General features: G+C 75.4%; 50 protein-coding genes and 2 tRNA genes (1 of these 52 only partly in view). 29 read left to right on the top strand and 23 right to left on the bottom strand.

Annotation, left to right across the window (positions count from 1 at the left end; translation table 11 throughout):
- From AB6N23_RS01770 to AB6N23_RS01760, 3 genes are all read right to left on the bottom strand, one after another.
- Window positions 1-503: the 5' end (the start) of an LLM class F420-dependent oxidoreductase gene (locus AB6N23_RS01770; protein WP_412864164.1), read on the bottom strand. The gene continues 613 nt to the left of window position 1, outside the view; only the first 503 of its 1,116 coding nucleotides appear in the window; the start codon lies at window positions 501-503; its stop codon lies beyond the left edge, outside the window.
- A gap of 80 nt (window positions 504-583) precedes the next feature.
- Window positions 584-1,579, bottom strand: coding sequence for a DUF1648 domain-containing protein (locus tag AB6N23_RS01765; protein WP_412864162.1), 996 nt, complete (start codon window positions 1,577-1,579; stop codon window positions 584-586).
- Window positions 1,576-1,929 carry a GntR family transcriptional regulator gene (locus AB6N23_RS01760; RefSeq protein WP_412864160.1) on the bottom strand — a complete coding sequence of 118 codons (354 nt, stop codon included), beginning with the start codon at window positions 1,927-1,929 and terminating at the stop codon, window positions 1,576-1,578. Before AB6N23_RS01760 ends, AB6N23_RS01765 begins: the two co-directional genes overlap by 4 nt.
- Window positions 1,930-3,054: 1,125 nt before the next feature.
- Between AB6N23_RS01760 and AB6N23_RS01755 the strand changes: the two genes are divergently transcribed.
- Window positions 3,055-3,381: a hypothetical protein gene (locus AB6N23_RS01755; protein WP_412864158.1), complete on the top strand. Its 327-nt coding sequence runs from the start codon at window positions 3,055-3,057 to the stop codon at window positions 3,379-3,381.
- Window positions 3,382-3,775: 394 nt separating this feature from the next.
- Here AB6N23_RS01755 and epsC read toward each other — a convergent pair whose 3' ends face one another.
- The 3 genes from epsC to AB6N23_RS01740 all read right to left on the bottom strand — a co-directional run bounded on the left by epsC (window position 3,776) and on the right by AB6N23_RS01740 (window position 6,466).
- Entirely contained in the window at window positions 3,776-4,360 is a 585-nt protein-coding gene (gene epsC, locus AB6N23_RS01750; protein ID WP_412864156.1) for a serine O-acetyltransferase EpsC, read from the bottom strand.
- An 84-nt stretch (window positions 4,361-4,444) separates the two neighbouring features.
- Window positions 4,445-5,380, bottom strand: a complete 936-nt coding sequence (gene cysK / locus AB6N23_RS01745) for a cysteine synthase A (protein WP_412864154.1) — start codon at window positions 5,378-5,380, stop codon at window positions 4,445-4,447.
- A gap of 438 nt (window positions 5,381-5,818) precedes the next feature.
- A complete protein-coding gene (locus AB6N23_RS01740) occupies window positions 5,819-6,466 on the bottom strand; it encodes an SGNH/GDSL hydrolase family protein (protein ID WP_412864152.1) in 648 nt (215 codons plus the stop codon).
- Between the two features lie 208 nt (window positions 6,467-6,674).
- On the opposite strand from AB6N23_RS01740, the gene AB6N23_RS01735 reads away from it, so the two are divergent.
- Window positions 6,675-8,123 carry a flavin monoamine oxidase family protein gene (locus tag AB6N23_RS01735; RefSeq protein WP_412864150.1) on the top strand — a complete coding sequence of 483 codons (1,449 nt, stop codon included), beginning with the start codon at window positions 6,675-6,677 and terminating at the stop codon, window positions 8,121-8,123.
- On the opposite strand, the gene AB6N23_RS01730 is transcribed toward AB6N23_RS01735, so the two are convergent.
- A tRNA-Gly gene (locus AB6N23_RS01730) sits at window positions 8,095-8,165 on the bottom strand. The two genes, AB6N23_RS01735 and AB6N23_RS01730, sit on opposite strands and share 29 nt — an antisense overlap.
- 161 nt (window positions 8,166-8,326) lie before the next feature.
- Here AB6N23_RS01730 and AB6N23_RS01725 point away from each other — a divergent pair.
- The 7 genes from AB6N23_RS01725 to AB6N23_RS01695 all read left to right on the top strand — a co-directional run bounded on the left by AB6N23_RS01725 (window position 8,327) and on the right by AB6N23_RS01695 (window position 14,911).
- Window positions 8,327-8,400, top strand: a tRNA-Pro gene (locus AB6N23_RS01725).
- Window positions 8,401-8,639: 239 nt separating this feature from the next.
- A complete protein-coding gene (gene tig / locus AB6N23_RS01720; protein ID WP_412864148.1) occupies window positions 8,640-10,037 on the top strand; it encodes a trigger factor in 1,398 nt (465 codons plus the stop codon).
- A 278-nt stretch (window positions 10,038-10,315) separates the two neighbouring features.
- Window positions 10,316-10,960 carry an ATP-dependent Clp protease proteolytic subunit gene (locus AB6N23_RS01715; RefSeq protein ID WP_412864146.1) on the top strand — a complete coding sequence of 215 codons (645 nt, stop codon included), beginning with the start codon at window positions 10,316-10,318 and terminating at the stop codon, window positions 10,958-10,960.
- A gap of 40 nt (window positions 10,961-11,000) precedes the next feature.
- Window positions 11,001-11,699 carry an ATP-dependent Clp protease proteolytic subunit gene (locus AB6N23_RS01710; RefSeq protein WP_412864144.1) on the top strand — a complete coding sequence of 233 codons (699 nt, stop codon included), beginning with the start codon at window positions 11,001-11,003 and terminating at the stop codon, window positions 11,697-11,699.
- Window positions 11,700-11,944: 245 nt separating this feature from the next.
- On the top strand, window positions 11,945-13,222 hold the full coding sequence (gene clpX, locus AB6N23_RS01705) for an ATP-dependent Clp protease ATP-binding subunit ClpX (protein WP_378208082.1): 1,278 nt from the start codon (window positions 11,945-11,947) through the stop codon (window positions 13,220-13,222).
- Window positions 13,219-13,572, top strand: a complete 354-nt coding sequence (locus AB6N23_RS01700) for a chorismate mutase (protein ID WP_412864142.1) — start codon at window positions 13,219-13,221, stop codon at window positions 13,570-13,572. The genes clpX and AB6N23_RS01700 overlap by 4 nt, the downstream gene beginning before the upstream one ends.
- Window positions 13,573-13,714: 142 nt before the next feature.
- On the top strand, window positions 13,715-14,911 hold the full coding sequence (locus AB6N23_RS01695; protein WP_412864140.1) for a baeRF2 domain-containing protein: 1,197 nt from the start codon (window positions 13,715-13,717) through the stop codon (window positions 14,909-14,911).
- A 99-nt stretch (window positions 14,912-15,010) separates the two neighbouring features.
- Here the strand turns inward: AB6N23_RS01695 and AB6N23_RS01690 are convergent, their stop codons facing one another.
- From AB6N23_RS01690 to AB6N23_RS01665, 6 genes are all read right to left on the bottom strand, one after another.
- On the bottom strand, window positions 15,011-16,819 hold the full coding sequence (locus tag AB6N23_RS01690; RefSeq protein ID WP_412864138.1) for an AMP-dependent synthetase/ligase: 1,809 nt from the start codon (window positions 16,817-16,819) through the stop codon (window positions 15,011-15,013).
- A gap of 38 nt (window positions 16,820-16,857) precedes the next feature.
- On the bottom strand, window positions 16,858-17,649 hold the full coding sequence (locus tag AB6N23_RS01685; protein ID WP_412864136.1) for an amino acid ABC transporter ATP-binding protein: 792 nt from the start codon (window positions 17,647-17,649) through the stop codon (window positions 16,858-16,860).
- Window positions 17,646-18,467: an amino acid ABC transporter permease gene (locus tag AB6N23_RS01680; RefSeq protein WP_412864134.1), complete on the bottom strand. Its 822-nt coding sequence runs from the start codon at window positions 18,465-18,467 to the stop codon at window positions 17,646-17,648. The genes AB6N23_RS01685 and AB6N23_RS01680 overlap by 4 nt, the downstream gene beginning before the upstream one ends.
- The gene (locus tag AB6N23_RS01675) at window positions 18,467-19,303 is read right to left on the bottom strand and encodes a transporter substrate-binding domain-containing protein (protein ID WP_412864132.1); all 837 of its coding nucleotides are present in this window, start codon (window positions 19,301-19,303) and stop codon (window positions 18,467-18,469) included. Before AB6N23_RS01675 ends, AB6N23_RS01680 begins: the two co-directional genes overlap by 1 nt.
- Before the next feature lie 143 nt (window positions 19,304-19,446).
- Window positions 19,447-22,107 carry a valine--tRNA ligase gene (gene valS, locus AB6N23_RS01670; protein ID WP_412864130.1) on the bottom strand — a complete coding sequence of 887 codons (2,661 nt, stop codon included), beginning with the start codon at window positions 22,105-22,107 and terminating at the stop codon, window positions 19,447-19,449.
- A gap of 46 nt (window positions 22,108-22,153) precedes the next feature.
- Window positions 22,154-22,711: a CGNR zinc finger domain-containing protein gene (locus AB6N23_RS01665; RefSeq protein WP_412864128.1), complete on the bottom strand. Its 558-nt coding sequence runs from the start codon at window positions 22,709-22,711 to the stop codon at window positions 22,154-22,156.
- Between the two features lie 172 nt (window positions 22,712-22,883).
- Here AB6N23_RS01665 and AB6N23_RS01660 point away from each other — a divergent pair, with 172 nt between their 5' ends.
- Window positions 22,884-23,915 (top strand): EamA family transporter, encoded by a 1,032-nt coding sequence (locus AB6N23_RS01660; protein WP_412864126.1) that lies wholly within the window; start codon window positions 22,884-22,886, stop codon window positions 23,913-23,915.
- Here the strand turns inward: AB6N23_RS01660 and AB6N23_RS01655 are convergent.
- On the bottom strand, window positions 23,899-26,094 hold the full coding sequence (locus AB6N23_RS01655; protein WP_412864124.1) for a PQQ-dependent sugar dehydrogenase: 2,196 nt from the start codon (window positions 26,092-26,094) through the stop codon (window positions 23,899-23,901). The genes AB6N23_RS01660 and AB6N23_RS01655 overlap by 17 nt on opposite strands.
- Here AB6N23_RS01655 and AB6N23_RS01650 point away from each other — a divergent pair.
- The 4 genes from AB6N23_RS01650 (at window position 26,033) to AB6N23_RS01635 (ending at window position 29,351) form a co-directional block, all read left to right on the top strand.
- Entirely contained in the window at window positions 26,033-26,413 is a 381-nt protein-coding gene (locus AB6N23_RS01650; RefSeq protein WP_412864122.1) for a zinc-binding dehydrogenase, read from the top strand. The two genes, AB6N23_RS01655 and AB6N23_RS01650, sit on opposite strands and share 62 nt — an antisense overlap.
- A gap of 79 nt (window positions 26,414-26,492) precedes the next feature.
- Window positions 26,493-27,494 (top strand): TIGR03557 family F420-dependent LLM class oxidoreductase, encoded by a 1,002-nt coding sequence (locus AB6N23_RS01645; RefSeq protein ID WP_412864120.1) that lies wholly within the window; start codon window positions 26,493-26,495, stop codon window positions 27,492-27,494.
- Between the two features lie 7 nt (window positions 27,495-27,501).
- Window positions 27,502-28,290: a coenzyme F420-0:L-glutamate ligase gene (locus AB6N23_RS01640; protein ID WP_412864118.1), complete on the top strand. Its 789-nt coding sequence runs from the start codon at window positions 27,502-27,504 to the stop codon at window positions 28,288-28,290.
- Window positions 28,291-28,481: 191 nt separating this feature from the next.
- Window positions 28,482-29,351: an alpha/beta hydrolase family protein gene (locus AB6N23_RS01635; protein WP_412864116.1), complete on the top strand. Its 870-nt coding sequence runs from the start codon at window positions 28,482-28,484 to the stop codon at window positions 29,349-29,351.
- Between the two features lie 12 nt (window positions 29,352-29,363).
- On the opposite strand, the gene AB6N23_RS01630 is transcribed toward AB6N23_RS01635, so the two are convergent.
- Both AB6N23_RS01630 and AB6N23_RS01625 read right to left on the bottom strand, forming a co-directional pair.
- The gene (locus AB6N23_RS01630) at window positions 29,364-30,638 is read right to left on the bottom strand and encodes a DUF418 domain-containing protein (RefSeq protein ID WP_412864114.1); all 1,275 of its coding nucleotides are present in this window, start codon (window positions 30,636-30,638) and stop codon (window positions 29,364-29,366) included.
- 166 nt (window positions 30,639-30,804) lie between these two features.
- Entirely contained in the window at window positions 30,805-31,374 is a 570-nt protein-coding gene (locus tag AB6N23_RS01625) for an HhH-GPD-type base excision DNA repair protein (protein WP_412864112.1), read from the bottom strand.
- A gap of 152 nt (window positions 31,375-31,526) precedes the next feature.
- Between AB6N23_RS01625 and AB6N23_RS01620 the strand changes: the two genes are divergently transcribed.
- Window positions 31,527-31,964 carry a hypothetical protein gene (locus AB6N23_RS01620; RefSeq protein ID WP_412864111.1) on the top strand — a complete coding sequence of 146 codons (438 nt, stop codon included), beginning with the start codon at window positions 31,527-31,529 and terminating at the stop codon, window positions 31,962-31,964.
- On the top strand, window positions 31,961-32,347 hold the full coding sequence (locus AB6N23_RS01615; RefSeq protein WP_412864109.1) for a DUF2750 domain-containing protein: 387 nt from the start codon (window positions 31,961-31,963) through the stop codon (window positions 32,345-32,347). Before AB6N23_RS01620 ends, AB6N23_RS01615 begins: the two co-directional genes overlap by 4 nt.
- Window positions 32,348-32,375: 28 nt before the next feature.
- Here the strand turns inward: AB6N23_RS01615 and AB6N23_RS01610 are convergent, their stop codons facing one another.
- The 3 genes from AB6N23_RS01610 to AB6N23_RS01600 are packed head-to-tail and all read right to left on the bottom strand — an operon-like array spanning window position 32,376 to window position 35,267.
- Window positions 32,376-33,185, bottom strand: coding sequence for a putative F420-0 ABC transporter ATP-binding protein (locus AB6N23_RS01610; protein ID WP_412864107.1), 810 nt, complete (start codon window positions 33,183-33,185; stop codon window positions 32,376-32,378).
- Window positions 33,176-34,204: a putative F420-0 ABC transporter permease subunit gene (locus AB6N23_RS01605; RefSeq protein ID WP_412864105.1), complete on the bottom strand. Its 1,029-nt coding sequence runs from the start codon at window positions 34,202-34,204 to the stop codon at window positions 33,176-33,178. Before AB6N23_RS01605 ends, AB6N23_RS01610 begins: the two co-directional genes overlap by 10 nt.
- Window positions 34,205-34,214: 10 nt before the next feature.
- Window positions 34,215-35,267 (bottom strand): putative F420-0 ABC transporter substrate-binding protein, encoded by a 1,053-nt coding sequence (locus AB6N23_RS01600; RefSeq protein ID WP_412864103.1) that lies wholly within the window; start codon window positions 35,265-35,267, stop codon window positions 34,215-34,217.
- A 229-nt stretch (window positions 35,268-35,496) separates the two neighbouring features.
- Between AB6N23_RS01600 and AB6N23_RS01595 the strand changes: the two genes are divergently transcribed.
- The 3 genes from AB6N23_RS01595 (at window position 35,497) to AB6N23_RS01585 (ending at window position 40,187) form a co-directional block, all read left to right on the top strand.
- Window positions 35,497-36,261: an SDR family oxidoreductase gene (locus tag AB6N23_RS01595; RefSeq protein WP_412864101.1), complete on the top strand. Its 765-nt coding sequence runs from the start codon at window positions 35,497-35,499 to the stop codon at window positions 36,259-36,261.
- A gap of 123 nt (window positions 36,262-36,384) precedes the next feature.
- On the top strand, window positions 36,385-38,322 hold the full coding sequence (locus AB6N23_RS01590) for an ABC transporter ATP-binding protein (protein WP_412864099.1): 1,938 nt from the start codon (window positions 36,385-36,387) through the stop codon (window positions 38,320-38,322).
- Window positions 38,319-40,187, top strand: coding sequence for an ABC transporter ATP-binding protein (locus AB6N23_RS01585; RefSeq protein ID WP_412864097.1), 1,869 nt, complete (start codon window positions 38,319-38,321; stop codon window positions 40,185-40,187). Before AB6N23_RS01590 ends, AB6N23_RS01585 begins: the two co-directional genes overlap by 4 nt.
- Window positions 40,188-40,232: 45 nt before the next feature.
- Here AB6N23_RS01585 and AB6N23_RS01580 read toward each other — a convergent pair whose 3' ends face one another.
- From AB6N23_RS01580 to AB6N23_RS01565, 4 genes are all read right to left on the bottom strand, one after another.
- Complete coding sequence (locus AB6N23_RS01580) at window positions 40,233-40,985, bottom strand: MerR family transcriptional regulator (protein WP_412864095.1); 753 nt, start codon at window positions 40,983-40,985, stop codon at window positions 40,233-40,235.
- Window positions 40,986-41,363: 378 nt separating this feature from the next.
- Complete coding sequence (locus tag AB6N23_RS01575) at window positions 41,364-42,221, bottom strand: formate/nitrite transporter family protein (protein WP_412864093.1); 858 nt, start codon at window positions 42,219-42,221, stop codon at window positions 41,364-41,366.
- A 52-nt stretch (window positions 42,222-42,273) separates the two neighbouring features.
- A complete protein-coding gene (locus tag AB6N23_RS01570) occupies window positions 42,274-42,972 on the bottom strand; it encodes an HAD hydrolase-like protein (RefSeq protein ID WP_412864091.1) in 699 nt (232 codons plus the stop codon).
- Window positions 42,969-43,682, bottom strand: a complete 714-nt coding sequence (locus AB6N23_RS01565) for an HAD hydrolase-like protein (RefSeq protein ID WP_412864089.1) — start codon at window positions 43,680-43,682, stop codon at window positions 42,969-42,971. Before AB6N23_RS01565 ends, AB6N23_RS01570 begins: the two co-directional genes overlap by 4 nt.
- 300 nt (window positions 43,683-43,982) lie before the next feature.
- Here AB6N23_RS01565 and ileS point away from each other — a divergent pair, with 300 nt between their 5' ends.
- The 10 genes from ileS to smc all read left to right on the top strand — a co-directional run.
- Window positions 43,983-47,246, top strand: a complete 3,264-nt coding sequence (gene ileS / locus AB6N23_RS01560) for an isoleucine--tRNA ligase (RefSeq protein WP_412864087.1) — start codon at window positions 43,983-43,985, stop codon at window positions 47,244-47,246.
- Window positions 47,243-48,631, top strand: a complete 1,389-nt coding sequence (locus tag AB6N23_RS01555; RefSeq protein WP_412864085.1) for a bifunctional folylpolyglutamate synthase/dihydrofolate synthase — start codon at window positions 47,243-47,245, stop codon at window positions 48,629-48,631. The genes ileS and AB6N23_RS01555 overlap by 4 nt, the downstream gene beginning before the upstream one ends.
- A gap of 157 nt (window positions 48,632-48,788) precedes the next feature.
- A complete protein-coding gene (gene dhaK, locus AB6N23_RS01550) occupies window positions 48,789-49,784 on the top strand; it encodes a dihydroxyacetone kinase subunit DhaK (protein ID WP_412864083.1) in 996 nt (331 codons plus the stop codon).
- 43 nt (window positions 49,785-49,827) lie between these two features.
- Window positions 49,828-50,469 carry a dihydroxyacetone kinase subunit DhaL gene (gene dhaL / locus AB6N23_RS01545; RefSeq protein WP_412864081.1) on the top strand — a complete coding sequence of 214 codons (642 nt, stop codon included), beginning with the start codon at window positions 49,828-49,830 and terminating at the stop codon, window positions 50,467-50,469.
- Window positions 50,470-50,533: 64 nt separating this feature from the next.
- A complete protein-coding gene (gene dhaM, locus AB6N23_RS01540) occupies window positions 50,534-51,280 on the top strand; it encodes a dihydroxyacetone kinase phosphoryl donor subunit DhaM (protein WP_412864079.1) in 747 nt (248 codons plus the stop codon).
- A 67-nt stretch (window positions 51,281-51,347) separates the two neighbouring features.
- On the top strand, window positions 51,348-52,010 hold the full coding sequence (locus tag AB6N23_RS01535; protein WP_412864077.1) for a TetR/AcrR family transcriptional regulator: 663 nt from the start codon (window positions 51,348-51,350) through the stop codon (window positions 52,008-52,010).
- A gap of 131 nt (window positions 52,011-52,141) precedes the next feature.
- Complete coding sequence (locus AB6N23_RS01530; RefSeq protein ID WP_412864075.1) at window positions 52,142-53,866, top strand: MDR family MFS transporter; 1,725 nt, start codon at window positions 52,142-52,144, stop codon at window positions 53,864-53,866.
- 9 nt (window positions 53,867-53,875) lie between these two features.
- Complete coding sequence (locus tag AB6N23_RS01525) at window positions 53,876-54,274, top strand: DUF4233 domain-containing protein (RefSeq protein WP_412864073.1); 399 nt, start codon at window positions 53,876-53,878, stop codon at window positions 54,272-54,274.
- A 42-nt stretch (window positions 54,275-54,316) separates the two neighbouring features.
- Window positions 54,317-54,751, top strand: a complete 435-nt coding sequence (gene ndk, locus AB6N23_RS01520; protein WP_412864071.1) for a nucleoside-diphosphate kinase — start codon at window positions 54,317-54,319, stop codon at window positions 54,749-54,751.
- An 83-nt stretch (window positions 54,752-54,834) separates the two neighbouring features.
- Window positions 54,835-57,303: chromosome segregation protein SMC (gene smc, locus AB6N23_RS01515; RefSeq protein WP_412864069.1), on the top strand; the 2,469-nt coding region annotated here is incomplete at its 3' end.

Here is a 57,303-nt window from a genome sequence, read left to right as displayed (position 1 = left end):
GGCAGGTCGGCGCGCAGCGGGTGCACGGTCGACCGCAGCGCCTTGCCGAGGCCCGCGCCCTCGTCGGCGGGCAGCGGCAGGCGGTAGAAGTCCCCGTCGAGGCGCACGGGAGCCTCGCGCGCGAGGACCTGGCGGACGACCGCGACGTACTCGCGCGTGCGCGCGAGCGGCCGGGGGTACGGCTGCCCGTACCAGCCCTCGACGACCTGCGGCCCGGAGGCGCCCAGGCCGAGCACGAAGCGCCCGCCGCTCAGGTGGTCGAGCGTGAGCGCGGCCATCGCGGCGGCCGTCGGCGTCCGGGCGGAGATCTGTGCGATGGCCGTGCCGAGACGGACGCGGCGCGTGCCCGCGCCCCACCAGGCCAGCGGGGTGAGGGCGTCCGACCCGTACGCCTCGGCGGTCCACACCGAGTCGAGGCCGAGCTCGTCGGCGGCGCGCACGGCCTCCTGCGCACCGGGCGGCGGCCCCGCGGACCAGTAGCCGGTGTGGTAGCCGAGTCGCATCCGTGCTCCTCCGTCGCCGTCGACGCCCGGCCCGTCGGCCGGTGCGTGCGCGACCGTCCGGTCGCGCACGAGCGGCCACGTTACCCGCGGGTAGCCCGTCGTGAGCGGTCCGCCAGCGTGTTGAGCAGCGCGGCCGCCGTCGCGGCGTCGTCCACGGTGACGACGGTCACCCGCTCGCCGGTGCGCCGCACCTCGAGGGCCTCACCGCGGCGCAGCACGACGCCCACGCGCCCGCCGACCCCCACCCGGTAGCCCCAGCCGCCGAACTCGGCGAGCGGGTCCACGGTGGTGGCGCGCGCCTCCTCGACCTCGTCGAGCGGGACGCGCAGCGTCGGCCAGCCGAGCGCCGACCGGGCCGTGAGACCCGTGGCGTCGACCCGCACGCGGAAGACCGTCATGGAGCCGAGCAGCGCCACCAGGGCGACGACCAGCAGCCACAGCGCGGGCAGGTGCAGCGCCACGGCGAGGACCGCGACGAGGGCGGTGGCGGCGCCGCCGATGACCAGGCCGGGGCGCCCCGACGCGGTCCGTGCCCACGCGGCGCGCTCGTGCTCGGCCAGCGCGACGCGCGGGGCGTCGACGGCGACGGGCGCCTCGGCCGGCCGCGGCCGGTCGCCCGGGGTGACCCAGGCGGCGAGCGCGCCGGCGACGAGCCCGCCGGCGATCATGAGCCCGACGGCGCCGCCCACGTCGCCGACCGCGCCGGCGTCCGCGAGGCCGCGCTGCGCGTGCAGCACGCCGAGGACCAGCGCCGACAGCCCGACGGCCAGACCCGTCGCGAGCCCTGCCGACATGCGCCGGACCGAGGCCTGCCGGCCGACGACGAGCGCGAGGACCAGCGCCGCGGCGGCGACGCCGAGCGCGATCGCGGCGGTCCCGAGCACGATCCCCGGGAGCGAGCCGTAGCCGTCGACGCCGGACGGGCCCCAGTGGATCGCGACCGGGTCCGGCAGCTCCGGGGCCCACGACAGGGCGACGGCCGTCGAGGTGCCGACCACGGCGAGCGGCACGACGCCGCAGAGCAGCACCGTGGCGAGGCGGTGGCGGTCGGGCGCGGGGGTGCGGGGTGCGGTCATCGCAGGGCCTCCTTGACGAGGGTCGTGACGGTCTCCGGCGCGACGCCGAGCCGGCGGGCGACCTGCGCGACGCGTTCGACGGCGGTGTGCAGGTCGGTGAGGTCGGTGCCCGCGCGGGCCGCGACGACGGCACCGCGTCCGCGGTGCAGCTCGATCACGCCCTCGTCGCGCAGGTCCTGGTAGGCGTGCAGCACGGTGTGCAGGTTGACGTCGAGCGAGGCCGCCAGCTCACGGGCGGAGGGGAGCCGCTCCCCGGCGCGCAGCTCACCCCGGGCGACGCCGGAGCGGACCTGCGCGGCGAGCTGGGCGTACAGCGGGTCGCCGGAGGAGGTGTCGATGCGGAAGAGCACGTGCCCACCCTACTAGTTACACAACATGTATAACAACTGGCCGTCTCGCCACGGCTCGCACCACCAGGTCGCGGGTCCCCGTCGAGGTCGCGGCCTCCAGCCCGCGACCTCGCACGACCGCCGCGACCTGGCAGGATCCCCGCGACCTCGCAAGGTCCCGCGACCTCGTACCCTGCCCGCGACCTCATACGGCGCCCGCGACCTCGCGGAATGCCGCGACCGCGCAGGATGCCTGCGACCTCGCACGGTCTTCGCCACGTCGCATGATGCCTGCGACCTCGCACGGTCCTCGCGACCTCGCCGAATGCTCGCGGCCGCGAGGGCCTCCCGCCGCGTTGCACCGACCCCGCGAGTCGGCGCGGTCTCGCGACTCCCGTGCTTCCGTGGTCACACGCTGCCCGCGATCGGGCGCGGTGGGCGTGGCCCTCGCCGCCGGACGACCACAGCCCCGTGTCCGGCGTGGGCCGTCCCCAGCACGGGCGCGATCCAGCACCGTGGAGGGGTGCGCCGCGCAGGCTGCCGGGATGTCCAGCCGCCCCTCGATCCGTCGTCCCGTCCCGCCCACGCCGCCGCCGCTGATCATGGCCCGCGACCACGCGCCCGGTGCCGTCCGGCTCGCCGTTGCGTCCGGTCGGTGGGTCCGCGTGGGGAGAGGCGCGTACCTCGTGGCCGACGTCGCCGCGGACCCGCGCGCGCTCGCGCTCGGACGCGTCCGCGCGGTGCACGACCGCGTCGCGCAGGAGCACTGCTTCAGCCACGAGTCGGCGGCGCTGCTGTGGGGGCTGCCCACGTGGCGGCCGCCGCTGCGGACCCATCTGCTCCAGCGGCACCGCGGCTGCGGCGAGCACGACGCGACCGTCGTCCGGCACACCGCGCAGCTGGACGCCGACGAGCGCACCGTGGTGCACGGTCTGCCCGTCACCACGCTCGCGCGGACCGCCGTCGACTGCGCCCGCGCACTGGCCGGCCTGCCGGCGCTCGTGGTCGCGGACGCCGCGCTGCGTGCCGGGTGCTCGCCGGAGGAGCTGGCGGCCGCGCTGCGGCGGTGCGACGGGCGGCGGGGGCCCGACGGGCGCGCGAGGTGCTCGCGCTCGCGGACGGCGGCGCGGAGTCCGCCGGGGAGACGTGGCTGCGCGCGGTCCTGCTGGCGGCGGGACGCCGGCTCCCACCACGCAGCTGCCGGTCGAGACCCGACGCGGACAAGTCTGGGCCGACCTCGGCTGGCCGGGTGCGCGTCTGCTGCTGGAGTACGACGGCCGCGGCAAGTACGCGACGCCCGAGGACCTCTACCGCGAGAAGCAGCGGCACGACGCGCTCGTCGAGGCCGGCTGGACGGTGCTGCGCGTGACGGCCGACGACTGCGCGCGGCCCGAGGAGCTCGTCGCGCGAGTCGTCAGCGCCGCCCCGGCCCTGCGTCCGGTGGTCCGTCGACGTCCGCTGCTGACGGCGTGACGCGCCACGGGCCCGGGCGCGAGGTCGCGGGAACCGCGCGAGTTCGCGTGTTCGGACCCGCGAGCTCGTCAGAGATCCGCGACTTCGCAGGAACCCACGACCTCGCTGAGGCCACGCGACACGGCGGGGAACTGGTGACCCGGCAGGAACGCATGACCTCACCGGGGACGCGTGACCTGGCGGGGACCCGTGAGCTCACTGGGGACGCGTGACCTGGCGGGGACGCGTGACCTGCAGGAGCGCGTGCCCTCACCGGGGACGCGCGACTCCGCGACGCACGCATGACCTCGCAGCGATCCCGCGAGGTCGCGGGAACCGCGCGAGGTCGCGGGCTCGAACCCGCGACCTCGTAGGGAACCCGCGACCTCGCCGGCGTGCGCGGCCTCGCAGGCGGTCAGATGTAGATGGCGGGGTCGTCGACCTCGGCGTCGAACGGTGCCGACGCCGGGCGTCGGCGCACCTGTGCCGGCACGCCGACGGCGATCGCCCCCGCGGGGACGTCCGTGATGACGACCGCGTTGGCGCCGACCTGCGCGCCGTCGCCGACCCAGACGGGGCCGAGCACCTTCGCGCCGGCGCCCACCACCACGCGGTCGCCCAGGGTGGGGTGCCGCTTGCCCCGCTTCATCGTCTTGCCGCCGAGCGTGGACCCGTGGAAGAGGACGACGTCGTCCCCGACCTCCGCGGTCTCCCCGACGACCACGCCCATGCCGTGGTCGATGAACAGGCGCGCCCCGATGCGCGCGCCGGGATGGATCTCGACGCCGGTCAGCGCGCGCGCCGCCTGCGAGAGCAGCCGCGCCGGCAGGCGCAGGGGCACGACCTGCCACATGCGGTGCGCCAGCCGGTACACCCAGATCGCGTGCACGCCCGGGTAGCCCAGCGCGACCTCCAGGCGCGACCGGGCCGCGGGGTCGTGGCCGTGCGCCGCGTCGAGGTCGTCGCGCAGCACGCGCAGGAAGTCGGTCAGGTGTCGCATGGGTGCTCCGTCGCCGGGGTTCGCGTGGGGGCGCGGGATGACGACGCCCGGCCGCCGTCGTGCGACGGCGGCCGGGCGGCGGTGTCAGTCGAGCAGGTCGGCGTACAGCACCGACGTGAGGTAGCGCTCGCCGAACGACGGGATGATCGTGACGATCAGCTTGCCGGCGTTCTCCGGGCGCTTGGCCAGCTCGGCGGCCGCGTACAGCGCCGCGCCGGACGAGATGCCGACGAGCAGGCCCTCCTCGCGCGCGGCGCGGCGCGCCCACGCGACGGCCGTCTCGGCGTCGACGTCGACGATCTCGTCGTACACGGACGTGTCGAGGATGTCGGGCACGAAGTTCGCGCCGATGCCCTGGATCTTGTGCGGGCCGGGGGCGCCGCCGTTGAGGATCGGCGACTCGGCCGGCTCGACGCCCACGACCTGCACGCCCGGCTTGCGCTCCTTGAGCACCTGCCCGACGCCGGTGATGGTGCCGCCCGTGCCGATGCCGGCGACGAGGATGTCGACCTCGCCGTCCGTGTCGGCCCAGATCTCCTCGGCCGTCGTGCGGCGGTGCACCTCGGGGTTCGCGTCGTTCGCGAACTGCCGCGCGAGGATCGCGCCGGGGCGCTCCGCGACGATCTCGTTCGCGCGGTTGACGGCGCCCTTCATGCCCTCGGAGCCCGGCGTGAGGATGAGCTCGGCGCCGAACGCGCGCAGCAGCGCGCGGCGCTCCTTCGACATCGTCTCCGGCATCGTCAGCACGACGTCGTAGCCGCGCGCCGCACCGACGAACGCGAGCGCGATGCCCGTGTTGCCGGAGGTGGCCTCGACGATCGTGCCGCCCGGCTTCAGGTCGCCCGACTTCTCGGCCGCGTCGATGATCGCGACGCCGATGCGGTCCTTGACGGAGTTGGCCGGGTTGTAGAACTCGAGCTTGCCGACGACGGTCGCGCCGGCACCCTCGGTGAGCTTGTTGATGCGGACCAGCGGGGTGTTGCCGACGAGCGCGGTCGCGTCCTCGTAGATGCGTGCCATGGTTCCTCTTCGGTCGGTGCCGCCGCGGGCGGCAGTGGGGGACGGTGCGGGCTGCGGGTCGCGGGGTCGCCGCGACGCGGGTGCGGGGGTGCAGGCCGCGCGCCGGTCGGTCCCATGGTGCGGGAGGAACGGTCCGGGTGCCGGACGACGGCCTGCCGGGGCGAGCGCTGGCGCGCGGTGGTGCGGGTGCGGTGCGCGCCCGGTCGGCGCGCGAGCAGCCAGCGCTCTACCGACAGCGACAACACGCCGCGAGGGCGCGCACGACGGGGGCGGCAGCGGCGTGGTGCGCGCTCATCGCTCTCCTCGTCGGGGTGGGGACCGGTGCAGCGCACCCGTCCCGGTGTCGTCCGTGGACGCCGGCGCACGTGCACGCCGGTCCGGGGCGACCGTAGCGGGCGCACGACGTGCCCGCAAAGGTCGTCCGCGGAGCGTCGCCCGTCAGGACGCCTGCGGTCCGGCGCCGACCGCGCGCAGCCACGCCTCGGCGAGCAGGCCGTGCCCTGCGGGCGTCGGGTGCACGCCGTCGTACGCCCACCGCGCGGGCGACGTGCGCACCGCGGCGGCCGCGAGCAGCCCGTCGGCGGGCACGAGCACGGCGCGCAGCTCGGCGGCGAGCCGGCGCACGACCGCGATGCGCGGGTCGAGGTCCGGCCGCCACAGGTGCTGCTGCGGCGTCACGGGCACGACGAACGGCTCGACGAGGACCAGTCGCGCGTCGAGCCGCTCGCGGGCGGAGGCGAGGACGGCGCGCAGGTGCTCCTCGTACTCGTCGGCGGTGGTGACCGTGCCCTCGGTGAACCGGCGCCACGTGTCGTTGACGCCGACCAGCACCGACACGACCGTCGGCTCGAGCGCAAGGCCGTCGACGTCCCACCGGTCGCGGAGCATCCGCGCGGTGTCCCCGCCGACGCCCCGGTTGAGGAAGGTCAGGTCGTGCTCCGGCAGCCGCGCGCCGGCCAGCGCCGCGACGATGCCCGCGTACCCGTGGCCCAGGCTGGCCGGGTCCGCGCGGTCGCGCCCCCAGTCGGTGATCGAGTCGCCGGTCAGGAGCACGCGGTCGCCGGGGAGGAGGAACGTCGTCGTCACGGGCGTCCACCCCACCACGCCCGGCCCGGGTGCGGAAGTCCACCCGGGCGGCCGCCGGGCGTAGCCGCCGCCCGACCGGCGAGGGGCCCGGCTGCCTGCCCGCGGTCCTGTCCCTCCCGCCCCGCCGGTGGGAGACTCGGGTGCCGGGGAACCGGGGCCCGTCGTGGGACCCGGGGCCGCCGTCGGACGCCGTCGCGAGGGGGCGAGCGTGGCCGGGACCGTCGACGTGGACGTCGTGGTGGTGGGCGCGGGCCTGTCGGGCCTGACGGCCGCGCGCGTGCTGCAGGGCCACGGCGTCACCGTGCGCGTGCTCGAGGCCCTCGACCGGGTCGGTGGCCGGGTGCTCTCGACGACCGTCGCGGGCGCGCACGTCGACCTCGGCGGCACGTTCGTCGGGCCGGACCACGAGCACGTCACGGCGCTCGCCGACGCGGTGGGCGTCCGCCGCCGCCCGACGTACGAGGCGGGCGACAACCTGCTGCGGTGGCGCGGCGGCGTCCGGCGCTACCGCGCCACGATCCCGCCCGTCGGCCCCGCGGCCCTCGCCGACCTCGCGCGCGTGCGGGCGGCGTTCGGCCGGGCGAGCCGGGCCGTGCCGCTCGGCCGGCCCGGCGACGCGCGTGACGCCGCCCGCCTCGACGCCTCGACCCTGGACGGCTGGCTGCGCGACCGGCACGCCACGCGCGCGACCCGCGACCTCATGGCGGTGGTCGCGCGCACGTCCTGGGGCTGCGAGCCCGCCGAGATCTCCGTGCTGCACGTGCTGCACTACGTCGCCCAGGCGGGCGGGCTCGACGCGATGCTCGACACGCACGGAGGGGCGCAGGAGCAGCACTTCGTCGAGGGCGCGCAGGAGGTCGCCGTCCGGGTCGCGCGCGACCTGGGGCCCGGCGCGGTCGTGCTCGGCGCGCCGGTGCTGCGGGTCGACCACGGTGACGACGCCGTCACCGTCCGCACGGACGACGGACCCACGCGCGCGCGTCGGGTCGTCGTCGCCGTCCCGCCGGGGCTGCGCCGACGCATCCGGTTCGAGCCGCCGCTCCCCGCGGTGCACCGGCGGCTCGCGCAGCGGTGGGCGCCGGGCGTCCTGTCGAAGGCGTACGCCGTCTACGACAGGCCGTTCTGGCGTGACGCGGGGCTGAGCGGCATGACGGTCGGCGACGACGGGCCGGTGTTCATCACGTTCGACGCCGGCCCGCTCGACGGGTCCCGCGGCGTGCTGCTGTGCTTCGTCGGCGGACCCGCGGCGCGGGCGTGGGAGGGCGCGGGACCGGCCGAGCGGCGGTCGGGCGTGCTGCGCTCCCTCGCGGATCTGTTCGGCCGCCGCGCGCTCGAGCCGCTCGGGTACGTCGACCAGCGGTGGGCGGAGGAGGACTGGCTCGGCGGCGGACCCACCGCCGCACCCGGCCCCGGGGCGGTCGCGCCGCTCCACCGGGCCCTGACCGAGCCGGTCGGCACCGTGCACTGGGCCGGCACGGAGACCGCGACCCGGCTCGCGGGCTTCATGGACGGGGCCGTCGCCGCGGGCGGGCGGGCGGCGCACGAGGTCGTGCGCGCGCTCGCGCCGGCGGAGGGCGGTGCGCGGGACGGTGCCGGAGGCGCTGCGTGGGGTGCTGCCGGCACGGGGGAGCGGACGACGGGAATCGAACCCGCGTAGCCAGTTTGGAAGACTGGGGCTCTACCATTGAGCTACGTCCGCGCAGGTCCGCCGCGTCGCCGTGCCCGCGCCACTCGCGTGACGGGGACCGGCGGCCCTCGGACCGCGGCACCCAGGGTAGCGGGTGCGGCCGGGCGCGACGCGCACGCCCCGGCGCGCCGACGCGGCTCCCGCCGCCGTCGGGCGGACGGACGTGCGCCCGACGGGATGTGGCGCAGGTTGGTAGCGCGTCCGCTTTGGGAGCGGAAGGTCGCGGGTTCGAATCCCGCCATCCCGACCGGGGAGAGGCGTCCCGCCGGGGACGGCCACGGCCGCTCCCGCGGGGCCGCTGCTTTGGGACGGGTCCGCGCCGTGACGTAGCATCGAGGGTCGCGTGTGCGCCGGTGCCGGCTGATCGAGCCGGGTGCGCAGCCGCCCGTGACACCAGCGCCCGAACCGCGCGCCCATCCGGCGCGAGACCGTGCCAGCCCGTCGGACCCGCCGGCGCATGGCCATGACCAGTGGGAGACCATCGAAGTGAAGAGCGCCGTCGAGACCCTGGAGCCGACCAAGGTCAAGCTGACCGTCGAGGTGACGTACGACGAGCTCAAGCCGAGCATCGACCACGCGTACAAGCACATCGCGGAGCAGGTGACGGTGCCGGGCTTCCGCAAGGGCAAGGTGCCGCCGCGCATCATCGACCAGCGCGTGGGCCGTCCCGCCGTGCTGGAGCACGCCATCAACGAGGGCCTGTCCGGCTTCTACGCCGAGGCCGTCCGCGAGAACGCGCTGCGCCCGCTGGGCCAGCCCGACGTGCAGGTCACGAAGGTCCCCGGCCTGACCGCCGCGCCGCAGGGCGAGGAGGGCGAGCTGCACTTCACCGCCGAGGTCGAGGTGCGCCCCGAGATCACGCTGCCCGCGCTCGACGGCCTCGCCGTCCAGGTGGACGACGTCGCCGTCGACGAGGAGGACGTCCAGGGCCGCCTCGACGCGCTGCGCGAGCGCTTCGGCTCGCTCGTCGGCGTCGACCGCCCGGCGCAGGAGGGCGACTACGTCGTCCTCGACCTGACTGCCACGATCGGCGACGAGCAGGTAGACCAGGTCTCCGGCGTGAGCTACCAGATCGGCTCGGGCAACATGCTCGAGGGCCTCGACGAGGCCCTGACCGGCCTGTCGGCCGGCGAGTCCACGACGTTCGAGACGGCGCTGGCCGGCGGCGAGCGCGCGGGCGAGCAGGCGCAGGTCTCCGTCACGGCGACCGCGGTCAAGGAGCGCCAGCTGCCCGAGGCCGACGACGAGTTCGCGCAGCTCGCGAGCGAGTTCGACACCCTCGAGGAGCTGACGGCCGACCTGCGCGAGCAGGCCGCCCGCATCAAGGCGTCCAACCAGGCCGTGCAGGCCCGTGACCTGCTGCTCGAGCAGCTGGTCGAGGCCGTCGAGATCCCCGTGCCGTCGGGCGTCGTCGAGGCCGAGGTGCACCGCCACCTCGAGGGCGAGGGACGCCTCGAGGACGACGAGCACCGCGCCGAGGTGACGGAGCAGGCGCAGACCGCGCTGCGCAACCAGATCCTGCTGGACACGCTCGCCGAGCAGCTCGAGGTCAAGGTCGGCCAGGGCGAGCTCATCGACTACCTCGTCAACGCGTCGCGCCAGTACGGCATGGACCCGAACACGTTCATCCGCACGCTCGACGAGCAGGGCCAGATCCCGGCCATGGTCGCCGAGGTCGCGCGCTCCAAGGCCCTCGCGGTCGCGCTGCGCCGCATCACGGTGACGGAGCAGTCCGGCGCCACGGTCGACCTGTCGGAGTTCGTCGGGTCGGACGAGGACGACGCCGCGATCGAGCAGGCCGAGGCCGAGGCGGGCGCCGCCGAGGACGCGCAGGCGCAGCCGGTGGCCGACGAGGCCGGCGAGCAGGACGACGCCAAGGCCTGAGCACGACCCGCAGCACCGACGGCCCCGCGACGCCACGTCGCGGGGCCGTCGTGCGTCCCGGCGGCGGACCGCGCGACCGACACCGTGACCGACCCGGCGACCGACCCGGCGACCGGCCCGGTGGGCATCCCCGTGACGCCGCTGCGCCGACAGCGAAACGACGCGGCGGCGGGACGTGTCGCGGCTGGTCCGGGCGTTAGGGTCGCTGCAACGCACGGCCGGTGAGGTGCACGAGCATCCCGGCCCGCCGCACGACGCAGCCAGACGAAGGAGCCTTCGTGAACGAGCAGGTCCCGGCAATCGCCCGGGCGGAGTCCGCCGGACTCGGCCTCAACGACAGCATCTACAACCGTCTGCTCCGCGAGCGGATCATCTGGCTCGGGTCCGAGGTCCGCGACGAGAACGCCAACGCCATCTGCGCGCAGATGATGCTGCTGGCCGCGGAGGACCCCGAGAAGGACATCTGGCTCTACATCAACTCGCCGGGCGGGTCGATCACGGCCGGCATGGCGATCTACGACACGATGCAGTACATCAAGCCGGACGTCGCGACGATCGCGATGGGCATGGCCGCCTCGATGGGGCAGTTCCTGCTCTCCTCGGGCGCCAAGGGCAAGCGCTACGCGACCCCGCACGCCCGCGTGATGATGCACCAGCCGTCCGGCGGCATCGGCGGCACGGCCACCGACGTGCGCATCAACGCGCAGCTGATCCTGCACATGAAGAAGGTGCTGGCCGAGCTGATCGCCGAGCAGACCGGCAAGAGCGTCGACCAGATCAACGCCGACTCGGACCGTGACCGCTGGTTCACGGCGCCGGAGGCGCTGGAGTACGGCTTCATCGACCACGTGGTCACCAGCGCCGGCTCCGTCACGGGCGGCGGCGGCACGGACCCCGACGGCACCAACGGGGCCTCGGCCTGACGGCCCGGCGACGCGCAGAGAACCAGCGAGGAGAACCTTCGTGAGCATGGAGTCCCAGTTCATCGCCCGCGCCGGGCGCCTGGCCGGCGGCCTGGCCCCGGCCTCCCCGAGCGGCCGCTACGTGCTGCCGCAGTTCGAGGAGCGCACGGCCTACGGCTTCAAGCGCCAGGACCCGTACACCAAGCTGTTCGAGGACCGCATCATCTTCCTCGGCGTGCAGGTGGACGACGCGTCGGCGGACGACGTCATGGCGCAGCTGCTGGTCCTGGAGTCGACCGACCCGGACCGCGACATCACGCTGTACATCAACTCGCCCGGCGGCTCGTTCACCGCGCTGACGGCGATCTACGACACGATGCAGTACATCAAGCCGCACATCCAGACCGTCTGCCTCGGGCAGGCGGCCTCGGCCGCGGCGGTGCTGCTGGCGGCGGGCTCGCCGGGCAAGCGCCTGGCCCTCCCGAACGCGCGCGTGCTGATCCACCAGCCCGCGATGGAGGGCGGCGGCTACGCGCAGGCGTCCGACATCGAGATCCACGCGAACGAGCTCATCCGCATCCGCGAGTGGCTCGAGCAGGCGCTCGCGCACCACACCGGACGTGACATCGAGCAGGTGCGCATCGACATCGAGCGCGACAAGATCCTCACGGCCGCCCAGGCCAAGGAGTACGGCATCGTCGACCAGGTGCTCGCCAGCCGCAAGGGCGTGCAGCCCACGGTGGTGCAGCCCGCCGAGTGACGCCCGCACGTCCGGCCCCGACGTCCGCGTCGGGGCCGGACGTGCGTCCGCCACGACGGCGCCGACCGGGTGACCGGCGGTGCCACGCGAGCGTGTCGCAGGGGACACGCCGCGACGCGCACGACCCGTTCGGCTGACACGAGGCCCCCCGTGGTGTGCAATGGGGGAACGTGGCCCCCGGGGCGGGTGCGCAACGAGCAACGGCTCCCGCCGCGCGGCGGGGCCACACGAGGAAGGGGACGCACGTGGCGAGGATCGGGGACGGGGCTGACCTCCTCAAGTGCTCCTTCTGCGGCAAGTCCCAGAAGCAGGTCAAGAAGCTCATCGCGGGCCCGGGCGTGTACATCTGCGACGAGTGCATCGAGCTGTGCAACGAGATCATCGAGGAGGAGCTCGCCGAGGCCACCGAGGTCGGCATGGTCGAGCTGCCGAAGCCGAAGGAGATCTTCGAGTTCCTCGAGCAGTACATCGTCGGGCAGGAGCCGGCCAAGCGGTCGCTCGCCGTGGCGGTGTACAACCACTACAAGCGCATCCAGGCCGGAGAGGGCGCCCGCGTCGCCGGCGAGGAGCACGTCGAGATCGCCAAGTCGAACATCCTGCTGATCGGTCCCACGGGCTGCGGCAAGACGTACCTGGCGCAGACGCTCGCGAAGATGCTGAACGTGCCGTTCGCCATCGCCGACGCCACGGCCCTCACCGAGGCGGGCTACGTCGGCGAGGACGTCGAGAACATCCTCCTCAAGCTCATCCAGGCCGCGGACTACGACGTCAAGAAGGCCGAGTCGGGGATCATCTACATCGACGAGATCGACAAGATCGCCCGCAAGAGCGAGAACCCGTCGATCACGCGCGACGTGTCCGGCGAGGGCGTGCAGCAGGCGCTGCTGAAGATCCTCGAGGGCACGACGGCGTCGGTGCCGCCGCAGGGCGGGCGCAAGCACCCGCACCAGGAGTTCATCCAGATCGACACGACGAACGTGCTGTTCATCGTCGCGGGCGCGTTCGCGGGCCTCGACGAGATCATCACGTCGCGCGCCGGCCGCCGGGGCATCGGGTTCGGCGCACCGCTGCACACGGCCGACGACAAGGACGTCTACGGCGACGTCATGCCGGAGGACCTGCTGAAGTTCGGGCTCATCCCCGAGTTCATCGGCCGCGTCCCCGTGATCACGACCGTGTCGCCGCTCGACCAGACGGCGCTCGTGCGCATCCTCACCGAGCCGCGCAACGCGCTGATCAAGCAGTACCAGCGGATGTTCGCGATCGACGGCGTCGAGCTCGCGTTCGAGGACGACGCCGTCGCGGCGATCGCGGACCAGGCGCTGCTGCGCGGCACCGGTGCGCGCGGTCTGCGGGCGATCATGGAGGAGGTCCTCCAGCAGGTGATGTTCGAGGTGCCGTCGCGCGACGACGTCGCCCGCGTCGTCATCAGCCGCGACGTCGTGCTCGACAACGTCAACCCGACGCTCGTCCCGCGCGAGGTCGGCCGGGACAAGCGCACGCCGCGCGAGAAGAGCGCGTGAGCGACCTGCCCGGGCCCGTCCCGCCGGAGCTCGCGCGGCTGCGCAGCAGCATCGACAACATCGACGCGGCCCTCGTGCACCTGCTGGCCGAGCGCTTCAAGGCGACGCAGCAGGTCGGCGTGCTCAAGGCACGGCTCGAGCTGCCGCCGTCCGACGCCGGCCGCGAGGCCGCCCAGGTGGCCCGTCTGCGCGCGCTCGCGCAGGACGCCGACCTCGACCCGGTCTTCGCGGAGAAGTTCCTCGCGTTCATCGTCGAGGAGGTCATCCGCCACCACGAGGCCATCGCGCAGGGCCACGCGCAGGCCGGCACGCAGGCGACGGCGCAGGACGCGAGCGTGGGGCACGCCTGACGGCGTGCCGCCGCGACGGGTCCGGTCCGCGCGGTGGCGGGCCCGGCGGGCGTGACGGAAGGTGGAGGGGTCAGACCCGTTCGGGCGAACCGGGGCACCGACGCCCGGACGGAACCCCCGCCGACGCGAGGAGACCTGCCTGATGGACCTGCACTGGCTCAAGCCGCTGCTCGGGCGCCCGGCGCCCTTCACGACCGTGTACCTCGACGCCACGCGTGACGACGCGACCGGGGCGGCGGACGTGCAGACCCGCTGGAAGGCGCTGCGGCGCCAGCTCGAGCGCGACGGGTCGCCGGAGGCGGTGCTCGCCGCGATCGACGACCTCGTGGCGCGCCCGACGCACGTGCCGGGCCCGCACGGCCGGGTGCTCGTCGCGGACGCGCAGGAGGTCCTCGTCGACCGGGTGCTCACGGAGCCGCCCGCGCAGTCGACGGCGGCCTGCGGCTCGGTCCCGCTCCTGCTGGCGGCGGCGCGCGCGGCCGACGAGTCGACGCGGTTCCTGCTCGTCGAGGTGAACCGGCAGGGTGCGGACTACACCTGGACCGACGGCTCCGGCCTGCTCGCCGACGTCACCGAGACGGTCGAGGGCGACCACGACGAGATGCACAAGGTCGGTGGCGGCGGCTGGGCGCACCGCCGCTGGCAGCAGCGCGTGCAGGACTCCTGGGAGCGCAACGTCGACACGGTGGCGGCCGACCTCGACCGCCAGGTGACCGAGCGCAAGCCGGAGCTCGTGATCCTCACCGGCGACGTCCGGGCGGTCGCGCTGCTCAAGGACGCGGTCGGTCAGGAGGTCCGCGAGGTGCTCGTCGAGGTCCCCGGCGGGTCCCGGGCCGAGGGCGTCAACGAGGAGGCGTTCCAGGAGCGCATCGACGGCGTGCTGGCCGAGCACCGCGTGCGCCGGCGGGAGTCCGTCCTCGACCTGTTCCGGCAGGAGCAGGGCCGCGGCGAGGACGCGGTGACGTCGCTCGCCGACGTCGTGGCCGTCCTGCAGCGCGGTCAGGTGTCCGAGCTCGTGCTGGGGGAGCCGGCCGCCGGCAGCCCGGGGCCGCTGGCCGACCGCCGGCTGTGGGTCGGCGACGGTCCGCTGGAGCTGGCCGTCAGCAAGGACGACCTCGCGGCGATCGGCGTCACGGACGCGGCGCGGCAGATGCCGGCCGACGTGGCGCTCGTGCGCGCGGCGGTCGGGCAGGACGCCGGCCTGACGTTCGCCGACGACGGCGCGGTCGAGCTCGTCGACGGCGTCGGCGCGATCCTGCGGTGGCGCGACGAGTCGACGCCGCGGGAGTCGGTGCTCAGCCAGTCGGCGGACAGCCGGCGGGTGCACAACGTCCTCTGACGACGACGGCGTGACCCGACGACGGCGCCGGCCCTCACCGGGCCGGCGCCGTCGTCGTCGGTGCGTCCCGCCGGAGCGTGCGGGGCGCCGCCGGGCGGCTCAGTGCCGCGTGTCGACGTACAGCGCGTCCACGTCGGCCGCCAGGTCGGCGAGCACCTTCGCGCGCTTCACCTTGAGCGACGGCGTCAGGTAGCCGTTCGCCTCGGTGAAGTCCGTGGTCAGCACGCGGATCTTGCGGATCGACTCCGCGCGCGAGACGGCCTCGTTGGCGCGGTCGACGGCCCGGTCGAGGGCCTCGAGCACCTGCGGGTGCGTCGACGCCGCGACGACGTCCATGGGCGGCAGCCCGTGCGTCGTCAGCCATCCGGGCAGCATCTCCGCGTCGAGCGTGACGAGCGCGCCGATGAACGGCCGCTGGTCGCCGACGACCACGACCTGGCTGACGAGCGGGTGGCCGCGCAGCCGGTCCTCGAGCACGGCGGGGGCGACGTTCTTGCCGCCGGCCGTCACGATGATCTCCTTGCTGCGTCCCGTGATCCGCAGGTAGCCGTCCTCGTCGAGCGTCCCGAGGTCGCCGGTGCGGAACCACCCGTCGACGAGCGCCTCGGCGGTCGCCTCCGGCTGGTTCCGGTAGCCGCGGAAGACGTGCGGCCCCTGCACCCAGATCGCGCCGTCGTCGTCGACGCGCAGCGCGGTGCCCGGGTATGCGGGACCCACGGTGCCGATCTTCGTGAGCTCGGGCCGGTTGACGGCCGTCGCGGCGGAGGTCTCCGTGAGGCCGTAGCCCTCCAGCACGTGCACCCCGATGCCGCGGTAGAAGTGGCCGAGCCGCTCGCCGAGCGGCGCGCCGCCGGACACGGCGTACTCGGCACGTCCGCCGAGCGCCTCCCGCAGCCGCTTGTGCACGAGGGCGCCGGCGAGCCGGTGCTGCGCCGTGAGCGCGGCGCTCGGGCCGCCCGCCGTGTCGCGGGCGCGGGAGTGCGCGATCGCGACCTTCGCGGCCCACCGGAACAGCCGCAGGCGCGCACCCGTGCCGGCCTTCTGCTCGGCCGCGTTGTAGACCTTCTCGAACACCCGCGGCACCGCCAGCACGAACGTCGGCCGGAACGACGCGAGGTCGGGCAGGAGGTTGCGCGTGTCGGGCGTGTGGCCCAGCACGGCGCCCGACGTCACGCAGAGCACCTCGATGAACCGCGCGAACACGTGCGCGAGCGGCATGAACAGCAGCGTCCGGGACGTGGGCGTGGAGACGACCTCCGCGAGGCCGACGGCGCCGTTGCGGGTGAGCTCGACGAAGTTGCCGTGCGTGAGCTCGACGCCCTTCGGCCGCCCCGTGGTGCCGGACGTGTAGATGACCGTGGCGAGGTCGGCCGCGCGCGTGGCGCGCCAGCGGCGCTCGACCTCCTCGTCCGTCACGTCGGCGCCGCGCTGCACGAGCGTCGTGAGCGCGCCCTCGTCGAGGACGAGCACCTCGGTGAGGTCCGGCAGGTCGTCCCGCACCTGCGCGACCACCGCCGCGTGCGCGGGCGTCTCGACGACGGCCGTCCGCACGCCCGCGTCGGAGGCGATCCAGCGCACCTGCTCCGCCGACGACGTCTCGTACACCGGCACGCCGACGCCGCCGGCCGCCCACACGGCGAAGTCGACGAGCGTCCACTCGTACCGCGTGCGGGACATGATGGCGACGCGGTCGCCCGGCTGCACGCCCGACGCGACGAGCCCCTTGGCGACGGCCGTCACCTCGGCGACGAACGCCTGCACGGTGACGGGCTGCCACGCGCCCCCGAAACCGGTCTGCCGCTCGGCGAACACGCCTCGCGGGTCGCGGGCGAGCCGGTCGGCGAGCATCGACGGGATCGACGCGCCGGGGTCGGCGGGGACCAGGGCGGGGGAGTGGAACTCTCGCATCGTCGGCTCCGGGACGGCGGCGGTGGACGCTGTCGACCCTAGACCTGCGGCGACGTGCCCGACGTGTCGTGCCGGTGCGTGGGGTCGAGCACACGCTGCAGGAACGCCTGCGTGCGGGCCTCGCGCGGCGCGCCGACGACCTGGTCGGCCGGCCCGTCCTCGACGACCTGCCCGTCGTCCATGAACACCACCCGGTCGCCGACCTCGCGCGCGAACGCCATCTCGTGCGTCACGACGAGCATCGTCATGCCGGCGTCGGCGAGGTCGCGCATGACGCCGAGGACGTCGCCGACGAGCTCGGGGTCGAGGGCCGACGTCGGCTCGTCGAAGAGCATGAGCTGCGGGTCCATCGACAGCGCGCGCGCGATGGCGACGCGCTGCTGCTGGCCGCCGGAGAGCTGGGACGGCATGGCCTGCGCCCGGTCCGCGAGGCCGACCCGCTCGAGGTTCGCCAGGGCGACGCGCTCGGCCTCGGCCCGGCTGCGGCGCAGCACGGTGCGCTGCGCCATCGTGCAGTTGTCGAGGACGGTGCGGTGGCTGAACAGGTTGAACTGCTGGAAGACCATGCCGACGTGCGTCCGCACGCGGTCGATGTCGACGTCGGGGTCGGTGACCTCGGCGCCGAGCAGCTCGATCGTCCCGGACGTCGGCTGCTCGAGGAGGTTGACGCAGCGCAGCAGCGTCGACTTGCCCGAGCCGGAGGGCCCGATGACGCACACGACCTCGCCGGCGCGCACCTGCACGTCGATGCCGCGCAGCACCTCCCGCTCGCCGAACGACTTGCGCAGGTCGCGGATGGCGACGACGGGCCGGGTGGTGTCGGCGGTCATGCGCGGCCTCCGGTGCGCCGCTCGAGCCGGCGTGCGACCAGGCCGAGCGGGATGGTGATGATCAGGTAGCAGGCCCCGATGACGAACAGGCCCGTGAGGCCCCCGGACGCGGTCGAGAGGGCGTCGCGGCCGACCTTCGTCAGCTCGAAGAACTCGGGTGTCTGGCCGACGACGAACAGCAGCGAGGTGTCCTTCGTCAGGAGCAGCACCTCGTTGGTGAGCGGCGGCAGGACGGTGCGGAAGGCCTGCGGCAGGACGACCTGCAGCATCGTGCGGGTGTGCGACATGCCGAGGGAGCGCGCCGCCTCGACCTGCCCCCGCGGGACGGACTCGACCCCGGCCCGGACGGTCTCCGAGATGTACGCCGCCGACACCGAGCCGAGCGCGATGGCCGCGATGGCGACGATCGACGTGAACGCGACGCCGAACGCGATCGGCACCGCGTACGCGACCGCGATGACGACGAGCAGCGCCGGGATCCCGCGGAAGAACTCCACGTACGTCGTGGCGATCCAGCGGTACGGCGCGACCGACGACAGCCGCATGAGCGCCAGCAGCGTGCCCAGGCTCAGACCCACCGCGAACGCGGCGAGCGTGTACCGGACGGTGTTGTAGAACGCCCGGGGGAGGCGGTCGAGGATCTCGCCCGCCGCGGCGGGGTTGAAGATCGTCTGCCCGACCGTGCCCCAGTCGGCCGTCGCGACCAGCAGGCCCAGGACGGCCAGCAGCACGGCGTACTGCACGCCGCGCGCGACGCGCGCCCGCCGGCGCGGGCTCGTGCGAGCCCGGCCGGCGGCGGCCGAGAGGTCGACGGACATCAGTCGGTGGGCTCGGCCGACGCCGTGGGCTCGGCCGACGCGTCCGAGCCGGCGGTGCCGAAGTACTCGGCGACCAGCGCGTCGTACGTGCCGTCCTGCGTGACCCGGGCGAGCGTCTCGTTCGCGGCCTCGAGCAGCGCGGTGTTGCCCTTGCGCACGCCGAACCCGTACTGCTCGCCGGTCGTGATGACGTACGCGACGGTGAGGCCGTCGCCCTCGAACGGCTCGAGGACCGTCACGTCGTTGACGACCGCGTCGACCTGGCCGTTGCGCAGCGACTGGACCTGCAGGCCCAGGTCCTCGAACTGCGTGCCGGTCAGGCCCTGCTCGGTCACCCAGTCGGCGCCCGTCGTCGCCTGCTGCACCCCGAGCGTGAGGCCCTCGAGGTCGTCCTCGGACGCGACGGTCGTGCCCTCGGCGACGAGGACGCCCTGGTCGGCGTCGAAGTACGGGTCGGTGAAGTCGATGTTCTGCTTGCGACCGTCGGTGATGGTTATGGCCGAGGCGACGACGTCGCACTGCCGCGCGTTGAGCGCCGCACCCGACTCGATCGCGTCGAAGCCGGTGTTCAGCGGCCGGAGCTCGACGCCGAGGTCAGCCGCGATCTCGCCGGTGAGCGCCATGTCGAGGCCGACGATCTCGCCGTCCTCCTCGTACTCGAAGGGCTCGTACGGCGGGTTGGTGCAGACGGTGAGCGAGCCGGCCTGCACGAGCTCGACGCCGCCGGCCGCCGTGGCGGCGGGATCCGGCTCGTCGGAGCCCGAGCCGCCGGAGCAGGCACCGAGGGCGAGGACGGCGACGGCCGCGACGGCGGACGTGCGGATGAGGTGACGCATGGTGTTCCTTCCGTGCTGGAGCGCGGATGACTATACGTCGCCCAGCATGCCTATGCGGAATCGGGTGGGCACGGGACCAGCGTCCCACCGGCCGCGCTCGGCGGCACCGTGGCCGGTCCCGGGGACCGGCCACGGCGTCCGGGTCAGGAGCGCGCGACGGCCTCGCCCAGGCGGGCGTCGCGCGCGACGACGGCGTCGCCGTCGGCCTCCGCGAGCTCGAGCGTGCCCGTGGCGCGGCCCGCGGACCGCACGTCGTCCAGCGCGACCTCGACGGCCGCGCGCAGGGCGCCGGGCACCACGAGCACCGCGTGCTCGATCGGCGTGCGCATCGACACCTTGGCCTCCGACTTCACCTTGCGCAGCGCCGCCAGCGCGGCACCCGCCGCGGCGACCACGCCCGCGTCCGCGTCACCGGCCGCCGCACGCAGCGGCTCGGCGGTCGGCCACGGCGCGCGGTGCACCGAGCCCTCGCGCCACCACGACCAGACCTCCTCGGTCGCGAACGGCAGCACCGGCGCGAACAGCCGCAGCAGGGTGTCGAGGGCGATCCCGAGGGCGGCGCGCGCCGAGGCGGTCGCCGCCGGGACCTCGCCGGCCGCGGCGCCCGCCCCGTACGCGCGGTCCTTGACCAGCTCGAGGTAGTCGTCGCAGAACGTCCAGAAGAACGTCTCCGTCGTCTCCAGCGCGCGCGTGTGGTCGTAGGACTCGAGCGCGGCCGTGGCCGTCTCGACCACCTGCGCGAGGCCCGCGAGCATCGCGCGGTCGAGCGTCTCGGTGACGAGGGCCGGGTCGGTGACCACCGGCTCGGTCGGGTCGCCGAACGACAGCACGAACTTGCTGGCGTTGAGCACCTTGATGGCGAGGCGGCGGCCGATCTTCATCTGGCCGACCTCGAACGCCGCGTCGGTGCCGAGGCGCGCCGAGGCCGCCCAGTACCGCACCGCGTCGGAGCCGTGCTCCTCGAGCAGGCCCAGCGGCGTGACGACGTTGCCCTTGGACTTGCTCATCTTCTTGCGGTCGGGGTCGAGGATCCAGCCGCTGATCGCGGCGTCCGTCCACGGCAGCGAGCCGTTCTCCAGGTGCGCGCGCACCACGCTCGAGAACAGCCAGGTCCGGATGATGTCCTGGCCCTGCGGACGCAGGTCCATGGGGAACGTGCGCGCGAACAGGTCCGGGTCGTCCAGCCAGCCGCACACGATCTGCGGCGTCAGGGAGCTGGTCGCCCACGTGTCCATGACGTCGGGGTCGGCGACGAAGCCGCCGGGCGCGCCGCGCTGCTCGGCCGTGTAGCCCGGGGGCACGTCGCTCGTCGGGTCGATCGGCAGCGACGCCTCGTCGGGCGTGATCGGCGCGTCGTAGCGGGGCTCGCCGGCCTCGTCGAGCGGGTACCACACCGGGAACGGCACGCCGAAGAAGCGCTGGCGCGACACCAGCCAGTCGCCGTTGAGGCCGCCGACCCAGTTCTCGTAGCGCACCCGCATGAAGTCGGGGTGGAAGCCGAGCTCCGCGCCGCGCGCGAGCAGGGCCGTGCGCAGGTCCTCGTCGCGACCGCCGTTGCGGATGTACCACTGACGGCTCGTGACGATCTCGAGCGGCTTGTCGCCCTTCTCGTAGAAGTTCGCCTTGCGCTGCGTCGCGACGGGCTCGCCGAGCAGGTCGCCCGAGTCCCGCAGCGCGGCGACGAGCGTCTCGCGCGCCGAGAACGTCGTCCTCCCGGCGATCTCGCCGTACAGCGCGCGGCCGTCCTCGACCGCGATCCACTCGGGGACGTCGCGCAGGAGGCGGCCGTCGCGGCCGACCACCGAGCGCGTCGGCAGGCGCAGCTCGCGCCACCACTGCACGTCCGTCAGGTCCCCGAACGTGCAGCACATGGCGATGCCCGCGCCCTTGTCGGGCTCCGCGGCCGGGTGCGCGAGCACGGGGAGCTCGACGCCGAACAGCGGGCTGGTCACGGTGGTGCCGAACAGGTGCTGGTAGCGCTCGTCGTCCGGGTGGGCGATGAGCGCGACGCAGGCGGGCAGCAGCTCCGGACGCGTCGTCTCGATGACGACGGCCTCGCCGTCGGGGCGGTGGAAGGCGACCTTGTGGAAGGCGCCCGGGTAGTCGCGCGCCTCGAGCTCGGCCTGCGCGACCGCCGTCTGGAACGTCACGTCCCACAGACCCGGCGCCTCCGCCTGGTACGCCTCGCCGCGCTCGAGGTTGCGCAGGAAGGCCCGCTGCGACACCGCGCGGGCCTTGCGCCCGATCGTCTGGTAGGTCAGCGACCAGTCGACGGACAGGCCCAGCCGGCGCCACAGCGCCTCGAACTGCTGCTCGTCCTCGGCCGTCAGGCGCTCGCACAGCTCGATGAAGTTGCGGCGGGACACCGGCACCTGGTCGCCCGGCTTCACGGCCTTGCCGTCCGTGCCCTGGTGCGGCGGCGTGAGATCGGGGTCGTAGGGCAGCGACGGGTCGCAGCGCACGCCGTAGTAGTTCTGCACGCGGCGCTCGGTGGGCAGCCCGTTGTCGTCCCAGCCCATGGGGTAGAAGACCTCGGCGCCACGCATGCGGCGGTAGCGCGCGACGACGTCGGTGTGCGTGAACGAGAAGACGTGGCCCACGTGCAGCGAGCCGGAGACCGTGGGCGGCGGGGTGTCGATCGAGTACACCTGCGCGCGCTCCTTCGAGCGGTCGAAGGAGTACGCGCCGGCGGCGGTCCACGCGCCGTCCCAGCGCTCCTCGAGCCCGTCGACGGTGACCTTGTCCGGTACCTGGCGGGCGGGGGCGCTCGTCGGGGCGTCGGGACGTGAGGTCAGGTCGGTCATGGGCACACATCCTTCCACGCGCGCCGCACCGCCCCGACGCGACGGGTCAGGCGTCCTCGCGGCCGGCGCGCCGCGCCCGGTACGCCGCGACGTGCGCGCGGTTGCCGCAGCCGTTGACGTCGCAGAACCGCCGCGACCGGTTGCGGGACAGGTCGACGAGCACCGCGGTGCAGTCGTCGGCGGCACAGGTGCCCATGCGGTCCCACTCGTCGGACCGCACGAGGTCGGCGGCGGCGAGCGCGGTCTCGGCGAGGACGACGGAGGCGAGCGGGGCGTCGTCGGCGGTCGCGTGCAGGTGCCAGTCCATGTGGTCGTGCCGGACGAGCGACGGCACCGCCCGCGCGTCGCGCAGCATCGCGTTGACCGCGTCGGCCGCCGCGTCGCGGTCGGCGCCCCACAGCGTGCCGACGCGGTCCCGGGCGGCGCGCACGGCTACGAGCTCGGCCGCGTCCCCGCCGTGCGGGCCCGTGTAGAGCCAGCGCGCCCGGTAGGCCGCCACGTCGGCGACCGAGGCGAGGGCGTCCGTGCCGTCCCGCCGCCGTGCCGTGTTCACCAGGTCGGCGGCCGCCCGGAGGTTGGCCTCGGTGTCATGGGCGAAAAGCACGTTGACTCCTGTCGCGACGGCGCCGTAGCGTCACGAGCATAGGAGCGGATGACACCTGGCCCGGCACACCGGGCACCGGGGCCCCCGGGACGCGTCACCGCCTCGCCGCGACGGCCGCCGGCCGGCGCGTCCGTCCGCCCGCGACCGCGGGCCCGGGTGTCGGGAGACCCACGTGCAGGGCACGCGTGCGCGCAGCGCAGGGATCGTCGCGGGGCTGCTGGCCGCGCTCGCCTTCGCCACGAGCGGCCCGGTGGTCAAGCCGCTGCTCGCCGCCGGGTGGTCGCCGGGCGCCGCGATCGTCGTCCGCCTGACCCTCGGGGCGCTGCTGCTCGCGGGCCCCGCCCTGTGGGCGCTGCGGGGGCGCTGGTCCGTGCTGCGCGCGGACGCCGGCACGGTCGTCGGCCTCGGGGTGATGGGCGTGGCCGGCGCCGCGACGCTCTACTTCCTCGCCGTCGACCGGCTGCCCGTCGCCGTCGCGCTGCTCGTGGAGTTCACCGGGCCGCTCCTGCTCGTCCTGTGGGGGTGGGTGCGCAGCCGGCGTGCCCCCTCCCGCACGACCCTCGTCGGGGCCGCGCTCGCCATGGGCGGCCTCGTGCTCGTCCTGGACGTCACGGGCGCCGTGACCCTCGACCCGCTCGGGCTCCTGTTCGCGCTCGGCGCCGCGGTCGGCAACGCCGCCTACTTCGCGCTCACGGCCCGCCCGATCGCCCTGCCGCCCGTGACGCTCGCCGGGGCCGCGATGGCGGTCGGCGCCGCCACGGTCGGGCTGCTCGCGCTCGTGGGCGTGCTGCCGGTCGCGGCGCCGGACGTGCGCGTCGACGTGCTCGGCACCACCGTGCACTGGGCGGTGCCGCTCGCCGTCGTCGGGGTGCTCCCCACCGCGGTCGCGTACGGGGTGTCGGCGGCGTCCGTGCGCCTGCTGGGGGAGCGCGTCGCGTCGTTCCTCGCCCTGTCCGAGGTGCTGTTCGCCGTCCTGCTCGCCTGGGTGCTGCTGGCCGAGGCGCCGAGCGGCGTCCAGGTGGTCGGGGCGGCGCTGGTCGTCGCCGGCGTCGCGGTGGTGCGGCGCGGCGCGGACCGCGACGTCGGCTCCGGGGCCGCGCCGGTGCCCGCGGCGGAGGTCGCACCGGCCGCCGTCGCACCGCCGACCGACGTCCCGCCCGCCGACGTCCCGCCCGCCGGCGCCGCCGTCACCCCCCGAGCGTGAGCCGCAGGACCCGCTCGTCGCTGTTGTCCGCCACCGAGTCCTTGTCGCCGCGCGTGCTCGTCGTGACCCACAGCGTCCCGCCGGCGCCGGGCTCGACCGTGCGCAGGCGGCCGTAGGTCCCCTGCAGCAGGGACTGCACCCCGGTCAGCGACCCGTCGGCCGTGATGGTCGCGCGGTAGAGACGCGTGCCGCGCAGGCAGGCGATCCACAGCGTGTCGCGCACGACGGCGATGCCCGAGCAGGACGCCGCGGCGACCGGCGTGGTCAGCCTCGGCGCGACGAGCCCGGGCGCGGAGCAGCTGCCGCTCGTGCCCTCGCACTGCGGCCAGCCGTAGTTGCCGCCGCGCACGACCAGGTTCGTCTCGTCCATCACGGAGTTGCCGAACTCCTGCTGCCACAGCCGCCCGCGCGAGTCGAACGCGAGACCCTGCGGGTTGCGGTGGCCGTAGCTCCAGACCGCGTTGCCGAACGGGTTGTCCGCCGGGACGCGCCCGTCGGGGTGGATGCGCAGCACCTTGCCGGCGAGGTTCGCCGTGTCCTGCGCCCACTGCGGGTTCTGCCCGTCGCCCGTGGCGACGTACAGCATGCCGTCCGGCCCGAACCGCAGGCGTCCGCCGTTGTGGTACTTGTTCCGCGGGATGCCCTGCACGAGCACCTGCGGCGTCCCGGACAGCGCGCCGTCGACGTACCGCACGCGGACCACGCGGTTGTCCGTCGCGGTCGTGTGCATGACGTACAGCCAGGGGTCGGCCGTGAAGTCCCCGGCGACCGCCAGGCCGAGCAGCCCGCCCTCCCCGTCCGTGCCGACGAGCCCGGGCAGGGTCCCGACAACCCGGGTGGCCCCCGTCGCCGGTTCGAGGCGGACGACCTGCCCCGCGTCGCGGCGTCCGTAGAGCACGGAGCCGTCGGGCAGCTCGACGAGGCCCCACGGCAGGTCGCGGTCCGTCGCGACCGTGCGCACGGAGCAGATCGCGCTGCTGCACCCGGAGCCGGTCGTCACGCGGGCGGCGGCGGACGACGGGGAGCGGTTGCCCGCCTGGTCGCGCGCCCGGACCGTGTAGGCGTACGCCGTGGCGGGCGCCAGCCCGGAGTCGACGAACGACGTCGCGGACCCGGGCACCTGACCCACGACGGCGCCGTCGCGCAGCACCTCGTACCAGGTGACCCCGACCGCGTCGGTCGAGGCGGTCCACCGCACCGTGACGGACGTGCCCGCGGCGCTCGCGGTCACGCCGGTGGGCGTGGTCGGGGCGGTCGTGTCCGTCTGGCACGGCGGCACCGCGAGCTCGAGCGTCGGGCTGGCCTGCGACACGTTGCCCGCGGCGTCGCGCGCGTTGACGTACAGGCCCCATGTGACGCCGGGCACGAGGGTGAGCGGCGTGCTCGTCGTCGGCGCGGGGACGCTGAGCATGTGCTGGCCGTCGTGGTAGACGTCGTAGGCGGTGACGCCGACGTCGTCGGTCGCGGCGGACCACGTCAGCGTCGCGGCCGTGCACGTGAGGCCGGTGACGCGCAGCCCGCCCGGGGCGGTCGGTGCCGCGGTGTCGGCGCCCACGGGCTCCAGCCGCCACTGCTCGTTGGCCCCGCCGTGGTCCCGCCACTGGATGACGCGGGCGCCGTCGGCGCGCGAGGCGTCGCGGACGTCGAGGACCATCCCGCTGTGCCGCAGGGCGAGCCGCACGTGCCCGTCGGGGGAGTCGAGGAGCCGGACCTGCTGGTGGGCCGCGGTGCCCGCGGTCGCCTGGACCGCGGCGGCGCCGCGCGTGCGGGACGCGTCGGCGACCTCGACGGCCTTGCCGGAGTGCCGCGCGCGCAGCGAGTACCAGCCGTCGCCGGCGTCGACGAACCGCCACTGCTGCGACGCCCGGCCGTCGCGCGTCGTCTGGACGAGCGCGGCGCCGTCCGCCGTGGACGCCCCGCCGACGTCGAGCGCCTTGCCGCTGTGCCGGTTGACGAGCACGTACCAGCGCCCCGGGTCGACGGTCGCGGCGGTGGCCGGCGCGGCGGCCGCCGGGACGCCGAGCGCGGCGAGCACGGCGACGAGGACCCCCGCCAGGAGGCGGCGCCGGGCCTGCAGCAGGTCGGGGAGCGGGGGGTGCAGCAGGTCGTGCAGCGGCGTGCGGCGCCGAGGTGCGGCGGGCGCGGGTCGGTGGTCGGGTGCGGGCGTGGTCGGCGGCATCGTCGGGTCCCTTCGGGCGCGGCTGCTCGTGACCCTCCGCCGCACGCCGCCGGTCGGCAAGGCCCGCGGCGGCTCTGAAGCGGTTCAGCACGGGTGGTCGCCGTACGACGCGCTGCCGAGGCGGCTCGACGTCGGTCCGCCGCCATCGCCTTCACGGGGCTGCGGCCGGCGGCCGCCCGGGCCGCGGACGTCGTGGAGCGCCGGGACGGGTGCCGTGCGCGGCGTGATCGACCGCACGTGGCCGCTCGCGCAGGCCGCGGACGCGCACGCCTACGTGGAGGCGGGGCACAAGGCGGGCACGGTCCTGCTCCTGCCCTGAGCAGCCCCGCGCGACCGCGTATCGTCACGAGAGGCGGTGCCCCGGGGCGCCGCGACGACACCCACGTGGAGGACGACGGATGGCTGACCTGACGGTCGGGTACGCGGCGATGCTGGAGCAGTTCCACCCCCGGGAGGCGGTCGAGCTCTCGGCGTACGCGGAGCAGCACGGCTTCTCCGGCGTCATGGCCGCCGACCACTTCCAGCCGTGGGTGCCCGCGCAGGGCCAGTCGTCGTTCGTGTGGAACGTGCTGACGGCGATCGGCGAGCGCACGACCGGTGACATGGGGCCGGGCGTCACGGCGCCGACCTTCCGGTGGCACCCGGCGATGGTCGCGCAGGCGTCCGCCACGCTGGCCGCGATGTACCCGGGGCGCCACTGGCTGGGCCTGGGCTCCGGCGAGGCGCTCAACGAGCACGTCGTGGCCGGCTACTGGCCCGAGGCGCCCGAGCGGATCAACCGCATGTTCGAGGCGATCGAGATCATCAAGAAGCTGTTCACCGCGTCGCTCGCCGGAAAGGACGTCAAGCACGCGGGGCCGTTCTACAAGCTCGAGTCGACGCGCCTGTGGACCATGCCGGAGGAGGCGCCCGAGATCCTCGTGGCCACGGCCGGCCCGGTGACCGCCAAGCGCACCGGCAAGCACGCGGACGGGATCATCACGGTCGGCGCGCCGCTCGAGAAGATCTCCGGCCTCTTCGGCAAGTTCGCCGAGGGCGCGCGCGAGGCCGGCAAGGACCCCGACGCGATGCCGAAGGTGCTGCAGCTGCACCTGTCGTGGGCGGAGACCGACGAGCAGGCGCTCGCGAACGCGGTGCACGAGTGGCCCAACGGCGGCATGAAGTTCCCCAAGGCCGACATCCGCTCGCCGTTCGACTTCGAGCAGATGGCCAAGCTGGTCCGTCCCGAGGACTTCCAGGGGCGCATGGTGATCTCGGCGGACCCCGACGTCCACCGCGCCGAGATCCAGAAGTACGTCGACCTCGGCTTCGACCGCATCTACCTGCACAACGTGGGCCGCAACCAGCGCGAGTGGGTCGAGGTGTTCGGCCGCGACGTGCTGCCGAAGCTGGTGCGGTGACGGTCCGGTGACCGAGCTGCGCGTGTGGGCGCCGGACGGCGTCCCCGAGGTCGTCCCGGGCGACGACCTCGTCGCCCTGCTGGCGGCCGCCCTCGACGCGGACGCCGCCGCCGAGCCGTCGCACGCGCTCGCGGACGGCGACGTGCTCGTCGTGACGAGCAAGGTGCTGTCGAAGGCGGAGGGGCGGGTGGTCGCCGCCGACGACCGCGAGCAGGCCATCACCGACGAGACGGTGCGCGTCGTCGCCACCCGCGAGCACCCGGGCGGGGTGACCCGCATCGTCGAGAACCGGCTGGGGCTCGTCATGGCCGCGGCGGGTGTCGACGCGTCGAACACCCCCGAGGGCACCGTGCTGCTGCTGCCGGTGGACCCCGACGCCTCGGCCCGGGCGCTGCGCGCCGGGCTGCAGGCGCACCACGGCGTGTTGCTCGGCGTCGTCGTCACCGACACCGCCGGGCGGCCGTGGCGGCAGGGCGTGACCGACCTCGCGATCGGCGCGGCCGGCGTCCAGGTGCTCGACGACCTGCGGGGCCAGCTCGACTCCCACGGCCGGCCCCTGACGATGACGGTCGCCGCCGTGGCGGACGAGCTCGCGAGCGCCGCCGAGCTGGTCAAGGGCAAGGCCGCCGGCCGGCCGGTCGCCGTGGTGCGGGGCGTGGGCCACCTCGTCACGGCCGACGACGGTCCGGGGGCGCGCCTCCTCGTGCGCACCGGTCCGGACGACATGTTCCACCAGGGCTCCGCCGAGGCGTACGCGCAGGGGTGGAAGGACGCGCTCGCGGCCGACGAGCGCTGAGCGACGCACCGCTCCGGTGGGCCCGGTGTCGGACGTCCGTGCAGGTCAGCCGTCCGTGAGCAGGGCTTCCGCGTGGTCGGACGGGTGCGTGGGTGAGATCCGGGACGCGTCGTTCCGCATCGGTGCGAGCGGAGTTATCGTCGAAGACGACTCGAGTCGTCCACCGTCCTGACTCCACCCAGGAGACTCTCGTGCGTCCTCGTCCGACCCCCGTCCGTCTGCTCGTCGCGGCCCTCACGGCCGCCCTCCTGGGCGGCGCCGCGGCGCCCGCCCACGCCACCGCCGCCAACCCGTACGAGCGCGGCCCCGCCCCGACCGCGTCCTCCCTCGAGGCGACGCGTGGCCCGTTCACCGTCGAGCAGGTCACGGTGTCCCGGTACAGCGTGTCCGGCTTCGGCGGCGGCACGATCTACTACCCGTCCGACCAGTCGCAGGGCACGTTCGGCGCCGTCGCCGTCTCGCCCGGCTACACCGCCCGGCAGTCGAGCATCGCGTGGCTCGGCCCGCGCCTCGCGTCGCAGGGCTTCGTCGTGTTCACGATCGACACCACGCGCACCAGCGACCAGCCGTCCTCGCGCGGCGACCAGCTGCTCGCCGCCCTGCGCCACCTGACGACCAGCAGCCCCGTGCGGACCCGCGTCGACCCGGCGCGGCTCGCGGTCATGGGGCACTCGATGGGCGGCGGCGGTGCGCTGGAGGCCGCCAAGGACGCCCCGACGCTGCAGGCGGCGATCCCGCTGACGCCGTGGAACATCGACAAGTCGTGGCCGGAGATCACGACGCCGACCCTCGTCATCGGGGCGCAGAACGACTCCGTGGCGTCGGTGCGGACGCACGCGGAGCCGTTCTACGAGTCCATCCCCGCGAGCACCCCGAAGACGTACCTGGAGCTGCGCGGCGCCAGCCACTACGCGCCGGTCGTGTCGAACACGACCATCGCCCGCAACAGCATCGCGTGGCTCAAGCGGTTCGTCGACGACGACCTGCGCTACGCGCCGTTCGTCTGCCCCGCGCCGTCGGGGTCGGCGTACTCCGAGGTGCGGTCGGTGTGCCCGTCCTGACGGGCTGCGCACTCAGCGGGCGGGCGCGGACGCGCGCGGACGGTAGACGAGGCGGCGGTACAGCACCTCGGCCGGTCCGCGGCGTCCCGCCCGCTCGAGGGCGACGGCGACGGCCACGGTGACGAGCCACACCCCGACGGCCCACGCGACCACGCCGGCCGAGGACAGGTGCTCGCCGAGCCCGCCCGCCCACGCGGCCAGCGGGAGGACGAACAGCACCGACTGCAGCAGGTAGCAGGTGAGCGACCGGACCCCGACGGCGCGCAGCGCGCGCCCCGCCGGGCCGAGCGTCGCGACCGTGCTGCGGCGCGCCACGACGACCCACGCGACGAGCGCCGCGAACGCCACGCCACCCGCGGTGCCGCTGACCTCGTGCAGGGCCGCCACGCCGAACAGCTCGCCGGCGTCCGGTGCCCACACCCGCGCCACCGCCAGCGCCATCGGCAGGCCGCCGACGACGCTCACCGCCAGGCCGCCCACCACCCACCGGCGCAGCAGCGGCAGGTGCGCCGCCGGGTCCTCCAGCACGCCGCGCCGCGCGAACCACAGTCCGAGGAGAACGAGCGGCAGTGCCGCCACCGCGCCCAGCGGCGCGATCAGCACGGACGCCGAGCGCAGCAGCATCGCGCCGAGCACCGAGCTCTCGGACGACGCCAGCACGTCCGACTGGCCCATGAGGTCGGGCTGGGTGGCGGACCAGGCCGCGAGGGTCTGGACCGCGCCCATGAGGACGCCGGAGACCACGAGCGCGATCCCGCCCACCACGGCCAGGCGGCGGCCCGGCGCGCGGACGAGCGGGACGGCGACGAGGCCTGCCACGCCGTAGATCGCGAGGATGTCGCCCCCGAACAGCAGCAGGATGTGCACGACGCCGAACACGACGAGCCACGCGGCACGGCGCAGCAGGTCGGCGCGGCACGCGGGCCACGGCACCCACGCGGCGGCCCGCCGCCGCACGACGACGCCGATGCCGTACCCGTAGAGCAGCGCGAACATCGGCATGGTCCGCCGGTCGACGAACAGCGAGACGACGCCGTCGACGACGCGGTCGAGCGTCGAGCCGTCCACCGGCCGGCTCCCGGCGCCGACCTGGACGCCCCACAGGTGCAGCACCGAGTTGGCGATCGCGATGCCGAGCAGCGCGAGGCCGCGTGCGACGTCGGGAGCGACGGCGCGGTCGGCGAGCGCGACAGGTGCGACGGACAGGGCCGGCGAGGGCGGGACCGGTGCCGGCGGGTGCGCCGCGGGCGGGTGCGGGGCGGGCCCCGGCGGTGTGGGCGTGCTCATGGGCACCATCCTGGCGAACCGGACGGGACGCACGCCTCGGTCGTGAGGTGGGTCTCGTCCTCCGTCGCCGGGGTGACCCGCGGCTCCGTCGTGCGGGCCCCGCCGAGGTCGGCCGACCGGTGGACGCGCCGACGCCCCCTGGCGGCCCGCGCTCCCGGCGCGGGCGTCAGCGTGCCGCCTTCGCCGCCGCCTTCGCCGCCTTCTTCGTCTCCCGGACCCTGCCGAGCGAGACCTGGTCCCGGACGTCGGCGATCGAGCGGAACTCGTCGTCGCCGTACGCGCCGGCGGCCTCGCGCCAGCCGGCGGGCGTGACGCCGCGCTGCTTGCCGAGCAGTGCGAGGAAGATCCGGGCCTTCTGGTCGCCGAAACCGGGCAGGGCCCTGAGCCGCCGCAGCACCGTGGCGCCGTCGGGGTCGCCGTCGGTCCACAGGCGCGTCACGTCGCCGTCGTACGCGTCGACCACGGCGCGCGCGACCGCCTGGATGCGGCCGGCCATCGAGCCGGGGTAGCGGTGCACCGCGGGCGGTGTCGCGCAGAGCGCCGCGAACGCCTCCGGGTCCGCGTCGGCGACACGCCGCGGGTCGAGCCCGCCCATCCGGTCGGCGATCTTCGCCGGCCCGGCGAACGCCGTCTCCATCGCCACCTGCTGGTCGAGCAGCATGCCGAGCAGCAGTGCGAAGGGGTCGTCGTCCAGCAGGCGGTCGGCCGCCGCGTCACCCGTCATCCAGAGCGCCATACGGGTCATCCTCGCGCACCCGGCTTCCACCGGCACGCACCTCCCTGCACACTGGGCACGCCGTCAGGTCGCGGCGGTGCTGAACTGGAGTCAGGGGGAGGAATGACCGGATCGGGGCGCGTGGCCGCGGCGGGCGGACGACGGGGACCGCGATGGAGTCCCTGACGAACGCGCGCGTCGTGGCGCTGCGCGAGCAGGTGCTGCGGCGCTGGGGGGACGACGTCGTCGAGGAGCACTGGGACGGACCGCTGTGGCGCGTCGGCGTGCCCCGGCACGGCTGGACCGTGGAGGCGGAGGACCTGGACGGGTACTGGGCCGTGCTCGTCGAGCCGCACGGGCACGCGTTCGAGACGCACGACGCGACGGTCGGCACGCTGGTGCGGCTCGTCGCCGCCGCCGTCGCCGGGGACCTGTGGCTGGTGCGGTGGCGCATCGGCCGGCTGGCGTCGGGCAGCTGGCTGGAGGACGGCGACGGCGTCGGGTTCACCGGCGGCCCGGGCGGCGCCTGGCTGGACCGCGTGGCGGCGTCGCTGCCGGGCTACCGGCGGACGCGTGCGCGGCTCCTCGACGAGCCGGCGGGTCCGGCGTGACGGCCGGGGTCGGCGCGTTCTGCGCGGCCGCGGTCGCCGCCGGGTGCGTGTGGGTGCTCCGCGACGCCGACGGGTACGTCTCGGTCGCCGCCGCGGACGGCGGACGCGCGGCCATGCCGTTCTGGTCGAGCCGCGCGCTGGCGGCGACCGTCGCCCGGCGGGCCCCGGCGCAGCACCGCCTCGTCCCGGAGCCCGTCGACCTGGAGGCGTTCCTCGGCCGGTGGTTGCCGGGGCTCGGCCGGGACGGGGCGCGCGTCGGCGTGGACTGGTCCGGGGTGCGCGCCCGTGGGCCGGAGGTGGAGCCGCACGAGCTGGCGGACGCGCTCGTCGTCGCCGGACGCGCCGGTCCGCGGACGGGCACGGGCGGGGCCGGCGTGGGGTGACGCCCGACGCCCGTGCGCGTCGCGCGCGTCAGGCGCCGGATGCGCACCCGGTCAGGGCGATCACCGGCCGGCCGGTGGTCGGGTGCGTGAGCACCTCCGCCTCGACGCGGTAGACCGCGCGCAGCAGCGCGGGGGTCAGGACCTCCTCGGGCGGTCCGGCCGCGGCCAGCCGGCCCTCCGCGAGCACGAGCACGTGCGTGCAGAACGCGGCGGCGAGGTTGAGGTCGTGCAGCGCGGCGACGGTCGTGACGCCGAGGTCGCGCACGAAGGCGAGCAGCGAGAGCTGCGCGCTGACGTCGAGGTGGTTGGTCGGCTCGTCGAGCAGGAGCAGGTCCGGCTCCTGCGCGAGCGCGCGGGCGACCTGCACCCGCTGCCGTTCGCCGCCGGACAGGGTCGACCACGCGCGGTCCGCCAGGTGCGCCGCGGAGGCGGCGGCGAGCGCCCGGTCGACGGCGCCCTCGTCGGAGTCCGTGCCCCACAGCGTCCGGTAGGGGATGCGGCCGAGCGCGACCACCTCGCGCACGCTGAGCGGCACCGTCGCGTTCGACTCCTGCTCGAGCACCGCCACGTGCCGGGCTCGGCGGCGTCGCGGCAGCGCGTGCACCGGGACCGCCGGTGCGGTGGCGCCTTCACCGGGCTCGGCGTCCGGGTCCGTGACGAGGACGGCGCCGCGCTCCGGCGGCAGGAGCCCGGCGACGAGCCGCAGGAGCGTCGTCTTGCCCGCGCCGTTGGGCCCGAGGAGTCCCGTGAGCGCGCCCGTCGGGGGCGTGGCGTCCACGCCGTCCACCACCCAGCGGCCGCCGAGGCGCGTCCCGACGCCGTCGATCCTCAGCTCCACGCCGTCCCCCGACCCCGGCGCAGCAGCACCGCGAACACCGGCACGCCCACGAGCGCCGTCACGATGCCCACCGGCAGCTCGCGCGGGTCGAACACCGTGCGGGCGAGCGTGTCCGCCCACACCAGGAAGACCGCGCCGGTGACGCCCGCGACCGGCAGCAGCCGCCGGTGGGCGGGCCCCGTCACGACCGAGACGGCGTGCGGGAGGATCAGCCCGACGAAGCCGATCGCGCCGCTGACCGCCACCATCGCGCCCGTCAGCAGCGCGACGAGCGTCATGAGGGTCCAGCGGGTGCGGTCCACCGCGATGCCGAGCGCGGCGGCGGACGTGTCGCCGAACGCGAACGCGTCCAGGCGCGTCGCCGCGGCCACCAGGACCGTCCCGACGACGACGAGCGCGCCGCCCGCGATCGCGACCGAGGACCACGTCGCGCCCGCGAGCGACCCCATGAGCCACGACAGGATCTCGCGGTACGAGTCGCCGGTCGCGGTCCAGAAGATGACGAACGACGTGCCGGCCGCGGCGAGCTGCGACACCGCCAGGCCCGCGAGCACCGCGCGCGCGGGCGTCAGCGTGCCGCTCGTACGGGCCAGCGTGAGCGTCGCGACGAGCGCCGCGAGCGCCCCGGCGAACGCCGCGACGGGCAGCAGCACCGCGACGCCCAGCACCAGCACCGCGACCGCCCCCAGCGACGCGCCCGACGACAGCCCCAGTAGGTACGGGTCCGCGAGGGGGTTGCGCGTCAGCGACTGCATGACCGCGCCCGCGACCGCCAGCCCCGCGCCGACCGCGGCGGCGGTGAGCACGCGGGGCAGGCGCAGGTCCCACACGATCGCGTCGTGCAGGCGTGACACGTCCGCGACGGGCAGCCCGAGGTGGCCGCCGACCGCGCGCGCCACCTCCCCGACGGAGAGGTCCGCCGGGCCGATCGTCACGGTGACGAGCAGGCTGACGACGAGCAGGGCGGCGCCGACGGCGAGCAGCAGCGGCAGCGGTGGGCGCAGGGGCGGACGGTCCACGGGCGGCGCGTCAGCCCCCGAGGCCCAGCGCGCGGACCTGCTCCACGAGGTCCGCGACGGTGTCGGCGTTGCGGACGCCCGCCTCGGACGCCGCGAACGGCACGACGACGTAGCGCCCCTCCCGCACGGCCGTGAGCTGCGCCGTCGCGGGGTTGGCCGCGAGCAGGTCGCGCTTCTTGTCCGCCGAGTTCCACGCGGAGTCGACGAGGACGAGGACGTCCGGGTCCGCCGCGACGACCTGCTCCCAGCCGACCGACGACCACGTGTCGTGCACGTCGGCGAAGACGTTCTCGAGGCCCGCGGCCCCGAGCATCATCTGCGGCGCCCCGATGCCCGCGCCGACGTAGGGCGTGTCCGTGCCGGACGACCACCACACGGCGGTCGGGCCGTCCAGCGGCTCGACGGCGTCGAGGGTCGCGCGCTGGTCGGCCACGACGTCCTCGGCGGCCTCGGGGGCGCCGAGCAGCGCGCCGGTCTCGCGGATCTCGTCGAACACGGCCTCGAACGTCAGCGGGTCGGGCTGGTAGCCCGCCGCCTTGCACGCCGACGGCGACACGTACGTGCCGATGCCGAGCTGCGCGAGGGCCGCGCGGTCGCCGGCCGCGTCGGGCGCGAAGTTCGACTCCCACCCGGCGTAGACGAGGTCGGGCTCGACCTCGAGCAGCGCCTCCTGGCCCGGCACCTTGTCGGACAGCACGGGGACGTCGGCGAGCTCGGCCGCCCACGGCTCGGGCGCGGGCCCGTCGCTGAACGCGGTGCCGACGAGCCGGTCCGCGAGGCCGAGGGCGGCGACCATCTCGGTGGTCGACGACTTGATCGTCACGATGCGCGAGGGCGGCGCCTCGAGGGTGACCTCGGTGCCGCAGTTGTCGACGGTCACCGGGTACGCCGCTGCGGACGACGTCGCTGCGGGGGAGCCCGTCGTGGCGGCACCGGTGGTGGACGTGGCCGCGCCGCCGCCGGCGCACGCCGCGAGGGCGACGGCCGGCAGCAGGGCGGCGACGAGCACGGCGGTGCGGGACGAGGCGGTGCGGGGCGGACGGGTGCGGGCGCGCGTGGGCATCGGGTCTCCGGGTGACGGGGCGCCGCGCACGCCGTCGGGCGCGGTGGTGGGGGAGGGTCGGCGCACGTCGCGTCGCGGAGGACCGTCCCAGCCCGGGGCGGTGCCACCCGGCCACGTGTCGGCCGGGTTCCGAGGCGTCACCCTAGGCACCGCACGGGGGGTGCGCGCAACCGGCACCCCGCCGCGTGCGATGCTCGGACGCGTCCCGCCCGCCGTCCAGGGAGCCCGCATGGCCACGTCCGTCGACCGCCCCCGCCGCGCCCTCGTCACCGGGGCGTCCTCCGGCATCGGTGCCGCCACCGTGCGCCGCCTGCGCGCCGAGGGGTGGGACGTCGTCGCGACCGCGCGCCGTGCCGACCGCCTCGCGGCCCTCGCCGCCGAGACCGGCGCGACGACCGTCGTCGCGGACGTGACCGACGACGCCGACGTCGCCGCGCTCGTCGCGCACGTGCGCGACACCGGCGGGCTCGACGCCGTGGTGAACAACGCGGGCGGTGCGTTCGGGCTGGACCCGGTCGCCGAGGCGGACGTGGCGCAGTGGCGCGCGATGTACGAGCTCAACGTGCTCGGCACGCTGCGCGTGACGCAGGGCGTGCTACCTCTCCTGCGCGCGGGTGGCGGCGGTGACGTCGTCGTCGTGACGTCCACCGCCGCGCACGGCGCCTACCCCGGCGGCGCGGGGTACACCGCCGCCAAGCACGCCGAGCGGATGCTGAGCGAGACGCTGCGGTGGGAGATCGTCGGCGAGCCGGTCCGGGTCATCGAGGTCGCGCCGGGCGCGGTCGCGACGGAGGAGTTCTCGCTCGTGCGCTTCGACGGCGACGCCGAGCGGGCCGCGCAGGTGTACGCGGGGTACGAGCCGCTCGTCGCCGAGGACGTCGCCGACGCGATCGTCTGGACGCTCACGCGGCCGGCGCACGTCAACGTCGACCTGCTCGTGGTGCGGCCCCGCGCGCAGGCGAACAACACGACGATCGCGCGCACGCAGGGCTGAGCCCCGGCGCCGGCCGGCGCGCACGGCCCGTCCGTGCGGGCGGCGCGCCGTCGACAGGTGAGGTCGACTCAGCATCCGGACGTCCCCGGGTGCGATGTCGGCGCGCGTGCCTACGCTGCACCGGTGCCCACCCCCACCGCACCGGCGTCGACCGGCGGCTCCGTCTCGACGACGCGGGCGCTCGCGCGGCTGATCCGGTGGGCGCGCCCCGCCGTGCCGCGCGTCGTCGCGGGCGGGCTCGCCACGCTGGCGGCCAGCCTGCTCGCGCTCGCGGTGCCGCAGGTGCTGCGCGGGGTCGTGAACGGGCCGCTCCTCACCGACGGCTCCCGCACCGCGGTCGTGCAGGCCGCGCTGCTCGTGCTCGCGCTCGGCGTGCTCGAGGCGTTCCTCGTGTGGTGCCGCCGTGCCCTCATCGCCACGCCCGGCACCGGCGTCGAGCGGCACATGCGCACCGACCTGTTCCGGCACCTGCTCGACCTGCCGGTCGCGGTGCACGACCGCTGGTCCGGCGGGCAGCTGCTGCAGCGCTCGATGGGCGACCTGCACACCGTGCGGCGGTGGATGGTCTTCGGGCTCGTCCAGCTCGTCGTGTCGGCCACCACCGTGCTGGTCGGCGCCGGCCTGATGGTCTACACGAGCCCGCTGCTCGGGCTCGTGTACCTCGCCGGCGCGGCGCCCGTCATCTGGCTGGGCTTCGCCTTCCGGCAGGACTACAAGGTGGTCGCGCGCCGCGCCCGCGACCAGGCCGGGGACCTCGCGACGTCCGTCGAGGAGTCGGTGCACGGCATCCGGGTGCTCAAGGCGTTCGGGCGCGGCGAGGACGCGCTCGAGGACTTCGTGCGCCAGGCCGACGACCTGCGGGAGACCGAGCTCGACAAGGCGCGCGCGCAGTCGCGCATGTCGTTCGCGCTCGCGTGGATCCCCGAGACGACGCTGGCGGTGTCGCTCGGCATCGGCGTGTGGCTCGCGGCGTCCGACCGCGTGAGCGTCGGGGCGCTCGTCGCGTTCTTCGCCACCGCCGCGGTGATGAACCGCCCCGTGGAGAGCCTCGGCCAGCTGCTCGCCATGACGCTCGACGCGCGCGCGGGCACCGACCGCTTCTTCGAGGTCATGGACACCGCGCCCGCCGTGCGCGACCCCGCGCACCCCGTCCCGCTGCCGCCCCCGCCCGCCGGCGGGTCGCGCGTCGAGCTCGCCGACGTGCGGTTCGCGCACGGCACCCGCGAGGACGCCGTGCTGCGCGGGGTCGACCTCGTGCTCGAGCCCGGCGAGACCACCGCGCTCGTCGGGCTGACGGGCAGCGGCAAGACGACGCTGCTGCAGCTGGTCCCGCGGCTGTACGACGTGACGGGCGGGACCGTGCGGATCGACGGCGTCGACGTCCGCGACCTCACCCGGCGCGACCTGCGCGGCGCCGTCGCCGTCGCCTTCGAGGACCCGATCCTGTTCTCCGCGTCCGTGCGCGACAACGTCCTCATGGGCGTGCCGGAGGAGGAGCTCGCACGCATGCCCGACGCCGCGCGGGACGCGGTCGTGCGCGAGGCGCTCGACGTCGCGCGTGCCGGGTTCGTCCACCGCCTCCCCGCCGGCCTCGACACCGTCATCGGGGAGGAGGGGCTCTCGCTCTCGGGCGGCCAGCGCCAGCGCGTCGCGCTCGCCCGGGCGATCGCCGGCCGACCGCGCGTGCTCGTCCTCGACGACCCCCTGTCCGCGCTCGACGTCGCCACCGAGGCCGACGTGACCGCCGGCCTGCGACGCATGCTCACCGGCACGACCACGCTCGTCGTCGCGCACCGGACGTCCACGGTCGCGCTCGCGGACCGCGTCGCCGTCCTCGAGGACGGCCGCGTCACGGGGGTCGGGCGGCACGCCGACCTGCTCGCGACCCACCCCCACTACCGGTACGTCCTCACGGCGGAGGCGGAGGCGGAGGCGGAGGCGGAGGCGGAGGCGGACGGCGGGCCGGACGGCGACGACCCCCACCGGCCTCCAGCGACGGGGACGGCCCCCGGGTCGGACCTGCCGCGCCCGCGCGGCGAGCGCACGGAGGCGACCCGATGAGCCGCACGGAGCCCGGGACCGGCGCACCGCCCGCACCCGCACCCGCCCCTCCTCACGCACCCGCACCCGGTGCCGCGCGCGACGAGGACGGCGACCTCGCGCTGCACCCGCGCGACGTGCGGCGCCGGTCGCTCGCGCTGCTCGGCTCGCTGCTGCGGCCCGTCACGCGTCGTGTCTGGACGACCGCTCTCGTGGTGGTCGGCGCGCAGCTCGCGCTCGTCGCCGGCCCGGCGCTCGTGGCACTGGGCATCGACCGCGGCCTGCCGGCCCTGCGGGACGGCGACGCGCGCCCGCTGCTCACCGTCGCCGGCACGTACGCCGTCGCGGCCCTCGTCGCGGGGGTGCTCACGGCCGCCACGGTGCGGTTCGCCGCGCGCGTGAGCCAGGCGGTCCTGCTCGACCTGCGCCGCCGGGTCTTCCGGCACACCCAGCGGCTCAGCCTGGAGTTCCACGAGCGGTACACGTCCGGCCGCGTCATCTCGCGGCAGACCTCCGACGTCGAGGCGCTGCGCGAGCTGCTGGACGGCGGCGTGACGACGCTCGCGGCGAGCGGACTGGCGATGGTCTTCACGGCGGTCAGCCTGGTCGTGCTCGACTGGCGCAGCGGGCTCGTCCTGCTGGTCGCCGTCGTGCCCGGCGTGCTGATCACGCGCTGGTTCCAGGTGCGCTCGCAGGCGCAGTACCGGCGCAGCCGCACGGCCGTGGCGCGCGTCATCGTGCGGTTCGTCGAGACCATGACGGGCATCCGCGCGGTGCAGGCCTTCCGGCGCGAGACGCAGGTGGCGGAGGTCTACGACGACCTCACCGAGGAGTACCGCGCCGCCAACGCGGAGGCGATCCGGGTCAACGGCGTGTTCGACACCGGGCTCGTGCTCATCGGCAACGTGACGGTCGCGGCCGTGCTGCTCGTGGGCGGGTTGCGGGTGCTCGACGGCGACCTCGCGGTCGGCGTGCTCGTCGCGGCGGTGCTGTACGCGCGGCGGTTCTTCGCGCCGCTCGCCCAGATCGGCATGTTCTACAACAGCTTCCAGTCCGCGACGGCGGCGCTCGAGAAGCTGTCGGCGCTGCTCGCGGAGGAGCCGACCGTGCCGGACCCGGAGCGCCCGGCCCACCTCCCCGCCGCGACCGGGGACGTGCGGTTCGAGGGCGTCGAGTTCGGGTACGGCACGGGTCCGACGGTCCTGCCGCGCCTCGACCTGCACCTGCCGGCCGGGCAGACGGTCGCGCTCGTCGGCGAGACGGGCGCCGGCAAGTCGACGGTCGCCAAGCTGCTCGCGCGGTTCTACGACCCCCGCGAGGGTGCGGTGCGCCTCGACGGCGTCGACCTGCGCGACCTCGACCCGGCGGACCTGCGCCGCGCCGTCGTCATGGTGACGCAGGAGGCGTACCTGTTCTCCGGGTCGGTCGGCGCGAACATCGCGCTCGGCCGCCCCGACGCCACGCCCGCCGAGATCGAGGCCGCCGCGCGGGCCGTCGGTGTGCACTTCCTCATCGCCGCGCTGCCCGAGGGGTACGACACGGGCGTCGACACCCGCGGCGTGCGACTCTCGGCGGGCCAGCGCCAGCTCGTGTCGTTCGCGCGCGCCTTCCTCGCCGACCCCGCCGTGCTCGTCCTCGACGAGGCCACCAGCTCGCTCGACATCCCCGGGGAGCAGCTCGTGCAGGAGGGCCTGCGCACGCTGCTGACGGGCCGCACCGCGGTCGTCATCGCGCACCGCCTGTCGACGGTGATGCACGCCGACCGCGTGCTCGTCGTCGACGGCGGCCGCGTCGTCGAGGACGGGAGCCCGGACGGGCTCGTCACCGCCGGAGGTCGCTTCGCGTCCCTGCACGCGCAGTGGCAGGAGTCGTTGCGCGCCTCCTGACGGCGGACGGGCCCGCGCCGTCCGGCGACGGGCCCGTCCGGTGCCTCAGAGGTGACGTGCCGCGTACGCGTGCAGCGCGTCCCGGACGAACGCCGCGCCCGCGCGCCCGCCGTAGTTCCGCGCGAAGCGCTCGTCGGCGACGTACATGTCGGCCAGGCCGGTCACGTAGCCGGCGGGAGCCGTCCCGTGCCCCGGCGTGCCCGGGATCGAGCCGAGCCACGCGACGTGCCGGCGCGCGAGCTCCTGCGCCTGGTCGGACGTCGGGTCGAGCTTGGCCCCGGCGGCGGCCGCCCAGTCGGCACCGAGCCGCTCGGTCTCGGCCTTCCACGCGGCGCGGTCGGTCTCCGTCAGGCCGCGCCACCAGGCGTCGGACGTGGCGTACGCGTCGGCGCCCCAGCGCTGCTCCACCTCCTCCCGGTACTGCGTGTGGTCGAAGCCGTCGAACACGTCTGCGGCCATGAGGGTGTCTCCGTTCTCGCGTGCGGTGAGCGTGCGGTGCACGGACGCCGCCTGGCGTGCCAGACGGTCCTGCTCGGCCTCGAGCCACGCGAGGTGCCGGCGCAGCGCCGTCCTCTCGTCGGTCTCGCGGTCGAGCACGCGCCGGATCTCGGCGAGGCCGAGGCCCAGGTCGCGGAGCAGGAGCACCCGTTGCAGGCGCACCAGCGCGTCGTCGTCGTACCAGCGGTACCCGTTGTCGCCGACGCGGCTCGGGCGCAGCAGCCCGACCGCGTCGTAGTGGCGCAGCGTGCGGCTGGTCGTGCCGGTGAGCCGCGCGACCTCCTGGATGGACGCCTCCACGGTCCCTCCCTCCGTCGTCCGTGCCCGCCGTCGTGCGGACCTGCTCCACGGTAGGAGTTGACGCAGCGTCAAGGTCAACACCGGCGGGGGACGTCGTCGCGGGTGGCGCGCGGCGGCCTCCGGGCGGTGCAGCCGCGCTGCTCGACGTCGACGCGCTGCACGGCGTGCGCGCGCTCGTGGTCGACGACGCCGCCGGCACGGGGGAGACGCCGGCACTCGTCCGGCGCTGGTGGCGGAGCACTGCGTCGAGGTGTGCACGGCGGTCCGCCACGCCACGTCCCGGTCGGTCGTCGACCCGACCAGGTGGGGCGCCGCACGGACCGGTGGATCACGTTCCCGTGGTCGCCGGTGACCGCGGCGGGGTGACGGCCGGGCGCGTCAGGCGTCGCGCCGCCAGCGGGAGTCGTCGTTGACCCACGCGTAGTACAGGCCGATGAGCAGCCCGCCGCCGACGAAGTTCCCGACGAGGGCGAGCGCCACGTTGCCCGCGGCGAGCCCCAGGTCGAGGCCCTCGCGCAGGCCGACGATCGAGAAAAGCACGGTGTTGGCGACGGAGTGCTCGAGCCCGAGGAACGCGAAGATGAAGACCGACACGATCATGACCAGCGCCTTGGTCAGGTCGTCCTTGATGAGCCCGTTGTAGACGAGCAGCATCGCGAGGTTGATGCAGAAGTTGCACAGCACCGCCCGCACGAGCAGGTCGCCCCACCCGGCCGGTCCCGACGACACGTACGCGAGCTTGTGGTCGACCGACGCCACCATCTGGTCCAGCGCGGCGCCGTCGACGACCGTCGAGAACCGGACGAGCGCGGCGACGAACAGCCCGCCGACGAGATTGCCCAGGTAGCACAGGCCGAGCAGCCGCAGCGCCCGGCCCCAGCCGGTGCGCCGGTGGTAGGCGCCGATCGAGACGATCATCATGTTCGACGTCAGCAGCTCGGACCGCGAGTAGTAGATGAACACGAGCGCCCACCCGAACGCGACGGCGCCGACCATCCGCCCGATCGGCTGGAGCGACGTCCCGGCGGCCTCGACGGACGCGAATGCCGCGACGACCGCGTAGTGGGTGGCGTACAGCAGGCCGATGATGACGCCCGCCATCGCGGCCCGCTGGAGGTACCGGCGTGCGAGGCGCCCCGACATGGTCGTCTTCGTCTCGAGCGCGTCGAGCACCGTGCTGATGAAGTGCCGGCCGGGGAACAGCCCGGCCAGCGGGTCGGGGACGGGCGCGCTCACGCCGGTGAGCGTGCCACACCGCCTCCGCCCGGGCGGGGACCTGCGGCCCGGGTCACGGGTCGGGCGGGGCGACCGCCGGCACGCCGAGGCGGCGCAGGAGCCGCTGCGCCAGGCAGGCCACGTCGCGCACGACCTCGACCGCGCCGGCGCCGCGCAGCTCGTCCTCGTCGCCGTAGCCCCAGCCGACGCCCACGCAGTCGATCCCGTGGGCGCGCGCACCCGTGACGTCGTGGTGCCGGTCACCGAGCATGAGCGTGCGCGACCGGTCGACCGCCGCCGCGTCCGCCAGCCGTGCGAGGGCGTCGGCCACGACCTCGGCCTTGGTCGACGGCGCGTCGAGCGGTGCCCCGACCACGTGCTCCACGGACGCCGCGAGACCGAGCCGCTCGCAGATCGGCACCGCGAACACCTCGGGCTTGCTCGTCGCGACGGCGAGCCGCACGCCCGCCGTCCGCAGCGCCGTGAGCTGCGCGGGGACGCCGGCGTACACGCTGTTGTCCCACATCCCGCCCGCGCGGAACGCGACGCGGTACGCCTCGACCGCGGCCGCCACGCGTGCCGCCGGCACGCCGTGCGCCGCGAACGAGTCCCCGAGCGGCGGACCGACGAACCGGCGCAGCGTCGCGTCGTCCGGGACGGGCAGGCCGAGGGCGGCGTACGCCGCGCGGACGGACGACGCGATGCCGGGGTAGGAGTCGGTCAGCGTGCCGTCGAGGTCGAGGAGGACGACCGGTGCGGCCGCGCCGCTCATGCGCCCGGGGTCGCGAGGCCGAGCCGCGCCAGCAGCCGCGGCGCGAGGTCCGCGACGTCGTGCACGACCTCCGCCGCTCCTGCGCGCACCAGCTCCTCCTCGCCGCCGTACCCCCAGCCGACGCCGACGCACGCGATGCCGTGTTCGTGCGCGCCCTCGACGTCGTGCTCGCGGTCGCCGACCATCACGGTCCGCGCGGGGTCGGCGAGCGGGTCGGTGCCGGTGGTGGCGCGCACCCACGCGATCGCGCGCGCCATGATCTGCGCCTTCGACTCGGACTCGTCGGCCGGTGCGCCGACGACCGCGTCGACCAGCGGCGTCAGCCCGACCTCCGCGCAGATCGGCTCGGCCCACAGCGCCGGCTTGGCGGTCGCGACGACGAGCGTCGCCCCGGCCGCGCGCAGCGTCCGCAGCGCCTCGGGGACCCCGGCGAAGACCGTCGTGTCCCACACGCCCACGCGTCCGAAGTGCTCGTTGTACACGGCGATCGCGTCGGCGAGCTGCTCCGCGGCGACGCCGTGCGCGGGGAACGAGCGGCCGATGGGCGGGCCGATGAACGTGCGCATCGCGGCCTCGGTCGGCGCGGGCACGCCCAGGTGGGCGTAGGCGGCGCGGACCGACGACAGGACGCCGGGCGCGGAGTTCATGAGGGTGCCGTCGAGGTCGAGCAGGACGAGCGGGCGGGCGGGGGCGGCGGGCGGCGTGGTCATCGCCTCCATTGTCGTCGACGCGCGTGACCGCCCCGCGGCTACCATGGGACGCACAGGCGTCGACCCGGCCATCACCGGTGAGCCTCCGGAAGAACGGGACACCCGCCCTCGCGGTGCGGGTCCTCAGTAGAACCGGACGGGGCAGGCCCGTCACAGCCGCAGCGAGAGTGGTCCGTGCGCCCCGGTGCGCGGGCAAGCGAGGTGGTACCGCGGTGCCGCGCCGGGTCGTCCGGCCGTCGTCGTCCTCGTGGTCCGACCGCTGCGCACCCGGCAGGGCGCGCGAGACCAGGAGCACCGCCCGTGGCGTACCCGCTGCACCGTCCCGAGACTCCCGTCCCGGCGTCGCCGGACCTGCCCGCGCTCGAGCGCGACGTGCTCGCGCACTGGGAGGCCGACGGCACGTTCCAGGCGTCGATCGACCAGCGGTCGGCGGGCGAGGACGGGGCGAACGAGTACGTCTTCTACGACGGCCCGCCGTTCGCGAACGGCCTGCCGCACTACGGCCACCTGCTGACCGGCTACGCCAAGGACGTCGTGCCGCGGTTCCAGACGATGCGCGGGCGCCGCGTCGAGCGCCGGTTCGGCTGGGACACGCACGGCCTGCCCGCCGAGCTCGAGGCCGAGCGCGTGCTCGGCATCACCGACAAGGCGCAGATCGACGAGATGGGCATCGCCGCGTTCAACGAGGCGTGCCGCACGTCGGTGCTGACCTACACGAAGGAGTGGCAGGAGTACGTCACGCGCCAGGCGCGCTGGGTCGACTTCGAGCACGACTACAAGACCCTCGACCCCACGTTCATGGAGTCGGTGATCTGGGCGTTCAAGCAGCTCTACGACAAGGGCCTCGCGTACGAGGGCTACCGCGTGCTGCCGTACTGCTGGCGCGACGAGACCCCGCTGAGCAACCACGAGCTGCGCATGGACGACGACGTGTACGCGTCGCGCCAGGACCCCGCGCTCACGGTCGGCTTCCGCCTCGCGACCGGTGAGCTGCTGCTCATCTGGACGACGACGCCGTGGACGCTGCCGTCGAACCTCGCCGTCGCGGTGGGGCCGGAGATCGAGTACGTCGTCGTGGCGCCGCAGGAGGGCTCGCCGTTCGCGGCGTCGCACCCCGGCGAGCGGGTCGTGCTGGCCGCGTCCCGGCTCGCCGCGTACGCGCGCGAGCTCGGCGACGAGCCGGCGGTCCTCGAGCGGCTCACGGGCGCCGACCTCGTCGGCCGCGCCTACACGCCGCCGTTCGACTTCTTCCTCGGCCACGAGAACGCGCACCGGGTGCTGCCCGCCGACTTCGTCACCACGGAGGACGGCACGGGCGTCGTGCACCTGGCGCCCGCGTTCGGCGAGGACGACATGGCCGCGTGCGACGCCGCCGGCATCCCGCCGGTCGTCCCGGTCGACTCCAAGGGCCGCTTCACCGCCCTCGTCCCCGACTACGCCGGCACGCAGGTCTTCGAGGCCAACAAGCAGATCATCGCCGACCTCAAGGCCGGCACGGGCCCGCTGGGGCGCGCCGCCGCCGACGTGCGCCCCGCGCTCGTGCGGCACGAGACGTACGAGCACTCCTACCCGCACTGCTGGCGCTGCCGGAACCCGCTCATCTACAAGGCCGTGTCGTCGTGGTTCGTCCGCGTGTCCGCGTTCAAGGACCGCATGGTCGAGCTGAACAGGGAGATCACCTGGATCCCCGGGCACATCCAGGAGGGCCAGTTCGGCAAGTGGCTCGAGAACGCCCGGGACTGGTCGATCAGCCGCAACCGGTACTGGGGCACGCCCATCCCGGTGTGGGTCTCGGACGACCCGGCGTACCCGCGCGTCGACGTCTACGGCTCGTTCGCGGAGATCGAGGCGGACTTCGGCCGCGTGCCCACGAACGACGCCGGCGAGCCCGACCTGCACCGCCCGTACGTCGACGACCTGACGCGTCCCAACCCGGACGACCCGACGGGCCGCTCGACGATGCGCCGCATCCCGGACGTGCTCGACGTGTGGTTCGACTCGGGGTCGATGCCGTTCGCCCAGGTGCACTACCCGTTCGAGAACCGCGAGTGGTTCGAGCACCACTACCCGGGCGACTTCATCGTCGAGTACATCGGCCAGACGCGCGGCTGGTTCTACACGCTGCACGTGCTGGCGACGGCGATCTTCGACCGCGCCGCGTTCCGCAACGTCATGTGCCACGGGATCGTCCTCGGTGACGACGGCCGCAAGGCCAGCAAGTCGCTGCGCAACTTCCCCGACCCGGCCGAGATGTGGGACCGGTACGGGTCGGACGCCGTGCGCTGGAACCTCATGTCGTCCTCGATCCTGCGCGGCGGCAACCTCGTCGTGTCGGAGGAGGGGATCCGCGACGGCGTGCGCCAGGTGCTGCTGCCGCTGTGGAGCACGTACTACTTCTTCACGCTCTACGCGGGTGCGGCGGACGACGGCCGCGGGTACGCGGCTCAGCGCGTGACGGCCGAGCGCGTCGACGGCCTCCCGCCCATGGACCGGTACGTGCTGGCTCGTACCCGGGACCTCGTGGTGCGGCTCACCGATCAGCTGGGCGCCTACGACATCCCGGCCGCGTGCGAGAGCGTGCGTGAGCACCTCGACATGCTCACGAACTGGTATGTGCGTACACAGCGCGACCGCTTCTGGTCCGAGGACGCCGACGCGTTCGACACCCTGTGGACCGCGCTCGAGGTACTCACGCGATTGATGGCACCGCTCGCACCGCTCGTGACGGAGGAGGTGTGGCGTGGTCTCACCGGTGGGCGCTCGGTCCACCTGACCGACTGGCCCGAGGTGGGGCACGGCGCTGCGGACGACTACCTCGTCGGCTCGTTCTCGCTCGTCGGGGCAATGGACGAGGTCCGGGCCGTCGTGTCGGCCGCGCTGGGCCTGCGCAAGGCGCACCAGGTGCGCGTGCGCCAGCCGCTGCGCCGGCTCACCGTCGCGGTGGCGGACCCGGCGGCGCTCGCGCCGTACACGGACCTGCTGGCCGCGGAGCTCAACGTCAAGCACGTCGACACGGTGACGGCCGACCTGGCCACGGCCGAGGGCTTCGGGATCACGCAGCGCCTCGCGGTCAACGCCCGTGCCGCCGGCCCGCGCCTGGGCCGCGGCGTGCAGGCGGTCATCACGGCCGCCCGCGCGGGCGCGTGGCGCCAGGACGGCGACGCGGTCGTGGTGACGACCGACGACGGCGACGTCGCGCTCGAGCCGGCCGAGTACGAGCTGACGACCGTGGTGGCCGGCGGCGAGGGCGGCGACGCCACCGTGGCGGCGACCGTGCTGCCCGGCGGGTCGTTCGTCGTGCTCGACCTCGCCCTCGACGACGCGCTGCGCGCCGAGGGCTACGCCCGCGACGTCGTGCGGGCCGTGCAGGACGCGCGCAAGGCCGCCGGCCTGCACGTGGCGGACCGCATCGACCTCACGCTGACCGTGCCGGCCGACCGGGTCGCCGCGGTCGAGGCGCACCGGGAGTTCGTGGCGGCGGAGACGCTCGCGACGGGGCTGTCGGTGGTGCCGGGGGACGGCACGCTCCAGGTGCACGTCGCGCGGGCGGGGGCCGGGGCGTGAGCCCGGCACGGCCCGGCGGCGCGGACCACCTGCGGGACGCGGCGGCGCGCGCGGCCCGGGAGGCGGCCGACGAGGTGTACCGCGGGATCCTCGCGCGGGCGCCCGAGCACGACATCGACCCCGAGCTCTCCCGCGTGCGGGCGGTGCTCGAGCTGCTGGGCGACCCGCAGCGGGCGTTCCGCTCCGTCCACCTGACGGGCACGAACGGCAAGACGTCGACGGCCCGGATGGTCGAGCGGCTGCTGCGCGAGCACGGCCTGCGCACGGGCCGGTTCACGAGCCCGCACCTCACCCGCGTCAACGAGCGGATCGCGATCGACGGCGAGCCGATCAGCGACGAGCGGTTCGTCGAGGTGTGGCAGGACGTCGCGCCGTACGTGCACATGGTCGACGCGCGGTCGGCCGAGCGCGGGGAGCCACGGCTGTCCTTCTTCGAGGTGTTCGTCGTCATGGCGTACGCCGCGTTCGCGGACGCACCGGTCGACGTCGCCGTGGTCGAGGTCGGCATGGGCGGGCGCTGGGACGCGACGAACGTGCTCGACGCCGAGGTCGCGGTGATCACGCCGGTCGCCATGGACCACGAGCGCTACCTCGGGCACAGCCTCGTCGAGATCGCGTCCGAGAAGGTCGGCATCGTCAAGGACGGCGCCACGCTCGTGCTCGCCCAGCAGACCGAGGACGTGGACGGCGTCGTGCTGACGGCGGCGGCGGAGCGCGGTGCGCGGGTCGTCCGCGAGGGCGTCGACGTCTCCGTGGTCGAGCGGCAGGTCGCCGTCGGCGGTCAGCTCGTCGCGCTGCGCGGCATGGGCGGCGTCTACACCGACGTCTACCTGCCTCTGCACGGGGCCCACCAGGCGCACAACGCGCTCCTGGCGCTCGTCGCGACCGAGGCGCTGCTGACCGGTGGCGCCGCGCTCGACGGCGACGTGGTCGGGGCCGCGTTCGCGGACGCCACGTCGCCGGGCCGGCTCGAGGTCGTGCGCTCGAGCCCCACGGTGATCGTGGACGGCGCGCACAACCCCGCCGGCACCGAGGCGCTCGTCGCGGGCGTCGAGGAGGCCTTCGCGTTCCAGCGCCTCGTCGGCGTGGTCGGCGTCATGGCCGACAAGGACCCCGAGAGCATGCTGTCGGTGCTCGAGCCGGTGCTCGACGAGGTGGTGGTGACGCAGGCGTCGTCCGAGCGTGCGCTCGACGTCGACGACCTCGCGGAGATCGCGGTCGAGGTCTTCGGCGAGGACCGCGTGCACGTCGCGCCCCGCCTGCCCGACGCGATCGACGTCGCCGTGCAGCGCGCCGAGGGCGAGGTCGAGCGCGGTGCGGGCGTGCTGGTCACCGGCTCGATCCTGCTCGTCGCCGAGGCGCGCGTGCTGCTCGGGCGCGACTGACCCGACGGCCGGGCGGCCCCCGCACGGGTGCCGCCCGGCCGTCCGCCTTGACCGGCGTCCAGGGGCGTCGTTAGGTGGGCCGTGCGGGACGCCGGCGCCCCGCCCGCACGTCGTGCGCCGACCCGCCCCGCCAGGGGCCACGTGGAGGAGGACGCGAGTGAAGAAGCTCATCAACGACCCGCAGGACGTCGTCGTCGAGTCGGTCGAGGGCTTCGGCCTCGCCCACGCCGACCTCGTGCAGGTGCACCGCGACCCGCTGTTCGTCGCGCGCGCCGCCGGCACGGTGCCCGGCAAGGTCGGCCTCGTCAGCGGCGGCGGCAGCGGGCACGAGCCCCTGCACGCGGGCTTCGTCGGCGTCGGCATGCTCGACGCGGCGGTGCCGGGCGCGATGTTCACGTCGCCGACGCCCGACCAGGTCGCGCCGGCGTTCGCCGCCGCCGACGGCGGCGCGGGCGTCCTGGCGGTCGTCAAGAACTACACGGGCGACGTGCTCAACTTCGAGACCGCCGCGGAGCTCGCGGAGGCCGACGGCGTCACCGTCCGCACCGTCCTCGTCAACGACGACGTCGCCGTCGAGGACTCGCTGTACACGGCGGGCCGGCGCGGGGTCGCGGGCACCGTCGCCGTCGAGAAGATCGCGGGCGCGGCCGCCGAGCGCGGCGACGACCTCGACGCGGTCGCGGCCGTGGCGGAGCGCGTCGTCGCGAACGTGCGGTCGATGGGCGTCGCGCTCACCGCGTGCACCGTCCCCCACGCCGGCCGCCCCAGCTTCGACCTGCCCGAGGACGAGATCGAGGTCGGCATCGGCATCCACGGCGAGCCCGGGCGCCGCCGCGTGCCCATGGCCCCGGCCGACGAGGTCACGGAGATGCTGCTGACCCCCGTGGTCGAGGACCTGGGCCTGGCGGGCGGCGAGCAGGTGCTGCTGCTCGTCAACGGCATGGGCGGGACGCCCGCTTCCGAGCTGTACGTCGTCTATCGTCGGGCACGCGCGTTGCTCGCGGAGCGCGGGGTCGAGGTGACCCGCTCGCTCGTCGGCAACTACGTGACTTCGCTGGAGATGCAGGGTGCGTCGGTCACCGTCCTGCGTCTGGACGACGAGCTGACCGCGCTCTGGGACGCCCCCGTGCACACCGCCGCACTGCGCTGGTGACGGCGGTCGTCGCCGTGGGCGCCCGACGTGAGGAGGAGGGCCGATGACCCTGGACGTGGCGTGGGCGCTGGACTGGGTGCGCCGGTCGGCGGCGACCGTGACGGAGCACCGCGACGAGCTCGTCGAGCTCGACCGCCTCATCGGCGACGGCGACCACGGCGAGAACCTCGCGCGCGGCTTCGCGGCCGTCGTCGGCCGGCTCGAGGCGCTGCCGGAGCCGCCGGCCCAGGTGGGCGACGTGCTGCGCCTCGTGGCGACGACCCTCATGTCGACCGTGGGCGGCGCGGCGGGGCCGCTGTACGGCACCGCGTACCTGCGGGCGTCGAAGGCGACCGCGACGGGTGCGCTGGACAGCGACGGCGTCGTGGCGATGCTCGAGGCCGCGCTCGACGGGGTGGTCACGCGCGGCCGGGCGGGCCCGGGCGAGAAGACGATGGTCGACGCGTGGACGCCAGCGGTCGCGGCCGCCGTCGAGGCCGCGGACCAGGGTGCGCCGCCGTCCGAGGTGCTGGCGTCGGCCGCGCGCGCCGCCCACGACGGCGCCGAGGCGACCGTGCCGCTCGTCGCGACGAAGGGCCGCGCGAGCTACCTGGGGGAGCGGTCGGTGGGCCACCTCGACCCCGGTGCACGCTCGAGCGAGCTGCTCCTGGTGGCGGCCGCCGAGGCCGCGGCGGCGGCGGACTGACGCGGACGGGTGGACACGCGCGACGACGACGTCGCGCGACGGGCGAGAAGGAGGGGAGCCGTCGATGGCTCGACGATGGGCGCAGGTGGCGCTCGTGCTGGTGTCGCACTCGCGTGCGCTCGCGGAGGGCGCTGCGGAGGTCGCGGGGCAGATGGCGCCGGGCGTGCTGATCGTGCCGGCGGGCGGCCTCGACGACGGCGGCATCGGGACCAGCTACGCCCGCGTCGAGCAGGCGGTGGCGCAGGCGTCGGCGGACGGGCGCGCGGTCGTGGTGCTCACCGACCTGGGGTCGGCCGTCATGACGACCGAGTCGGTGCTCGACATGGCGGACGCCGAGCTGGCCGACCGGGTCCGGCTCGCGGACGCGCCGTTCGTCGAGGGTGCCGTGGCCGCGGGCGTGACGTCGCACGGCGGCGGTGACCTCGCGGCGGTGCTCGCGTCGGCGCACGACGCGGGCGGGACGTTCGCCGGCTGGGCGCCCGGGCAGGGCGACGCGGCGTCCGGCGACGGTCCCGCGGTCGTCGACGGCGGGGACGCGCCGGCGGACGCCGACGGCGTCGTCCGGGGTTCCGCGGTGCTGCGCAACCGGCTCGGGCTGCACGCGCGCCCGGCCGCGGTGCTCGCGCGCGCGCTCGCGGCCTACGACGCGCGCGTCCGTGTGAACGGCGCGAACGGGGCGAGCGTCCTGGAGCTCATGAAGCTCGGTGCGCAGCAGGGCGACCGCCTCGACGTGGTGGCCGAGGGGCCGCAGGCGGCGGACGCGGTGCACCGGCTGGTCACCGCCGTCGAGGACGGGTTCGGCGAGGAGTAGCGCATCCGGCGATGTGGCCCGCGAAAGTGCATTGACTGCAAAGTTGCAGTGGATGCAAGATGAGGTCATGCCCTCCGCGCCGCCGACCGTCGGCACCCCCGCGCCCGACGCGCACGGCCCCGGTGCGCTTGCACCGGGCACCCCGGCGGCGGGGCTGCGCGAGCGCAAGAAGGCCGCCCGCCGTGCCGCGCTCGTCGACGCCACGCACCGCCTCGTGGCGGAGCACGGTCTCGACACGGTGACGGTCGAGATGGTCTGCGCCGAGGCCGGCGTCGCGCCGCGCACGTTCTTCAACTACTTCGCGACCAAGGACGACGCGGTGCTCGGCCACTCGCCGTGGACGCTCGACGCGGGTGCTGCCGCCGTGTTCGCCGCCGGCGGCCCGTCCGGTCACCTGCTCGACGACCTCGTGAGCCTGCTCGCCCCCGTGCTCGGCGACCCGCCCCTCGGGCGCGAGCGGATGCACCGGGCCATCGAGCTCGCGTCCGTGCACCCGCGCCTCATGGCGCACCACGTGGCGTGGATGGACCAGCAGAAGGACCGGCTGCTCGAGGTCGTCCGCTCGCGGCTCGGCGACGGCTCGCCGCACCTCGCGGACACGGTGACAGGTCTCGTGCTCGTCCTCGTGCACAGCACGTTCGTGCGGTGGGAGGCCGAGGGCGGCACGGGCGACGCCGAGGCGCATGCCCGTGCGGTCGTCGCCGACATCCGGGCGGTCGTCACCGCCTGACCCCGCCCGTACCGCACCGATCCGCCCGCCGCCCGGCCGCCCGCACGCGCGGCCGGACGGGCGTCCGCACCACCCGACCACGGCAGCGTCGCCGCCACCGACCCCCCCACCACCAGAAGGACGAGGCACCCATGGCCGGCACCGCCACCGCACCGGGCCGCGCGGACGACGCGCCGCTCGTCGTGCTCACGCCACGCACCGTGTGGCTGATCTTCGGCGCCCTGATGGCGTCGATGTTCCTGTCGTCGCTCGACCAGTCGATCGTCGGCACCGCGATGCCGACGATCGTCGGCGAGCTCGACGGCGTCGAGCACCAGGGCTGGGTCGTGACGGCCTACATCCTGGCCATCGCGATCGTCATGCCGCTGTACGGCAAGTTCGGCGACCTGTGGGGGCGGCGCTGGCCGTTCCTGTTCGCCATCGGCCTGTTCACGGTGGCGTCCGCCGGCGCCGGGTTCGCCGGTTCCTTCGAGGCCCTCGTCGCCTGGCGCTTCGTGCAGGGCCTCGGCGGCGGCGGTCTCATGATCCTGTCGCAGGCGATCATCGCCGACGTCGTGCCCGCCAAGGAGCGCGGCAAGTACCTCGGCCCGATGGGCGCGCTGTTCGGCATCGCGGCCGTCATCGGCCCGCTGCTCGGCGGCCTCTTCACCGACCACGCCGACTGGCGCTGGGCGTTCTGGATCAACATCCCCATCGGTGCCGCGGCGTTCGTCGTGGCGTGGATGACGCTCAAGCTGCCGTCGCGCCGCTCGGACCGTCCCGTCGACGCCGCGGGCATCTTCTTCCTCGTCGTCGCCACCTCGGGGCTCGTGCTCGCGACGAGCTGGGAGTCCTTCAGCGGCGGCGGGGGCTACGACTGGTCCGACCCGCGCCTGCTGGCGCTCGTCATCGGCACGCTGGTCGCGATCGCCGCGTTCGTCGCGGTCGAGCTGCGCGCCGTCGAGCCGATCCTGCCGCTGCGCCTGTTCCGCAACCCGACCTTCACCATCGCGACGGCCATCGGCCTCGTGCTGGGCATGGGCATGTTCTCCGCGCTCGCGTTCCTGCCGACGTTCCTGCAGATGGCGACCGGTGCCGGCGTCACGCAGTCCGGCTTCCTCATGCTGCCGATGATGGCGGGCGTCATGCTCACGGCCATCGGCTCCGGCATCGCGATCACGCGCACCGGCCGCTACAAGGCGTTCCCGGTCGCCGGGCTCGCGATCACGACCCTCGGCCTCATGTGGCTCACCCGCCTGACCGGCGACATGTCGATGTGGCTGTTCGGCGCGATGATCTTCGTCCTCGGCGCCGGCATGGGTCTGGTCATGCAGACCGTCGTGCTCGCGGTGCAGAACTCCGTCGACCCGTCGGAGATCGGCACGGCCACGAGTGCGAACAACTTCTTCCGCGAGATCGGTGCGGCCGTCGGTACGGCGCTGTTCTCGACGATCTTCACCTCCCGGCTGTCGGACCGGCTCGCCGAGGCGTTCGGCGACGTGCCGGCCGGCGCCGGCGGCCCGGAGGCGTCGGTCCTGACCCCCGCCGCCGTCGACGCCCTGCCGGAGCCGGTGCGCGCGGGCGTGGTGGACGCGTTCGCGGGCGCGCTCGCCCCCGCCTTCTGGTACCTCGTGCCGCTCGTCGTCGTGGGGCTCGTGCTCGCGCTGTTCCTGCGCGAGGTGAAGCTCTCCGACGTCGCGGGGATGGTCGCGCGCGGCGAGGCCGTCGCCGACCCGGGCCGTGCGGCGCGCGCGGCCGGGCCCGACGTGGCCGTGCCCGGCTCGGCGCAGGTCGAGGGCGGCACCGTCCCGGCGGACGACGACGCCACGGACGCGGGGGAGCGTGCGTCCGCCGGGACGTCCGCGCCGCGCGGCTAGCCTGGTGCGATGAGCATGCACGGTGGCGGCCGGGGCGGTCGCAAGCGGCCCGCCAAGCCGCAGTTCACCCAGATGACGCTGATCCTCGAGGCGCTCCTGGTGTTCTTCGCGACCCTGGTCGCCTACGGGCTGCGCGCCGCCCCGCCTGCCACCGTGTGGACGCTCGGCGGCGTGACCGCCCTCGTGCTCCTCCTCGTCGCCGGCTACGTCGGCCGGCCCGGCGGCTACGTCGCCGGGTCGGCCGCCCAGGTCGCCGTGCTCGCCTTCGGGGTCCTGGTCCCCATGATGTTCGTGGTGGGCGGCCTGTTCGTCGTCCTGTGGGTCGTCTCGCTGCGGCTCGGCGGCCGCATCGACCGCGAGCGCGCGGAGTACGACGCGGCGCACCCGGACGCTGTCCCGCCCGCCTGACCCGGACGCTCCCGCGCACCGTCCCCCGCTAGGGTTACGGCCATGGCAGACGCACCCGTTCCGCAGCGCACCCTCGTCCTCGTCAAGCCGGACGGCGTCCGGCGGGGGCACGTCGGCGAGGTCCTGCGCCGCATCGAGGCGAAGGGCTACACGCTCGTCGCCGTCGAGCTCCGCCAGGCCGACGAGACGCTGCTCGCGGAGCACTACGCCGAGCACGCGGGCAAGCCGTTCGTGCAGGCGCTCATCGACTTCATGCGCTCGGGCCCCGTGCTCGCCGCGGTCGTCGAGGGGCACCGCGTGATCGAGGGCTTCCGCTCGCTGGCCGGTGCGACCGACCCGACCGTCGCGGCCCCCGGGACGATCCGCGGCGACCTCGCCCGCGACTGGGGCACGAAGCTGATCGAGAACATCGTGCACGGCTCGGACGGCGAGGAGTCGGCCGCCCGCGAGATCGGGCTCTGGTTCCCGCACCTCTGACGCGCCGCACGCCGACGCCCCGTCCCAGCGCCGCTCGGGCGGGGCGTCGCCGTGCGCGGCGCCGCGTTGCCTAGGCTCAGCCCGTGCACCTCAAGACCCTGACCCTGCGCGGGTTCAAGTCGTTCGCGTCCGCGACGACGCTGAGCTTCGAGCCGGGCATCACGTGCGTGGTCGGGCCCAACGGCTCCGGCAAGTCGAACGTGGTCGACGCGCTCGCGTGGGTCATGGGCGAGCAGGGCGCGAAGTCGCTGCGTGGCGGGAAGATGGAGGACGTCATCTTCGCCGGCACGTCCGGCCGCCCGCCGCTGGGCCGCGCCGAGGTGTCGCTCACCATCGACAACGCCGACGGCGCGCTGCCCATCGAGTACTCCGAGGTCACGATCTCGCGGACGCTGTTCCGCAACGGCGGCTCCGAGTACGCCATCAACGGGCGCGCGTGCCGGCTGCTCGACATCCAGGACCTGCTGTCGGACTCCGGCCTCGGCCGCGAGATGCACGTCATCGTGGGGCAGGGGCAGCTCGACGCGGTGCTGCGGGCGACGCCGGAGGAGCGGCGCGGCTTCATCGAGGAGGCGGCGGGCGTCCTCAAGCACCGCAAGCGCAAGGAGAAGGCCCTGCGCAAGCTCGACGCGATGCAGGGCAACCTCACGCGCCTGGGCGACCTCACCACCGAGATCCGCCGCCAGCTGGGGCCGCTCGGGCGGCAGGCCGAGGTCGCGCGCAAGGCCGCCGTCGCGCAGGCCGACCTGCGCGACGCCCGCGCCCGGCTGCTGGCGGACGACCTGGCGCAGCTCACCGCGCAGCTCGAGCAGGAGATCGCCGACGAGTCGGCGCTGCGCGCCCGCCGCGAGGACGTGGAGGGGCGCCTCGCCGCGGCGCGCGAGCGCCTCGCGGCCCTCGAGCGCGAGGCCGCCCTCGCCGCGCCCGCCGTGAGCGAGGCGAGCGAGGTCTGGTACCGCCTGTCGTCGCTGCGCGAGCGCCTGCGCGGCACCGCGTCGCTCGCGGCCGACCGTGCTCGCCTGCTGGGCGCGCCGACGCAGGAGCGCGCACCCGGGCAGGACCCCGACGACCTGGAGCGGCAGGCGCAGCGGGTGCGGACCGCGGAGCAGGAGCTCGCGGCGGAGGTGGAGCTGGCGCGCGCCGCCGTCACGGGGGCGGGCACCGCGCGGCAGGAGGCGGAGGCGGCGGCGACCGCGGCCGAGCGGGCGCTCGCCGACCTGCAGCGCGGCGCGGCAGACCGGCGCGAGGGTGTCGCGCGGCTCGCGGGGCAGGTCGCGGCGCGGCGCAGCCGGGTGGAGGCGACCGAGGCGGAGATCGGCCGCCTCCGCGCGGCGCTGGCCGCCGCGGAGGAGCGCGCGCAGGACGCGACGACCCGGTTCGCGGCGCTCGAGACGCAGGTCGCGGGCGTCGAGGAGGGCGAGGAGGGCCTCGACGCCGAGCACGAGGCCGCCACCGAGGCGCTCGACGAGGCCGTCAGCCGCGTCGCCGCGCTCGAGGACGCGCTGCGCGAGGCCGAGCGCGAGCGCGACCAGCAGGCGTCCCGGGCCGAGACGCTGGAGATGTCGCTGTCGCGCAAGGACGGCGCCGGCGCGCTCCTCGCGTCCGACGGCCTGCCGGGCGTGCTGGGGTCGGTCGCGGCGCTGCTCCAGGTCGACGCGCGGGACGAGGAGGCCGTCGTGGCGGCCCTCGGCGCGGTCGCCGACGCGGTCGCCGTCGACTCGGTCGAGGCGGCGGTCGACGCGATCCGGCACCTGCGCACCGAGGACGCCGGCCGCGCGGCCCTGCTGGTCGCCGGCGCGGGGGAGCGGCGCGCGGCCGACCTCCCGCCGGGCGTCGACCGCGCCGTCGACCTGGTGCAGGCGCCGCCGGCGGTGCGGGACGCGGTGCACGCGCTGCTCGCCGACGTGGTCGTCGTGGACGACCTCGCGGCGGCGCGTCCGCTCGTCGCCGCGCACCCCGACGTCGTGGTCGCGACGCGCACGGGCGACGTGCTGTCGCGCTTCCGTGCCTCCGGCGGGTCGGCGTCGGCGCCGTCGGCGCTGCACCTGCAGGCCGCGCTCGAGACCGCCCGGGAGACCGGCGCGCGCGCGGCCGCCACGGCCGAGCGGGTGCGGTTCGAGCTCGCCGCCGCGCGCGACGCCCGCACCGCCGCGCAGGCGGCGGTCGACGCGACCCTCGAGCGGCTCAACGAGTCCGACGCCGCGCTCGCCGCGGTCGCGGAGCAGCTGGGGCACCTGGGCTCCGCCGCCCGCGCCGCGCGTGCCGAGGCCGAGCGCGCGCAGCGGTCGCTCGAGGCGGCCGGCGCCACGCTCGCCGAGGACCACGCGACGCTCGCCGAGCTGACGCAGCGCCTCGCGGCGGCCGAGGAGCAGCCGGAGGACACCGAGGCCGCGATCGCCGAGGCCACCGCGCGCCGCGACGCGACGGCCGCGGAGGCGACCGCGGCACGCGCGCGTGAGACCGAGGCGCGCCTGACGCTGCGCACGGGCGAGGAGCGCGCGCGCGCGATGTCCGGCCGCGCCGAGGGGCTGGAGCGCGCCGCCGCGTCCGAG

The sequence above is a fragment of the Cellulomonas pasadenensis genome (assembly GCF_047229365.1).
In the GTDB taxonomy this organism is placed as follows: domain Bacteria; phylum Actinomycetota; class Actinomycetes; order Actinomycetales; family Cellulomonadaceae; genus Cellulomonas.
Note: the sequence above shows the minus strand (reverse complement) of the source record. Positions and strands in the feature narration are given on the sequence as shown.

Excerpts from the sequence above, each read along its gene's own strand:
- dhaL (WP_412864081.1), top strand. The coding sequence starts at position 49,828 with ATGACCCTGGACGTGGCGTGGGCGCTGGACTGGGTGCGCCGGTCGGCG.
- AB6N23_RS01585 (WP_412864097.1), top strand. The coding sequence starts at position 38,319 with ATGAGCCGCACGGAGCCCGGGACCGGCGCACCGCCCGCACCCGCACCC.
- AB6N23_RS01675 (WP_412864132.1), bottom strand. The coding sequence starts at position 19,303 with ATGCGTCACCTCATCCGCACGTCCGCCGTCGCGGCCGTCGCCGTCCTC.
- valS (WP_412864130.1), bottom strand. The coding sequence starts at position 22,107 with ATGACCGACCTGACCTCACGTCCCGACGCCCCGACGAGCGCCCCCGCC.
- AB6N23_RS01695 (WP_412864140.1), top strand. The coding sequence starts at position 13,715 with ATGGACCTGCACTGGCTCAAGCCGCTGCTCGGGCGCCCGGCGCCCTTC.
- dhaM (WP_412864079.1), top strand. The coding sequence starts at position 50,534 with ATGGCTCGACGATGGGCGCAGGTGGCGCTCGTGCTGGTGTCGCACTCG.
- cysK (WP_412864154.1), bottom strand. The coding sequence starts at position 5,380 with ATGGCACGCATCTACGAGGACGCGACCGCGCTCGTCGGCAACACCCCG.
- AB6N23_RS01570 (WP_412864091.1), bottom strand. The coding sequence starts at position 42,972 with ATGAGCGGCGCGGCCGCACCGGTCGTCCTCCTCGACCTCGACGGCACG.
- AB6N23_RS01530 (WP_412864075.1), top strand. The coding sequence starts at position 52,142 with ATGGCCGGCACCGCCACCGCACCGGGCCGCGCGGACGACGCGCCGCTC.
- AB6N23_RS01535 (WP_412864077.1), top strand. The coding sequence starts at position 51,348 with ATGCCCTCCGCGCCGCCGACCGTCGGCACCCCCGCGCCCGACGCGCAC.
- ndk (WP_412864071.1), top strand. The coding sequence starts at position 54,317 with ATGGCAGACGCACCCGTTCCGCAGCGCACCCTCGTCCTCGTCAAGCCG.
- AB6N23_RS01685 (WP_412864136.1), bottom strand. The coding sequence starts at position 17,649 with ATGACCGCCGACACCACCCGGCCCGTCGTCGCCATCCGCGACCTGCGC.
- AB6N23_RS01565 (WP_412864089.1), bottom strand. The coding sequence starts at position 43,682 with ATGACCACGCCGCCCGCCGCCCCCGCCCGCCCGCTCGTCCTGCTCGAC.
- AB6N23_RS01765 (WP_412864162.1), bottom strand. The coding sequence starts at position 1,579 with ATGACCGCACCCCGCACCCCCGCGCCCGACCGCCACCGCCTCGCCACG.
- AB6N23_RS01645 (WP_412864120.1), top strand. The coding sequence starts at position 26,493 with ATGGCTGACCTGACGGTCGGGTACGCGGCGATGCTGGAGCAGTTCCAC.
- AB6N23_RS01620 (WP_412864111.1), top strand. The coding sequence starts at position 31,527 with ATGGAGTCCCTGACGAACGCGCGCGTCGTGGCGCTGCGCGAGCAGGTG.
- AB6N23_RS01630 (WP_412864114.1), bottom strand. The coding sequence starts at position 30,638 with ATGAGCACGCCCACACCGCCGGGGCCCGCCCCGCACCCGCCCGCGGCG.
- epsC (WP_412864156.1), bottom strand. The coding sequence starts at position 4,360 with ATGCGACACCTGACCGACTTCCTGCGCGTGCTGCGCGACGACCTCGAC.
- AB6N23_RS01595 (WP_412864101.1), top strand. The coding sequence starts at position 35,497 with ATGGCCACGTCCGTCGACCGCCCCCGCCGCGCCCTCGTCACCGGGGCG.
- AB6N23_RS01690 (WP_412864138.1), bottom strand. The coding sequence starts at position 16,819 with ATGCGAGAGTTCCACTCCCCCGCCCTGGTCCCCGCCGACCCCGGCGCG.
- AB6N23_RS01625 (WP_412864112.1), bottom strand. The coding sequence starts at position 31,374 with ATGGCGCTCTGGATGACGGGTGACGCGGCGGCCGACCGCCTGCTGGAC.
- AB6N23_RS01680 (WP_412864134.1), bottom strand. The coding sequence starts at position 18,467 with ATGTCCGTCGACCTCTCGGCCGCCGCCGGCCGGGCTCGCACGAGCCCG.
- AB6N23_RS01600 (WP_412864103.1), bottom strand. The coding sequence starts at position 35,267 with ATGCCCACGCGCGCCCGCACCCGTCCGCCCCGCACCGCCTCGTCCCGC.
- AB6N23_RS01525 (WP_412864073.1), top strand. The coding sequence starts at position 53,876 with ATGAGCATGCACGGTGGCGGCCGGGGCGGTCGCAAGCGGCCCGCCAAG.
- AB6N23_RS01655 (WP_412864124.1), bottom strand. The coding sequence starts at position 26,094 with ATGCCGCCGACCACGCCCGCACCCGACCACCGACCCGCGCCCGCCGCA.